Source organism: Trichococcus collinsii (assembly GCF_900107505.1).
Classification (GTDB): domain Bacteria; phylum Bacillota; class Bacilli; order Lactobacillales; family Aerococcaceae; genus Trichococcus; species Trichococcus collinsii.
In genome coordinates this window covers 1-57,671 of the sequence record NZ_FNQH01000010.1, presented here as the reverse complement: position 1 = coordinate 57,671, position 57,671 = coordinate 1, and the positions used below count along the sequence as shown (strand labels likewise).

At 47.9% G+C, this 57,671-nt stretch carries 50 protein-coding genes, 1 pseudogene and 1 riboswitch (1 of these 52 running past the window's edge); of the genes and pseudogenes, 40 read left to right on the top strand and 11 right to left on the bottom strand.

Annotation, left to right across the window (positions count from 1 at the left end):
• Positions 1–232, top strand: the end of a protein-coding gene (locus BLV66_RS14250; protein ID WP_086986727.1) for a D-2-hydroxyacid dehydrogenase. It extends 725 nt beyond the left edge of the window; only the last 232 of its 957 coding nucleotides appear in the window; its start codon lies beyond the left edge, outside the window; it ends in the stop codon at positions 230–232.
• Positions 233–272: 40 nt separating this feature from the next.
• The gene (locus tag BLV66_RS14245; RefSeq protein ID WP_086986964.1) at positions 273–1,529 is read left to right on the top strand and encodes a glycerate kinase type-2 family protein; all 1,257 of its coding nucleotides are present in this window, start codon (positions 273–275) and stop codon (positions 1,527–1,529) included.
• 66 nt (positions 1,530–1,595) lie between these two features.
• Here BLV66_RS14245 and BLV66_RS14240 read toward each other — a convergent pair whose 3' ends face one another.
• Complete coding sequence (locus BLV66_RS14240; RefSeq protein WP_086986726.1) at positions 1,596–2,492, bottom strand: alpha/beta hydrolase; 897 nt, start codon at positions 2,490–2,492, stop codon at positions 1,596–1,598.
• A 144-nt stretch (positions 2,493–2,636) separates the two neighbouring features.
• On the opposite strand from BLV66_RS14240, the gene allC reads away from it, so the two are divergent.
• Genes allC through arcC form a run of 7 tightly spaced genes read left to right on the top strand, consistent with a single transcriptional unit; the run spans position 2,637 to position 10,726 of the window.
• Complete coding sequence (allC, locus tag BLV66_RS14235) at positions 2,637–3,863, top strand: allantoate deiminase (RefSeq protein WP_086986725.1); 1,227 nt, start codon at positions 2,637–2,639, stop codon at positions 3,861–3,863.
• 32 nt (positions 3,864–3,895) lie between these two features.
• Positions 3,896–4,681, top strand: coding sequence for a (S)-ureidoglycine aminohydrolase (gene allE, locus BLV66_RS14230; RefSeq protein WP_086986724.1), 786 nt, complete (start codon positions 3,896–3,898; stop codon positions 4,679–4,681).
• Positions 4,682–4,698: 17 nt separating this feature from the next.
• Positions 4,699–5,781, top strand: a complete 1,083-nt coding sequence (gene allD / locus BLV66_RS14225) for an ureidoglycolate dehydrogenase (RefSeq protein WP_086986723.1) — start codon at positions 4,699–4,701, stop codon at positions 5,779–5,781.
• A gap of 58 nt (positions 5,782–5,839) precedes the next feature.
• Positions 5,840–7,612, top strand: a complete 1,773-nt coding sequence (fdrA, locus tag BLV66_RS14220) for an acyl-CoA synthetase FdrA (RefSeq protein ID WP_086986722.1) — start codon at positions 5,840–5,842, stop codon at positions 7,610–7,612.
• A gap of 16 nt (positions 7,613–7,628) precedes the next feature.
• Positions 7,629–8,894 (top strand): YlbE family protein, encoded by a 1,266-nt coding sequence (locus BLV66_RS14215; RefSeq protein ID WP_086986721.1) that lies wholly within the window; start codon positions 7,629–7,631, stop codon positions 8,892–8,894.
• A gap of 18 nt (positions 8,895–8,912) precedes the next feature.
• Positions 8,913–9,812 carry an oxamate carbamoyltransferase subunit AllH family protein gene (locus BLV66_RS14210; protein ID WP_176974296.1) on the top strand — a complete coding sequence of 300 codons (900 nt, stop codon included), beginning with the start codon at positions 8,913–8,915 and terminating at the stop codon, positions 9,810–9,812.
• Entirely contained in the window at positions 9,785–10,726 is a 942-nt protein-coding gene (gene arcC, locus BLV66_RS14205; protein WP_086986719.1) for a carbamate kinase, read from the top strand. Before BLV66_RS14210 ends, arcC begins: the two co-directional genes overlap by 28 nt.
• A gap of 146 nt (positions 10,727–10,872) precedes the next feature.
• On the opposite strand, the gene BLV66_RS14200 is transcribed toward arcC, so the two are convergent.
• Complete coding sequence (locus BLV66_RS14200; protein WP_086986718.1) at positions 10,873–12,504, bottom strand: PucR family transcriptional regulator; 1,632 nt, start codon at positions 12,502–12,504, stop codon at positions 10,873–10,875.
• Positions 12,505–12,680: 176 nt separating this feature from the next.
• Here BLV66_RS14200 and BLV66_RS14195 point away from each other — a divergent pair, with 176 nt between their 5' ends.
• From BLV66_RS14195 to BLV66_RS14180, 4 genes are all read left to right on the top strand, one after another.
• Positions 12,681–13,892 (top strand): pyridoxal-phosphate-dependent aminotransferase family protein, encoded by a 1,212-nt coding sequence (locus BLV66_RS14195; protein ID WP_086986717.1) that lies wholly within the window; start codon positions 12,681–12,683, stop codon positions 13,890–13,892.
• Between the two features lie 261 nt (positions 13,893–14,153).
• Positions 14,154–15,611 (top strand): allantoin permease, encoded by a 1,458-nt coding sequence (gene allW / locus BLV66_RS14190; protein WP_086986963.1) that lies wholly within the window; start codon positions 14,154–14,156, stop codon positions 15,609–15,611.
• 64 nt (positions 15,612–15,675) lie between these two features.
• Positions 15,676–17,046, top strand: a complete 1,371-nt coding sequence (gene allB / locus BLV66_RS14185; protein ID WP_086986716.1) for an allantoinase AllB — start codon at positions 15,676–15,678, stop codon at positions 17,044–17,046.
• Between the two features lie 264 nt (positions 17,047–17,310).
• Positions 17,311–18,576, top strand: a complete 1,266-nt coding sequence (locus BLV66_RS14180) for an MFS transporter (RefSeq protein WP_086986715.1) — start codon at positions 17,311–17,313, stop codon at positions 18,574–18,576.
• 162 nt (positions 18,577–18,738) lie between these two features.
• On the opposite strand, the gene BLV66_RS14175 is transcribed toward BLV66_RS14180, so the two are convergent.
• Entirely contained in the window at positions 18,739–19,158 is a 420-nt protein-coding gene (locus BLV66_RS14175) for a cupin domain-containing protein (RefSeq protein ID WP_245826704.1), read from the bottom strand.
• Between the two features lie 463 nt (positions 19,159–19,621).
• Between BLV66_RS14175 and BLV66_RS14170 the strand changes: the two genes are divergently transcribed.
• The 7 genes from BLV66_RS14170 to BLV66_RS14140 all read left to right on the top strand — a co-directional run bounded on the left by BLV66_RS14170 (position 19,622) and on the right by BLV66_RS14140 (position 26,688).
• The gene (locus tag BLV66_RS14170; RefSeq protein ID WP_256327915.1) at positions 19,622–21,064 is read left to right on the top strand and encodes an oxaloacetate decarboxylase subunit alpha; all 1,443 of its coding nucleotides are present in this window, start codon (positions 19,622–19,624) and stop codon (positions 21,062–21,064) included.
• Positions 21,065–21,082: 18 nt separating this feature from the next.
• Positions 21,083–21,379 (top strand): OadG family transporter subunit, encoded by a 297-nt coding sequence (locus tag BLV66_RS14165; RefSeq protein ID WP_086986713.1) that lies wholly within the window; start codon positions 21,083–21,085, stop codon positions 21,377–21,379.
• A 34-nt stretch (positions 21,380–21,413) separates the two neighbouring features.
• Entirely contained in the window at positions 21,414–21,761 is a 348-nt protein-coding gene (locus BLV66_RS14160; protein ID WP_086986712.1) for a biotin/lipoyl-containing protein, read from the top strand.
• 16 nt (positions 21,762–21,777) lie between these two features.
• Positions 21,778–22,908: a sodium ion-translocating decarboxylase subunit beta gene (locus BLV66_RS14155; RefSeq protein WP_086986711.1), complete on the top strand. Its 1,131-nt coding sequence runs from the start codon at positions 21,778–21,780 to the stop codon at positions 22,906–22,908.
• 151 nt (positions 22,909–23,059) lie between these two features.
• Positions 23,060–24,574 (top strand): multicopper oxidase family protein, encoded by a 1,515-nt coding sequence (locus BLV66_RS14150; protein WP_086986710.1) that lies wholly within the window; start codon positions 23,060–23,062, stop codon positions 24,572–24,574.
• A 33-nt stretch (positions 24,575–24,607) separates the two neighbouring features.
• A complete protein-coding gene (locus tag BLV66_RS14145) occupies positions 24,608–25,291 on the top strand; it encodes a response regulator transcription factor (RefSeq protein ID WP_086986709.1) in 684 nt (227 codons plus the stop codon).
• A complete protein-coding gene (locus BLV66_RS14140) occupies positions 25,288–26,688 on the top strand; it encodes a sensor histidine kinase (RefSeq protein WP_086986708.1) in 1,401 nt (466 codons plus the stop codon). Before BLV66_RS14145 ends, BLV66_RS14140 begins: the two co-directional genes overlap by 4 nt.
• Before the next feature lie 97 nt (positions 26,689–26,785).
• Here BLV66_RS14140 and BLV66_RS14135 read toward each other — a convergent pair whose 3' ends face one another.
• Positions 26,786–26,980, bottom strand: coding sequence for an SHOCT domain-containing protein (locus BLV66_RS14135; RefSeq protein ID WP_245826703.1), 195 nt, complete (start codon positions 26,978–26,980; stop codon positions 26,786–26,788).
• A 142-nt stretch (positions 26,981–27,122) separates the two neighbouring features.
• A complete protein-coding gene (locus tag BLV66_RS14130; protein ID WP_086986706.1) occupies positions 27,123–29,273 on the bottom strand; it encodes a copper-translocating P-type ATPase in 2,151 nt (716 codons plus the stop codon).
• A gap of 49 nt (positions 29,274–29,322) precedes the next feature.
• On the opposite strand from BLV66_RS14130, the gene BLV66_RS15650 reads away from it, so the two are divergent.
• The 10 genes and pseudogenes from BLV66_RS15650 (at position 29,323) to BLV66_RS14090 (ending at position 39,306) form a co-directional block, all read left to right on the top strand.
• Positions 29,323–29,478: a hypothetical protein gene (locus BLV66_RS15650; RefSeq protein ID WP_176974295.1), complete on the top strand. Its 156-nt coding sequence runs from the start codon at positions 29,323–29,325 to the stop codon at positions 29,476–29,478.
• 92 nt (positions 29,479–29,570) lie between these two features.
• Positions 29,571–29,727, top strand: a riboswitch (adenosylcobalamin (AdoCbl) riboswitch).
• An 87-nt stretch (positions 29,728–29,814) separates the two neighbouring features.
• Positions 29,815–30,237, top strand: a complete 423-nt coding sequence (locus BLV66_RS14125) for a DUF4430 domain-containing protein (protein ID WP_176974294.1) — start codon at positions 29,815–29,817, stop codon at positions 30,235–30,237.
• Positions 30,216–30,755 carry an ECF transporter S component gene (locus tag BLV66_RS14120; RefSeq protein ID WP_086986704.1) on the top strand — a complete coding sequence of 180 codons (540 nt, stop codon included), beginning with the start codon at positions 30,216–30,218 and terminating at the stop codon, positions 30,753–30,755. Before BLV66_RS14125 ends, BLV66_RS14120 begins: the two co-directional genes overlap by 22 nt.
• A 213-nt stretch (positions 30,756–30,968) precedes the next feature.
• Positions 30,969–31,850 carry a hypothetical protein gene (locus BLV66_RS14115; RefSeq protein WP_086986703.1) on the top strand — a complete coding sequence of 294 codons (882 nt, stop codon included), beginning with the start codon at positions 30,969–30,971 and terminating at the stop codon, positions 31,848–31,850.
• A gap of 153 nt (positions 31,851–32,003) precedes the next feature.
• Positions 32,004–32,723 (top strand): ABC transporter ATP-binding protein, encoded by a 720-nt coding sequence (locus BLV66_RS14110; protein WP_086986702.1) that lies wholly within the window; start codon positions 32,004–32,006, stop codon positions 32,721–32,723.
• Positions 32,720–33,376: pseudogene (locus tag BLV66_RS15940) on the top strand (ABC transporter permease); the annotation flags it as partial. The gene BLV66_RS14110 and the pseudogene BLV66_RS15940, both read left to right, overlap by 4 nt.
• 10 nt (positions 33,377–33,386) lie before the next feature.
• On the top strand, positions 33,387–33,818 hold the full coding sequence (locus BLV66_RS15935; protein WP_369596129.1) for an ABC transporter permease: 432 nt from the start codon (positions 33,387–33,389) through the stop codon (positions 33,816–33,818).
• A 184-nt stretch (positions 33,819–34,002) separates the two neighbouring features.
• The gene (locus BLV66_RS14100; protein WP_086986700.1) at positions 34,003–34,551 is read left to right on the top strand and encodes a flavin reductase family protein; all 549 of its coding nucleotides are present in this window, start codon (positions 34,003–34,005) and stop codon (positions 34,549–34,551) included.
• 230 nt (positions 34,552–34,781) lie between these two features.
• Positions 34,782–36,977 (top strand): DNA topoisomerase III, encoded by a 2,196-nt coding sequence (locus BLV66_RS14095; protein ID WP_086986699.1) that lies wholly within the window; start codon positions 34,782–34,784, stop codon positions 36,975–36,977.
• 154 nt (positions 36,978–37,131) lie between these two features.
• Positions 37,132–39,306 carry a type IA DNA topoisomerase gene (locus tag BLV66_RS14090; protein WP_086986698.1) on the top strand — a complete coding sequence of 725 codons (2,175 nt, stop codon included), beginning with the start codon at positions 37,132–37,134 and terminating at the stop codon, positions 39,304–39,306.
• A 50-nt stretch (positions 39,307–39,356) separates the two neighbouring features.
• Here BLV66_RS14090 and BLV66_RS14085 read toward each other — a convergent pair whose 3' ends face one another.
• The gene (locus tag BLV66_RS14085) at positions 39,357–39,698 is read right to left on the bottom strand and encodes a heavy metal-binding domain-containing protein (RefSeq protein ID WP_086986697.1); all 342 of its coding nucleotides are present in this window, start codon (positions 39,696–39,698) and stop codon (positions 39,357–39,359) included.
• A 220-nt stretch (positions 39,699–39,918) separates the two neighbouring features.
• Here BLV66_RS14085 and gloA2 point away from each other — a divergent pair, with 220 nt between their 5' ends.
• The 6 genes from gloA2 to BLV66_RS14055 all read left to right on the top strand — a co-directional run bounded on the left by gloA2 (position 39,919) and on the right by BLV66_RS14055 (position 46,538).
• The gene (gloA2, locus tag BLV66_RS14080; protein ID WP_086986696.1) at positions 39,919–40,299 is read left to right on the top strand and encodes an SMU1112c/YaeR family gloxylase I-like metalloprotein; all 381 of its coding nucleotides are present in this window, start codon (positions 39,919–39,921) and stop codon (positions 40,297–40,299) included.
• Positions 40,300–40,568: 269 nt separating this feature from the next.
• On the top strand, positions 40,569–41,906 hold the full coding sequence (locus BLV66_RS14075; RefSeq protein WP_086986695.1) for a PTS sugar transporter subunit IIC: 1,338 nt from the start codon (positions 40,569–40,571) through the stop codon (positions 41,904–41,906).
• 31 nt (positions 41,907–41,937) lie between these two features.
• Positions 41,938–43,353 (top strand): glycoside hydrolase family 1 protein, encoded by a 1,416-nt coding sequence (locus BLV66_RS14070; RefSeq protein WP_086986694.1) that lies wholly within the window; start codon positions 41,938–41,940, stop codon positions 43,351–43,353.
• 105 nt (positions 43,354–43,458) lie between these two features.
• The gene (locus BLV66_RS14065; RefSeq protein ID WP_086986693.1) at positions 43,459–44,190 is read left to right on the top strand and encodes a GntR family transcriptional regulator; all 732 of its coding nucleotides are present in this window, start codon (positions 43,459–43,461) and stop codon (positions 44,188–44,190) included.
• Between the two features lie 230 nt (positions 44,191–44,420).
• A complete protein-coding gene (mgrA, locus tag BLV66_RS14060) occupies positions 44,421–45,410 on the top strand; it encodes an L-glyceraldehyde 3-phosphate reductase (protein WP_086986692.1) in 990 nt (329 codons plus the stop codon).
• A 240-nt stretch (positions 45,411–45,650) separates the two neighbouring features.
• A complete protein-coding gene (locus BLV66_RS14055; protein WP_086986691.1) occupies positions 45,651–46,538 on the top strand; it encodes a DMT family transporter in 888 nt (295 codons plus the stop codon).
• A 98-nt stretch (positions 46,539–46,636) separates the two neighbouring features.
• Here the strand turns inward: BLV66_RS14055 and BLV66_RS14050 are convergent, their stop codons facing one another.
• Positions 46,637–47,686, bottom strand: a complete 1,050-nt coding sequence (locus BLV66_RS14050) for an aldose epimerase family protein (protein WP_086986690.1) — start codon at positions 47,684–47,686, stop codon at positions 46,637–46,639.
• Positions 47,687–48,039: 353 nt separating this feature from the next.
• Between BLV66_RS14050 and BLV66_RS14045 the strand changes: the two genes are divergently transcribed.
• Positions 48,040–48,900, top strand: a complete 861-nt coding sequence (locus BLV66_RS14045; RefSeq protein ID WP_086986689.1) for an ROK family protein — start codon at positions 48,040–48,042, stop codon at positions 48,898–48,900.
• A 79-nt stretch (positions 48,901–48,979) separates the two neighbouring features.
• Here the strand turns inward: BLV66_RS14045 and manA are convergent, their stop codons facing one another.
• From manA to gmuD, 4 genes are all read right to left on the bottom strand, one after another.
• On the bottom strand, positions 48,980–49,939 hold the full coding sequence (gene manA / locus BLV66_RS14040) for a mannose-6-phosphate isomerase, class I (RefSeq protein ID WP_086986688.1): 960 nt from the start codon (positions 49,937–49,939) through the stop codon (positions 48,980–48,982).
• 26 nt (positions 49,940–49,965) lie between these two features.
• Positions 49,966–50,679, bottom strand: coding sequence for a GntR family transcriptional regulator (locus BLV66_RS14035; protein ID WP_086986687.1), 714 nt, complete (start codon positions 50,677–50,679; stop codon positions 49,966–49,968).
• Positions 50,680–50,857: 178 nt separating this feature from the next.
• Complete coding sequence (gene celB / locus BLV66_RS14030; RefSeq protein ID WP_086986686.1) at positions 50,858–52,186, bottom strand: PTS cellobiose transporter subunit IIC; 1,329 nt, start codon at positions 52,184–52,186, stop codon at positions 50,858–50,860.
• A gap of 25 nt (positions 52,187–52,211) precedes the next feature.
• Positions 52,212–53,606, bottom strand: a complete 1,395-nt coding sequence (gene gmuD / locus BLV66_RS14025) for a glycoside hydrolase family 1 protein (RefSeq protein ID WP_086986685.1) — start codon at positions 53,604–53,606, stop codon at positions 52,212–52,214.
• A 189-nt stretch (positions 53,607–53,795) separates the two neighbouring features.
• Here gmuD and BLV66_RS14020 point away from each other — a divergent pair, with 189 nt between their 5' ends.
• The 3 genes from BLV66_RS14020 to BLV66_RS14010 all read left to right on the top strand — a co-directional run.
• Positions 53,796–54,716, top strand: coding sequence for a Gfo/Idh/MocA family protein (locus tag BLV66_RS14020; protein WP_176974293.1), 921 nt, complete (start codon positions 53,796–53,798; stop codon positions 54,714–54,716).
• Positions 54,717–54,822: 106 nt separating this feature from the next.
• Positions 54,823–56,208 (top strand): MATE family efflux transporter, encoded by a 1,386-nt coding sequence (locus BLV66_RS14015; protein ID WP_086986683.1) that lies wholly within the window; start codon positions 54,823–54,825, stop codon positions 56,206–56,208.
• Between the two features lie 138 nt (positions 56,209–56,346).
• On the top strand, positions 56,347–57,671 hold a 1,325-nt coding region (locus BLV66_RS14010), incomplete at its 3' end, for a transketolase family protein (RefSeq protein WP_093114574.1).

The following is a 57,671-nucleotide window of genomic DNA, read 5'->3' as shown; positions in this document are numbered from 1 at the left end:
CGAGGAAGACTTGGCAGCGGCTCTGAATGCCGGCAAGTTACATGGTGCAGCGGTGGATGTCGTTTCGACCGAACCAGTGACGGAAGAAAACCCATTATTCACAGCGAAAAATTGTTTGATCACACCGCATATTGCCTGGGCGCCGATCGAAGCCAGACAGCGTTTATTGGATATCGCGATTGACAATGTTACGGCATTTTTGGAAGGAAATCCAGTGAATAGTGTTTCTTGATGAAGCGAATGTGCAAGGATTGAAAAGGAGAACAGACGTCATGAAACTAAGAGATGATGCAACGTATATCATAAATCAATCGATTCAGGCGGTATTACCGGATAGAGCCGTCACAAATGCCTTAAGTAAGATGGATATAGATGGCAACATCCGTATCATTGCTGTCGGAAAAGCGGCTTGGCGCATGACGAAAGCGGCGGTGGATTGTCTGGGCGGGCAATTCAAAGGCGGAATGGCCTTGACCAAATATGGCCATTCCCTTGGTGAAATCGAACGGGTGACCATTTTTGAGGCCGGACATCCGATTCCCGATCAAGCTTCCATCGATGCGACCACTGAAATTTTGCAGTACGTATCCGCTATGCCGGAAGAAGACACCATCATATTTTTGATTTCCGGCGGCGGTTCCGCACTGTTTGAGAAAACGCGGAATAATATCCCTTTGGCTGAGTTAGAGGATATCAACAAGCAACTTTTGAATAGTGGAGCGAATATCGTCGAAATCAATACGATTCGCAAGCATCTCTCGGAAGTAAAAGGCGGCCAATTTGCCCGGCTGTGTTCTCCTCGTCAAATACACGCCATTATTCTGTCTGATGTTTTGGGGGATCGATTGGACACGATCGCTTCCGGTCCGGCTTATCCTGATTTTTCAACGAGCGCTGAGGCGCAGAAAATTGTCGAGAAATACGATTTGAAATTGTCGGAAAATGCACGGGAAGCCTTGCTGAAAGAGACACCTAAATCTTTGGATAATGTAGACAACACTTTGATCGGGAGTGTGGATATTTTATGCCGTGAGGCGGTAACGCATGCCCAATCGCGCGGATACCATACGTGTCTGATGTCGACGGCCATTGAAGAGGAAGCTTCCGCGGTCGGGGAACGTTTTGGGCAACTCGCCAGAAGAATAGTCTCCGGGCAAGAAGATGCCCAACTTCCGTGTGCCATTATTGCAGGAGGGGAGCCTGTCGTTACGATCAAAGGAGATGGGCTAGGGGGCCGAAACCAGGAATTAGCACTGGCTGCTGCTTTTCAGATTTCCGGATTGCCGCAAGTGGTAGTGGCATCGGTCGGATCTGACGGAACGGATGGACCTACGGATGCTGCGGGAGGGCTGGTAGACGGCTCCAGCTTAGTGCGCATGCGCAGAAGCTATGCGGATGTGGAAGGCCTGTTGGCGAACAATGATTCCAACACAGCCCTCGAAAGCAGTGGGGATCTGATTGTTACGGGTCCTACCGGTACAAACGTGAATGATTTGATTATTTTGCTTATCGATAAAGCGCCTGCCTAATGGCTGCGGCAAAAAAAAAAAAGCTAAAGAAGGCCCTGGAAAAATTCCAGGGCCTTCTTTAGCTTTTTATTTATCGTAGAGACCATCAAGCCAGTGGATAAACTGTTGATAAGTGCGTCTACCGGCAGGCTTTGTTAAATCGGCATCAAAGTCGTGCGGCATTCCCAGAACAGGGTGAAGCACAGTTTGAGGTATTAGTTGAGCAGCTTGTTGGGTAAATTTGTAGGGCACATCCTGGTCTGCTGTACTGGCAGTGAGAAAAACAGGCGGCAACGATTGTAGCTCTGCTACGGTCAGATTGAAGGCTGCTATTTTTGACTTGTCCTTAAGGAACTGTGGAACCCATTTTCCGGTCTGACGGGCATGGAGGTATAACGGAAACCTTTCGGTAACTGCTCCTACAGCAAGCGGCTGCTTTTGGATCAGCTGTTTCAGATATGCCGCAGGCACTTTAGGAAACGTGTTGTAATAAGTGCTAGGCTGATGGAAAGAAGACTCATCCAACGAATAATAGCCGTAAAAACTGGCCAGTCCTTTCAGATGGGGGTCTGCCGAGCGTGCTGCCAAGAGAAAGGCGAGGTAAGCGCCGGCGGAGCGGCCGAAAAGCACATAATCCTTAGAACCCAGATTGAACAAATTTTTGCCTTCTTCGCTGAACCAAATCAAGGCTTGTTGCAGACACCGCGTGATTTCTGGCAATTGTGCTTCAGGGGCCAGCGGATAATCGATCGTCAGCAGCGAATATCCAGCATCCGACAGCATCTTCTTGTACGTATCGGGAAGGTCATTTCGGTCGCCGAATACCAATCCGCCCCCATGCAAGTAAAGGAGTGTCAACGGTTTAGGGGGCGCTGCAGATGCGGGATAAAATGTCGCCTGCAGCGGCAGTCCCTCATATACAAAATAAGTCTCGGTTGAAGCATTCATTATTCTCATCATTCCTTTCGCAGAAGTTCTTTTCACTTTAGCATAATCTTCCTCATTTAAAATGACTCGATGTGTACATATGGCACAAAAATATATCCTATTTTGTGTATTCTGTTAATGATAAGCTATCAAGAAGCGCTTACAATATGAGTATGATATTTCGGAGGAGGAAACGGAAAAATGGACTGGTTTAAGACAATTCAAGAGAATATTGATTTATTATCGGGTATCGGCAGCGACCCAACGGGCGGAATGACACGCTTACTTTACTCGGATTCTTGGTTGGAAGCTCAAAATACCGTCAAAGCCAAAATGGAAGAAATCGGAATGGAGACACATTTCGATGAAGTCGGCAATCTATTTGGAAGGATTGAAGGTTCAAAATATCCGGATGAAACCATCATGTCGGGGTCACATATCGACACAGTCATCAACGGCGGGAATCTGGATGGCCAATTCGGTGTAATATCTGCCTATCTCGCTGTAGCTTACTTAAAGGAGACATACGGACAACCTTTGCGTTCACTGGAAGTCATCTCAATGGCTGAAGAAGAGGGCAGCCGTTTCCCGACTGTGTTCTGGGGAAGTAAAAATTTTGTGAATACGGCGAAGAAAGAGGATGTCCTCGAAATCAGCGACTTTGAGGGTATAAAATTTGTGGATGCGATGCATCAAGCCGGATTCGACTTCAAAAAAGATGGGCAACAAAAAAGAGAAGATATCAAAGCTTTCGTCGAGCTTCACATCGAGCAAGGGAATGTTCTTGAAAAAGAAGGGTTCCAAATCGGTGTTGTCAACAGCATCGCTGGCCAACGCCGGTATACTGTTGTTCTGAAAGGGCAAGCCAACCATGCTGGAACGACACCGATGGGTTACCGCCGCGATGCGGTTTACGCCTTCAGCCGGATCTGCACCGAGGCGATCGAAAAGGCAAAATCCGTTGGTGATCCGTTGGTGTTGACCTTCGGAAAAGTGGAGCCAAAACCGAATACAGTGAATGTGGTGCCGGGTGAAGTTTTGTTCACAATCGATTGTCGCCATACGGATGGTAACGTGTTGATTGATTTCACCAGAAAAATGGAACAACGTATCAACGAAATTGCAAGCGAAATGGATATCGAGGCGACTATAGACCTATGGATGGATGAAGCGCCCGTTCCGATGGATGCAACCATCGTCTCAATTCTCGAAGAGGCCGCTAAAAAAGCGAACATGAAATACCGTGTGATGCACAGTGGAGCCGGACACGATGCCCAAATAATCGCACCGCATTGTCCGACTGCCATGATTTTTGTCCCAAGCATCAACGGCATCAGCCATAATCCGGCTGAAGCAACCAAGCTGGAGGATTTGGTCGAAGGCGTCAAGATGACGGCAAGTGCACTATATGAATTAGCATATAAATAGAAAAATTTCAAATAGATAGGGTGGATTGAAAGATGGGATACAAAAACAATAATACAGGCTACAGAGCCGGACTGTTGGAATCGAGAGCCGTAATCAAGAGACACAACTATGCTTTGCTTCCGCATGACGGATTGGTGAAAAATGTCGTTCCCGGCTTTGAAAATTGCGAGGTCACCATTTTGGCTTCGCAAAAATTGGGAGCCAGCTTTGTGGATTACATCATTTCTATGAAGGCAGGCGGCAAAAATGTGCAGGGCTTTGGAGCTGAAGGCGTCGAGACGTTCGTTTATGTTGTGGCCGGAAAACTGAAGGTAAGTGATGGAACCGAAAGCTATGAGTTGGAGATCGGAGGCTATGTTTACTTGCCAGCTGGCGTGTTGATGCATTTGGAAAACAATCAAGAAGCTGTTACAGAAATCTTCCTGTACAAAAAGCGTTACGAGCCACTCGAAGGACATAAAGCGCATAAAGTCGTGGGTAACAGCAACGACCTGGTTCCTATCGAATATGAAGGGATGAAAGATGTCTTGTTGTGGGATCTGTTGCCTGCAGATATCGGTTTTGACATGAATTTCCATATCCTTTCCTTTGAACCGGGCGCAAGCCATGGCTACATCGAAACCCATGTGCAAGAGCACGGAGCCTACATCCTATCGGGTCAAGGTATGTACAATTTGGATAACAATTGGATGCCTGTCGAGAAAGGTGACTATATCTTCATGGGTGCTTATGTGCCGCAAGCCGCATACGCAGTCGGCAGAGGAGAGCCATTATGCTACCTTTATTCGAAGGACTGTAATCGCGATCCTAAAATTTGATGACAAGGAGCATAAAAATGGAAGGGACAGGAATAGAAGTTGAGGCGAAGTTGGTTACTGTAATGCCTGATGAACTTCATCGACTGATCAAGAAAAAATTAGAGGGAGCAGGACTGTACCCTGAGCAAGCTCAGGAGGTCGCAAACCATTTGGTGTTCGCGGATTCTTCCGGAATCCATTCCCATGGTGCTGTACGCGTCGATTACTATTCTGAAAGGATTTCCAAAGGGGGATTGACGCTTGATCCCAATGTTTTTTTCGAAAGGACAGGGGAAAGCACGGGAATCTTTCACGGCGATAACGGAATCGGCCAGTATGTCGCGAACATGGGTTTGAAGGAAGCAGTTGCAATGGCTAAGGAAGCGGGTGTAGCGGTTGTGGGTATTTCCAAAATGAGTCACAGCGGTGCATTGTCCTATTATGTAAAACAAGCAGCAGAGCAAGACCTGATTGCGATTGCTATGTGCCAATCCGATCCGATGGTTGTACCTTTTGGAGGTTCAGAAATCTATTATGGAACAAATCCGATTGCCTTTTCTGCGCCAAGGAAAAATGGTCCGCCGATCGTCTTCGATATGGCAACGACTGTGCAGGCTTGGGGGAAAATCCTCGATGCCCGTGCAAAAAATAAAGCCATACCGGATACTTGGGCAGTTGATAAAGAAGGGAAACCGACAACAAATCCACATGACGTGCATGGGCTGTTGCCGATTTCGGGTCCAAAAGGCTACGGATTGATGATGATGATAGACATTTTATCAGGAGTATTATTGGGGCTTCCTTTTGGGAAGCATGTTTCCTCCATGTATGACCAAATTTCTGAAGGACGCAATCTAGGGCAATTATATATCATCATCGATCCAAAAAAATTCACGGATATAGACAGTTTCAAAGAAAAAATCGAGACTACAGTGGCGGAATTGCATGAAGTCAAGCCGGCAGCGGGTTTCAGTCAAGTCTATTATCCAGGTGAAATCAATCAATTGAATTATGAAAAGCACCAGCAGGAAGGCATTCCCGTCGAAGAGAGCATTTATGCTTATCTGAAAAGCGATCTGATTCATTTTGATCAATACGGCGGCAAGGGAGCTTTTGCGTAATTAAAACAAGATAGAAGCACTTAAAAAGAAACGGGAAACCGGGGGAGAGAGGCAATCAATGTTACACACAATCATCAAATCAAATAGCTACCAGGATTCCATTGTCTTGATGCTGTTGACGAATAAAATCAACACGGTTGCAGGAGTCACAAAAGTTTCCATCATGATGGGTACGCCTGCCAATAAAGACATCTTCAAAACGGGAGGGCTGTACACGCCGGAACTGGAGAAAGCATCATCGAATGATATGGCTGTCGTCCTGGAAGTGGAGGATGAAGCAGTCATCGCTAACGTCATGGAAGAAATCGATCTTTTTCTGGAGGAACAGGCCAAAGGAAACAGTGGCGCATCAGTGGAAGAAACTGCCCGCACTTGGGATAAAGCTTTGGAAATGGCGAAAGATGCTCAAGTCGCGCTCTTTTCCATCCCTGGAACCCATGCAGCACTTGAAATCGAGCGCGCATTGGATGCCGGCAAACATGTCTTCTGTTTCAGCGATAATGTTTCGGTCGAAGATGAGAAACGCCTGAAAATGAAGGCGCACGAAAAAGGTTTGCTGCTGATGGGACCGGATTGCGGAACAGGAATCATCAACGGCATTCCATTGGCGTTCACCAATGTCATCAGACCCGGTAAAATCGGCATCGTCGGTGCTTCCGGTACAGGTATCCAGGAAGTCTCCACGCTTATCCATAAACTAGGAGCCGGTGTAACGACTGCAATCGGGACCGGCGGACGCGACCTGAAGGAAGCTATCGGCGGTATCACATTGATGGATGGTATCGTTACTTTGGAGCAGGATCCGAACACGGAAGTTATCGTCGTCATCTCTAAACCACCGGCAGCCAGCGTCAGGGACAGAGTTCTTGCTTTATTGAGAAAGATTTCCAAGCCGGCTGTAACCATCTTTCTGGGCGAAAAACCAACCTATCACGAACCTAATCTTTACCATGCCTATACGTTGGAGGAAGCGGCTGAGCTGGCTGTAAAATTAGTGAACAAAGAAACGATCGGCTCCGATACTGATACAATCGAGGTTCCTGCCGTCAGCTTCTCAGCTGATCAAAAATACATCAAAGGGTACTACTCCGGCGGTACATTGGCGAATGAAGCGGCCATGCTGATCAAAGATGGCCTTAGTTTGACCGGGGACGCCGAGAAGAAAGAAGGGTACATCCTTAAAAATGAGGGCTATGAAGTCTTGGATCTGGGGGATGACATCTATACGCAAGGCAAACCGCATCCAATGATCGATCCGGAAAAACGAATCGAAATGATCAGACAAGCTGCTGATGATCCGAAGACAGCCATCATCTTATTGGACATTGTTTTGGGCTACGGTTCCCACATGGATATGGCTAGTGAATTGGTGCCGGCCATCAAAGAAGCGAAGGCGAAAGCAGCAGCTGAAGGCAGAGCGCTGGCATTCGTTGCGACAATCGTAGGGACTGACGCTGATCCTCAAGACGGCCAAGCCCAACAAAAAGTATTGGAAGATGCTGGAGTCATTATCCGAATGAGCAACAACCAAGCGGTCCGCACGGCTTTGGCGATGCTGGACATCCGCATTCAGGACAACAAGAAAGAGTTGAAAGAAATCGATGCGCCTGCATTCACAGAAGAATTAGCGCCTTCACAAGCCATGTTGGATCTTCTGCATGCGAAAGAATTTTTGAATATCGGCCTGCGCAGTTTCTCCGATACCATCCGTGAAAACGGTGGGAAAGCGACGCAATTCGATTGGCGTCCTGTTGCGGGTGGCAATGTCACCTTGCAAAAAGCTTTGTATTACTTGAATAACTATAAAACTGAACAAACAGATAGCATATAAGGGAGGAGAAACAAGGATGCATTATCAAACGATTGATGAAGCTAATCAAGCAGTAGCTGCTAAAATTGTCGCTGGATCCCCTTTCTTAGTGGATGTTGTACCAGCTAAAACAGTGATTAAAGAATTTAACGAAGGGAAAGTCCTGCTGCATGCAGGACCACCTATCAAATATGAGCAAATGGTCGATCCTATCCAAGGTGCCTGCGTGGGGGCAGCACTTTTTGAAGGCTGGGCGGAAAATGAAATAGATGCCAGAAATTTATTGGAATCCGGAGAGGTTACCTTGATCCCTTGTCATCATGTCGATGCGGTCGGTCCAATGGGCGGAATCACTTCGGCAAACATGGCGGTCCTGATTGTTGAAAACAGAACGGATGGGAACCGTGCTTTTTGTACGATGAATGAAGGAATCGGTGCAGTGTTGCGTTTCGGTGCCTATTCGGATGAAGTAATCACTCGTTTGCGCTGGATGCGCGATGTCCTGGGCCCAACCCTCAGCAAAGCGCTACAGACGAAAAAAGGCGGGCTAAACGTGAACGTACTGGTCGCCAAAGCAATCGCGATGGGAGATGAATTCCACCAAAGAAATATTGCTGCATCCCTGGCCTTTTTGAAGGAAATGGCGCCGATCATTGTCGGGCTGGATATGGATCAAAAAGAAAAAGAACAGGTCATGCAATTTTTGGCTGACACGGACCAATTTTTCCTGAACATCATGATGGCAGCAGCCAAAGCTGTCCTGGATGGTGCAAGAAAAATCAAAGAAGGAACAATCGTTACTGCAATGTGCCGCAATGGCTATGAATTCGGTATCCGTATCGCTGGAATGGGGGATGAATGGTTCACAGGGCCGGTCAACACGCCGCAAGGGCTTTATTTCTCAGGATTCAGTGAAGATGATGCTGCTCCGGATATGGGGGACAGTGCCATCACTGAGACATTTGGTGTCGGTGGCATGGCGATGATTGCAGCACCTGCAGTTACGCGCTTTGTCGGCAGTGGTGGTTTCCAGGATGCGTTACAGACAAGCAACGAAATGCGCGAAATCTGTATCGATCAGAATCCGAACTTCTCCGTACCAACATGGGATTTCCAAGGCATCTGTCTGGGCATCGATGCCCGCAAGGTCGTTGAGACAGGAATCACACCGGTCATCAATACCGGCATCGCCAACAAGAAGGCTGGTTTGGGCCAAATCGGAGCGGGAACGGTGCATCCACCGATCGAATGTTTCGAAAAAGCCGTATTGGCGTATGCCAAAAAACTTGGGTTTCAGGAATAACAAAGGGGGATGGTCGCAGTGTTCATAAAGGCAGCCTACCATGACGAATGTTTGATGGACACGCTGCACAATAAAAGCACTTGGCGCGTCCATAGCCTTTTCAATAAAAGCTTGAATATTCAAAGCGCCGATCAGAAAAGTCTGATGCTGATAGCAGGTACAGCTTCACCGCGGTTGCCTAGAGCGCTATATCTTCCGGATGATATGTTGGGGAAATTGGTTGGAACCGTTCAACCCGGGCAAACCGTCTCCATCTCGGAAGGTAGACTAATTTTCGACGGCTGCACTATCGTTGCTGATGGAATACCTCAGTATCAGTCCCGCTATGCGAAGGAACGAGGTTTGCATCAGGGCAGTTTGCGACATTACGTGTCATCGTTGGTAAAAATTCATAAATTCAACGGTTTTGATTTTCTGATGGCGGACTTGACGCAGGATTCATTTTTAGCAAATACTCCGGAAGGCAATCATATCCTGCGGCTCTATTCGGGTGACGTGGGCAAAAGAAGCGAGGCGATAAGCTATTTCATCGGCAGAGGTAAAGGGTTGACGCCATCAGGTGACGATCTTCTGGTGGGTGTTTTGGCAGCCGATCAGCTTCTGGGAATGCTCCCGGAGAATACAGAAGGTCTGATCAGGAGGCGGTTAGCGCAAGCTCCGAAGCCTACTACAACAGTAAGTGCGCACTATCTGGCGTGCGCACTGGATGGTCTTTACAACGAACCCATCCATCATTTGCTGCATGTTTTGCGCCAGGAAAGTGAAAAAAAAGCCATAGAAGAATGCATCAAACATATAATGGCTATTGGCCATACATCGGGAATGGATATGTTGACAGGCCTTACGGGTGCCCTGTTAGTATGGAACAGATTTGAAGGAGGATACAATCAATGGCGAAAAGAGTTGTCATCGCTCTAGGTGGGAACGCAATACTGCGCCCGAACCAAGAAGCGACGTTCGATAATCAGATGCACAATATCAAGATGAGTGCAGAACTGATCGCAAAAATAGAAAAATTGGATTATGAAATCGTTGTGACGCACGGAAATGGTCCGCAAGTCGGGAACATCCTGCGCCAAAACGAAGAAGCGAAGGCTGTCGTGCCACAGATGCCGTTGGATGTCTGCAGCGCGGAATCGCAAGGATTCATCGGTTATATGATGGAACAATCCTTGAAGAATGCTTTGCATGAGGAAGAATTGACGAGCGGAGTCTTGACTTTGTTGACGCAAACAGAGGTATCTCCGGATGATCCCGCGTTCGATAATCCTACAAAACCGATCGGAGTCTTCTATTCTGAGGCTGAAGCCGAGGTTTTGACGGAAGAGAAGGGGTGGGTCATGATGGAAGATGCCGGAAGAGGCTACCGCAGGGTTGTCCCTTCTCCTCAACCGCAGAAAATCCATGGCGTGGAGTCCATATTGAAGTTATTGAAACAGAATACGATCGTAATCGCAGGTGGAGGCGGTGGGATTCCTGTAGTCCGCAATAAGATCGGCCAAATATCGGGGATCGAAGCCGTGATCGACAAAGATCGCACCGGCAAGAAGCTGGCCGAACAACTGGATGCCGATGTATTCATGATGCTGACGGATGTCAGCAATGTTTACATCAATTACGGGAAACCAAACCAAGAAAAACTTGAAGAGATTTCTGTTCTGAAAGCGAAACAATATATGGATGAAGGTCAGTTCGCAGACGGCAGCATGGGTCCAAAAATGGAGGCAGCCATCGGCTTTGCTATGCAAGGTAAAAAAGCTATCATCTGTTCTTTGGATCAAGCGGCTGAAGCTTTATCCGGTTTTGCGGGTACACGCATCGTCAACAGTTAAAGAAGAAAATGCAACAGGAGGTAGACTCATTCCGAGTCAATCTCTTGTTTTTGTTATACGACGATCCACGCAAAATAACCTTCCGAATAGCTTTCGGAAGGTTATTTGTGCCAACTTACGGGGAGCTAAACGACTTTTCTCACACTCTATTCGTCGTTCTGGGAGAGTTCCAGGGCTAGTCTGAGATTGAGGCTGAAGTTTGGATCATCAATCGATGATCCGAGTATTTCTTCGCAATGGTTGATTCGGTACTTCACTGTATTGCGGTGGATAAACATCGCTTTTGATGTGCGCGTGATTTCACATTGGTAGTCAAGGTAGGTCTTCAGCGTCCGACGCAATTCAATCATGGCGTCTTCTTCAGGATAAGCCAGTTCATGCAGCACCGACTGACAGAAATATTTGATTTCGTCGGTCTGCATCCTTTCGAACAAGCTTAGCATGCCTTGTGGGCGATAATAGCTGATGCGCGGCTGCGGATCTTTAGCAAAACCTTCATCGAAAGCTATCTTAGCTTCGATGTATGAGTTGGCGATCATATCTATTTTTTCACAAGGATGACCATACGAGAACGCCAAAGAAATCGGAAGGACCCTCTCAAGTTCTTCTGCAGTTGTCCGCAGGATATCATCTATCGCCTCATTTTTGGACTGCAGCAAAAGAAGCAAATGGTTTGTGTTTTTCATTGGGAACAGCAAGGCATCACGGAAGTGGAAAGCCAACGAATCTGTAAGCCATTGGTTAACCAATTGGATTTTTTCCCGGTTCAATTTATCTTTGAAGATTGAACTCTTTTCGTTCCGGCAGTTGATGTAAATCACTTGGTAATGATGGGAATTGACGATGCCAAAATTTTGGCCCAAATCGAGCCAATTCTTTTGCTTAAGCGTTGGAGCTTGCTGATTTTCTATCAATTGTTTGAAGTAATCACTGCGGATGTCCTGCTTGGACTCCTCCACTTTCAGGTTTTTGTAGATTACGAACGACAGAACCATCGAGGCCTGATCAACCGCAAATTCCGATACGGGATAAGGAATCTGTTCTGGTCTCAAAATGATCAAATAGTAAGGGAAATAGTTGTTCGCACGGATCGGATAGATCGAAATCTGCATTTCTTGGTTGTCCATATCGGTTATCAGAAAAGAGTCGGTTGTGTCCGCCGAAAGATGCGGCTTTTTCTCATGCACTTGCCCCACATAATATTCGGCAGGCTTGCTGGATTGGGTGAAATGTTTGGAATGGGCGATCACCTGCCGGAAAGGATTCAGCAGGATGACTGGTGTTTTGATCATTTTGCCGAAATCGGAAATGAAGCGCGCAATGCTCGCATCGTTCATCAGCAGGTTGGAAAAACGTTTTTGGATATCCAAAGCATAGCTCATCTGTTCTGTCTTTTGGTTCCATAAGTAGTTCAGCATTTGATGGGATAGTGTCCCGAGCGGAGTAGTGCTTGGGATTTGGATTAAAGGGAAACGCACCGAATTGGCATAATTGATGACGGACTGATCGATTTCTGGAAGGAAGCGGCCGACTTTTACACCTAGTCCAGCAGCTTTCACGCGCATTAACGAATCAATCAGAGGGATCAATCCTTTTTGGTCATTTTGGTAGCTCATGGCAGTTGTCAGCAAAAAAACTTCCTTTGGTATGTAAAATGCAACGTCAGGTGTTTCGGATATTTCTATGCTCGAAACGGCATGAGAGAGATCTGCTCCGGCATTGAGCACCTTGAGATTGGAGAAGCGGGGCAAATCCAACAGTTCTTTCATTGTAGTCATTAAAAACCCTCCTAGTGGCTTTATTTTAAATGAAACCGCCATCATCATCAAGGGTTAATTTGGGCAAAAGCTACAAAAATCATATGAATTTGTTCATAACATACAATGACATTTTTACTGAGAGTGGTAGGATGTAAGTAAATTATCAGACCAATAATCACTCTGGAGGAATCGTTATGTTCAAAGAAATCATCACACCCATACGCACCATCATGACCCCTGGGCCTGTAGAAGCTCATCCTAATGTACTTCGTGTTATGAGCACGCCTATTTTGGGGCAATTCGATCCAGCATTTTTAACCATCATGGATGAAGTGAAAGAAATGATCAAAATCCCATTCGGAACAAAGAATGAGCAAGCTTTTGCAATCGACGGCACCTCGCGTTCCGGGCTTGAAGCTGCACTTATCGGACTGATAGAACCTGGTGATAGAGTGCTTATTCCTGCATACGGACGTTTTGCGTACTTGCTGGGCGAAATCTGTGAACGCGCGAAAGCGCAAGTGACCTACTTAGAAAAGGATTGGGATAGTGTTTTCGAACAAGATACGGTCATCGCGGAAATCAAGAGGATCAATCCTAAAATTGTCGCACTCGTCCATGGGGAAACAGCGAATGGCCAGATGCAGCCGTTGGAAAAAATCGGTAAATTCTGCCAAGAAAACGAAGTATTTTTTGTCGTCGATACAGTCGCCACTTATGGTGGAGCACCTGTAAAGGTGGATGAATGGGGGATTGATGTCGCTATCGCAGGTACCCAGAAATGCGTAAGCGTGCCATCCGGACTGTCATTGATCACCTATAACGATCGCGTTGAGAAGGTGTTGACAGCGCGTTATCAGAAAGAACTTGGCCTGAGCAAAGATTTCCGTAATGAACGCCATATCAGCAGCAATTACTTGGACTTAAGCCAACTGCAACGTTACTGGAATAAAGAGCGGATCAACCACCATACTGAGGCAACAAGTATGATTTATGCACTGCACGAAGGGTTGCGGATGATGATCCTGGAAGGTATCGAGAACGGTTATGAGCGTCATAGCCAAAATGATCGCGCCATTCAGGCTGGTATAGAAGCGATGGGCTTGTTCATTTTCGGCGACCGCACAACGAAAATGCCGACAGTTACACCCATTCTGATTCCGGAAGGTGTCGATGGCGATGCGGTACGTAATACATTGTTGAATGACTTCGGTGTCGAAATTGCTTCTTCATTCGGTCCGTTGCAAGGGAAAGTCTGGAGAATCGGCAATATGGGATTCAGTAGCCGTAAGGAAAACGTATTGCACGTCCTGGCTGCTTTCGAAGCGGCACTCTTGTTCCATGGTGCAGACATCAACCGTGGGGAAGCTGTCCTTGCGGCACTGCGTGAGTATAATCAAAAATAGACAGGCCTAAATGTTATATGGAAGGAACGCTCAGGGAAATAATGCCACCTGGGGCGTTCCTTGCATTATTTTTGGGATTTTGAAAGGTTAGTAGACTCCATAATAAATGTTGTCCGTTGTGCACAAGCACAAAAATCACTTTGTACATCTCTTCTGATGTAAACGTTTTAGAGCCCGTGTACAATAAGCTTATCAGTAATTGATAGCGATTACAAAGATTGGGAGGGTTATTACATGCAAGCAAGCAATGAAGAAGTGAAAATGCACGAAACGGATCTGTTTGTCAGTGATGCACAAGTCGAAGATTTAAAGAAACGCGGTTACAATGAAGACGTCGTACCGAAAACGGCAGAGAAAAGGAATATGAACGTAAAGAACTATTTCACCTTATGGATGGGATCGGTTCATAATATTCCGAACTATACGGCTGTAGGGGGATTCTTATTCCTGGGTCTGTCGCCGATCAATGTTATGTTAGCTCTTATCATCAGTTCTTTGGCAGTCAGTGCCTTTATGGTTTACAACGGCAGAGCGGGATCAAAATATGGGATACCGTTTGCGATGCACTTGCGTTCGACCTATGGGGATTTAGGAGCCAAACTTCCTGGATTCTTGAGAGGTGGAGTAGCTGCCATCGCTTGGTTCGGACTTCAAAATTATGCAGGATCGTTGGCACTGCTGATTTTGATAAGCAAATTCTGGCCGGGCTTTTTGAATATCGGCGGAGATTTCAATTTCTTCGGAATTGATCTGCCTGGCTTGATCACCTTTACTATCTTCTGGGCAATCAACGTACTGATCGGCCTTGGTGGTGGAGGGGTACTGAACAAATTCACAGCCATCCTGAATCCGTTGATCTACATCGTGTTCGGTGGCATGGCCATCTGGGCAATCAAGGTAGGTGGCGGCATGGGCAACATCTTGGCCTATACACCTTCCGGTGACAGTGTCCAAGGGTATGCACCAATACTGGCCTATTTCATCATCATCAATTCCGTCATGTCGGTTTGGGCCGCTCCAGGGGCAAGCGTATCCGACTTTACGCAAAACGCCACTTCAACGCGCGATCAGTCGATCGGACAAATTGCCAGCCTTGTGGTTGCTTACGTGATTTTCGCCTTTTCCAGTGTCGCCATTTTGATTGGTGGATCCATCCACTTCGGGGTACAGGAATGGAACGTATTGAACATCGTGAACAAGTGGGACAGTGTCCCTGCTGCGGCCTTGGCTGTAGTTGTATTCCTGATGACTACCGTCTCCACAAATGCAACCGGTAACATCATTCCGGCCGCTTATCAATTGTCGGCTTTGTTCCCTAAGACTGTTGACTACAAGAAGGGCGTACTGATCGCTTCCGTCATCAGTTATGTCATCATGCCATGGAAATTGATGGAAAATGCTGCAAGTATTTTCGCTTTCCTGAACATCATTGGTGCAGTTTTGGGTCCAGTAGCGGGTGTCATGTTGGCGCATTATTATTTCGTAAAGAAACAAAAAATCGATATAGACGCTCTATACATGGATTTCAGTAAAGATAATTCAGAAAATCCGTATAAGGGCATAAACATAGAAGCCTACATCGCCACAATCGCAGCATTGTTGATTTCTGTGAGCGGACAGGTCATCCCTGCCCTGCAGATGGTATCCAATCTGTCTTGGTTGATTGGAGCAGCCTTGGCCTTCGCTATTTACCTAATGCTGAAACGGGGTAAAAAATAGTTTTATCTGACACTTGGTTTCAAAAATATTTACATAAAATCATTTATTATTAGGAGGAAGAAAAATGAATTACGATTTACTGATCAAAAATGGTTTGGTTATCCTGGATAATGGTGAAATTGAAACTGATGTAGCCATCAAAGATGGTAAAATAGCAGCTATCGGCAGCGGCTTGGGTGAAGCAACTGAAGTCATCGATGCAAAAGGTCTTGTTGTCAGTCCTGGTATGGTAGATGCGCATGTGCATATCACAGATCCAGGCGGTAGCTACCGTGATGAGTGGGAAGGCTATCTAACAGGGACAAAAGCTTGTGCCAAAGGCGGCGTAACATCCTTCATGGAAATGCCATTGAACCAAGTCCCAGCGACAGTGGATGCCAAAACCTTGCAGATTAAAGTGGATGCTGGCCAAAACAAACTGACAGCTGACGTTGCTTCTTTCGGCGGATTGGTTCCTTTCAACATCGAAGGCGGAATCCAAGAGTTGGATGAAGGCGGCGTTGCAGCTTATAAATGCTTCATGGCTACATGTGGCGATCGTTCGATCGAGGGCGACTTCATGAATGCGGACGATTACACGCTATATGAAGGAATGAGACAGATTGCCAAAACCGGTAAAGTGTTGGCGATCCACGCTGAAAATGCTACTATCACGGATAAATTGGGCGAAATCGCCTATAAAAATGGCGAAACAACGCTGGCAGCTTATGTGGCAACCCGCCCTGTATTCACTGAAGTAGAACCGATCAGACGTGCTATCCTGTTCGCTAAAGAAACAGGCTGCCGCATCCACATTTGTCACGTAGCTTGCCCAGAAGGCGTTGAAGAAGTAACCAGAGCCCGCAATGAAGGCGTTGATGTGACTTGTGAAACGTGCACACACTACCTGTACTTCGATACTTCCGAGTTGGATGCAATCGGACCAGTTGTTAAGTGTTCCCCTCCAATCCGTGATAAAGAAAACCAAAACGGCATGTGGGAAAAATTATTGGCAGGAGAAATCGCCTTCGTTACTTCAGATCATTCACCATGTACGCCTGATTTGAAAGACAAAGAGAATGCCTTTGAAGCTTGGGGTGGGATTCCAGGCGTTCAGAACAACGTCGATGTGTTGTTTGATGAAGGCGTTCAAAAACGTGGCATGTCCTTAAGACTATTTGCCGACATCATCGCTGCAAATCCGGCACAACGCTTCAACTTGAGTTCAAAAGGCAACATTGCGATCGGTAAAGATGCTGACATCGTTCTGATCAAACCGAATGCACCTTATACATTAACAGCAGAAGATTTAGAGTATAAGAACAAAATCAGCCCATACATCGGACGCGAAATCGGAGCGCAAGTAGCAAGAACAATTCTGCGCGGTGAAACGGTCTACAGTCTGGAAGATGGCGTTTCGGATACTCGTTCGGGAGAATTTGTCTTCGTCAAATAATATAATAAATAAGGAGGATTCAGGTTTGCGCCTGGATCTTTTTTTTCGTTGTCAGTGAGTGCCGAAAAAGTTATTTGCTTGGGCACTCTAAACAAAATAGCGCACATTATTGTGTGGTATGTACAGGGTTAGTGCAGCCTTAAATGCTTATAATGGAAACAATCAGAGATGAAATGGAAGGGCTTACTGTTAAGGCCGGGAAAGTATCTTGGAAGTCGTGCCCATAATCAAGAGATGCAATAATAAGTGATGGAGGAGAATCATATGAGTGAGACCGAAGCAACAAAAGAAGTAAAATTAGAAGTAGTATCAGAAAAAAGAGTGGAATACTGGAAGCAAATCATTTATGTAATGACGGCCGGCTGGATAGCTATCTGGGTTTATCGCACAGCGTTAGCGCCTATTTATCCTGAAATTAGCGCTTATTTCGGGGGAGCAACGGATTCCCAACTCGGATCTATCTCCAGTTTTTATTTCTTGGGTTACGTTTTGATGCAAATCCCTTCAGGTCTATTGGTGGATCGGTTCGGTAAGAAGACCATCCTAATCCCAGGCTTCCTGCTGTTCGGATTGGGGACCCTGGTTGTGGGCATGGCGGATACGTTGTTGGTCGTGTACATCGGAAGTGTGTTGGCGGGAGTCGGGTGTGGTACTTATTATGGGGTAGCGTACTCTCTGACTGCGGAGCATGTACCAAGCTCTAGAAAAAGCTTGGCAACGGCGATAGTGAACAGCGGTACGGCTGTCGGAAGCGGAATCGGTATGATCTCTTCCAGTTACTTTGTCGCCCAATTGGGATTGCCTTGGCAATACATGTTGTTCTCTACGTTCTTCTTGATCATCGCGATGGTTTTTATCTTCTGGAAATTCATCAAGGGCAATAAAGAGAGTGCCGCAATCATTTCGCAAACCAAAATGATCACAGAAATTCCGGAAGAAAAAACGTCGATTAAAGCGTTGCTACGTCCCCAGATGTTGGGTGCATACTGTCTTTACTTTGCGACCTGCTATGCATATTATCTAACGGATACTTGGCTGCCTAACTTCTTATCGACTGAAAGGGGCTTTGAGGGTGCAACAATCGGACTGGCGTCATCCATGGTGTTTTTCGCGGCTATTCCGGGTGCCTTGTTCTTCAGTCGGATTGCGGATAAATTCAGTCATAAAAAAGTCAGTTTGATCATCTTTTTGGAAATAGTCGCAGCCATCATGCTTTTCTTGGCAGTGCAAGCGCCGAATCAAGTTTTATTAATGGTTGGCCTGATTTCTTACGGATTTTTCGGTAAGCTCGCGGTTGAGCCAATCATCATTTCGTGGCTGGGCGAGCACGCACCAAAACGGGGCATCGCTACGACGCTTGGGTTCTTTAATTTCTTTGGGATGAGTTCTTCGGTTATTGTTCCCTCACTGACAGGGGCGATTTCTGATGCGACCGGCTCAAAGGTCTATGCCTTTTACTTATCCGTAATCATCATCCTTATAGGTACGACAATCTTCTACTTGGTGAACGGAAGGACAAAGAAAGCTTAAAATGATAAAAGAAAGGTCTGTGGTATGAGCGAGTGTGCTCAATACCACAGACCTTTCGTGCATACGCTTGAATTTGATTGAGTGACATGCAGTGAATGGAAAAATTGGATTGCTATCCAAAATCAGGGGCCGCCCCAATATGGGACGGCCCCTGATCAAACATTATTCTTCATGTGAAATGAAATCCATCGGCATCGGTCCTGCAACACCCACAAAAATAAACCGCTCATTGCCGGTGTTGACCATTCCGTGTTGTTGTCCCCGCTCGGAGAAAATGATGTCACCCTTCGTAATTTTTACCGCTTCTTCAAATCCTGGATAAAAAGTGCCCGTACCTTGCATGCAAATCCAGATATCATCAGAAGTGGAGTGCGAATGATTCACTACTTTTTGACCGGGCTCCAAGCACCAGACAGCACCAGCCATAAAATCTGTTTCGTAAAAAATAGTCTTTTTGCCGGCCTTGGTATCGAATTGAACGATATCATCCAGTTTGAACAACCGCTCTTTGATTTTCGATTGATTTGATTGTTGTTCCACCTCAATCGCTTCCATTTCAGAAATGCTTCCTCTTGTTTCCATATCAACCGCTCCTTGTCTGTAATGTCTATTGGGATAACCGATTCAACTCCACTGTGTTCAAATAATCACAAATGAAATATGCCCTTAGTATAACAAGGTGATAAAGCGCTAACAATGAAGGGTTCTCATAAAAAATAAAAAAACTTAGCCATTGTGCACAAATGAATCGAAAATGGATTGTGAGTTGTTCATAATGAGCATCGGAATTCGACAAATGTAGACATAAAGACCTATTTTTACGGTTGTTCAAACTGTATTGACTAATTGTTATTTCTAATATTTTTTATCTACAGATTGAAATATCGGTCAATTTAGTGTAAGCTTACTCTATGGTAAACGCTTACATTCTCGGGCGATGCTGCAGAAATTCCTGATGAACGAGGAGGGGTTTCAAGCCTATAAATAAAAAACCACAAATATTTTTACTGTGCTGGCACCAAAGAAAAGAATGGATGTGATCGGGTTGGAAAAAGAAAAAAAAGTGCTTTTTACTGAGACCGTTCTGCGTGATGCGCATCAAAGTTTGATGGCGACACGTATGTCTACGGACGACATGCTTCCGATTGTGGAGAAAATGGATGAAGCCGGGTATTACGCCCTGGAGTGTTGGGGCGGGGCAACCTATGATGCGGCTATCCGATTTCTGCATGAAGATCCGTGGGAAAGACTCCGTCAAATCCGCAAGCGCGCTCCGCATGCGAAGCTGCAGATGCTGCTTCGGGGACAGAACTTAATCGGATATCGCCACTACGCGGATGATATCGTGGATCGTTTTGTCGGCAAAGCCGTCGAAAACGGCATCGATATTTTTCGAATATTTGATGCCTTAAATGACACAAGAAACTTGAAAGCATCGCTGGAAGCTGTCAAGAAATACGGCGCTCATGCGCAACTGACAATCTGTTACACTATCAGCGATGTTCACACCATCCCATTCTACACCGATTTGGCGAAGGAACTGACTGAGATGGGTGCGGACTCCATCTGCATCAAAGACATGGCCGGCATCTTGACGCCCAAAGTGGCCAAAGAGCTGATTCCAGCCATTAAAGCTGTGATCGATGTGCCGTTGAACATCCACACGCACGCCACCAGCGGCGTTTCGCAGATGACTTATATGGCTGCTATCGAAGCAGGTGCGGATATAATCGATTGCGCCATTTCCCCGTTTGCGGAAGGGACGAGCCAACCGCCGACCGAATCGATGGCGCTGGTGTTGGAAGAACTGGGGTACAGTACGGGCTTGAACATCGCCAAATTGGAAGAAATCGCGGATTATTTCAAACCAATCCGTGATAAGTACATCGCTTCAGGTGTTCTCGATCCGAAAATGCTGTCAGTCGATCCCAAAGCGCTCATCTATCAAGTGCCGGGTGGGATGCTGTCGAACCTGAATTCGCAACTCAAGCAGGCAAAGGCTAGCGATAAATACGAGGCCGTGTTGCGGGAAGTGCCCCGCGTCAGAGCGGACTTAGGCTTTCCGCCATTGGTCACCCCAATGAGCCAAATGGTAGGGACACAGGCCGTTTTCAATGTCCTGACGGGAGAACGCTACAAAATGGTCCCGAATGAAGTGAAGGATTACCTGCACGGAAAATACGGAAAGCCCCCGGTACCGGTGAACGATAATTTTCGGCGCAGCATTATCGGGAATGATGCCGTCATCACGGATCGCCCGGCGGATCATCTGGAGCCAGAGTTCGCAAGATTGAAGGCGGAGTTGGGCGACTTGGCGCGCACGGACGAGGACGTATTGACTTATGCATTGTTCCCTCAGGTCGGCAAAGCGTATCTTCAGGAAGTCTACTATCCAACCATTCCTGAAGAACAAGCAGAAATAAAAGCGCCATCTCAGGGTGAAACGGCGGAATCAGTTATTCGGATCCAAGCCCGCTATCGCAGTTAAGAGGAAGAGGTGAAAGAAATGGAAACATTCAATTTAGGAGATGGTCTAGTTGTCACAGTTGTTGCTATGATCGTTGTTTTTGCCGTGCTGGCCAGCCTTTGGTTCTTGGTTGAACTGGTCCATAAGCTTGTCGGGGAACCTGCAGTGGCAGCTTTGGTACCGATTCACCAGGAAGATGATTTACAGCCCGTTCAGCTGGATCCGGGTGTGGATGAGCATCGGGCCAAAGCGGCGGCAATCATGGCCTTAATCGCCGCATATGAGGCACATCCGGCCAAAAAGTTTGAAATCATCGATGTAACGCGTATCAAGTGAATGCCATCTGCTGATTGTAAAGGGAGGATTTTTTATGAAAAAGTATGAAATCGAAATTGACGGGCAAGTTTATCATGTCAAGGTGAGGGAGTTGCCGGATGATGCGATCATGACGGAGCAACCTAAGGCTGATAGTGCCATAAGCACTGCGGATGCTGCGCTCCACACAGAAGGAAAAACAATGTTGGCGCCGATGGCTGGTACCATATTGCGCATCCTCGTCAAAGAGGGTCAACGGGTCAAAAAAGGCGAAAACCTTATCGTCCTTGAAGCCATGAAGATGGAGAATGAAATCGTTGCGGATGAGGATGGCATCATCAGAAGTATTTTGGTGAAAGCCAATGACATTGTCGAATCCGACCAACCGTTGTTGATTCTCTAGAAGGGAAGGGATTCTTATGGTACAAGCTTTGACAGATCTGATCCGGATGTCCGGATTGGCTAATGTTACGTATAAAGAAATCATTATGATCATCATTGCCTGCATTTTCCTTTATTTAGCCATCAAGAAGGGGTATGAGCCCTATTTATTACTTCCGATTGCGTTCGGCATCCTGTTGGTCAATCTTCCGTTGGCCGGATTGATGACGCCACCTACCGAAAGTGAACCGGGAGGACTGATTTATTACCTCTACCAAGGGACTAATTTGGGCATCTATCCGCCGTTGATCTTCCTCTGTCTGGGGGCAGCGACCGATTTTGGGCCTCTCATCGCCAATCCAAAGACGCTTTTACTGGGGGGGGCAGCGCAGTTCGGCATCTTTGCGGCATTCTTCGGGGCCTTGGCTTTGGGGATGACGCCCCAAGAAGCCGCATCTGTCGGCATCATTGGTGGGGCGGACGGACCAACTGCCATCTATTTGACGACAAAATTAGCCAACCATCTCTTATCGGTTATCGCCTTGGCGGCCTATTCCTATATGGCCTTGGTTCCCCTTATCCAGCCGCCAATCATGCGACTGTTGACTACCCAAAAAGAGCGGGAGACGGTCATGAAGCAGATGCGCGTTGTGTCCAAAAACGAGCGCATCCTGTTCCCGATTGTCACCACTATTTTCGTTAGTTTGGTCGTCCCGTCAGCCACAGCTCTTGTGGGGATGCTGATGTTGGGTAATCTGATCCGGGAAAGCGGTCAAGTTCCGAAACTGACGGAAACGTTACAGAATGCCATGATGTACACTATCACCGTCATCCTGGGCGTAACCGTTGGAGCCAAGGCGAACGGAGAGCTCTTCCTTTCGCTGATCACGATAAAAATCATCATATTGGGGCTGTTCGCCTTTGCTGTAGGGACTGCAGCTGGTGTATTGATGGGAAAACTGATGTACAAACTGACAAACGGCAAAGTGAATCCGTTGATTGGGGCAGCCGGCGTTTCGGCCGTGCCGATGGCTGCGCGGGTCGTGCAGAAGGAAGGCATCAAATACAACCCTTCCAATTATTTACTGATGCATGCGATGGGCCCGAATGTGGCAGGCGTTATCGGATCGGCTGTCGCGGCCGGTGTCTTACTGGCTTTCTTCGGCTGAAGAGGAATTACGAATCATCTCCTTCTGATTTCATGTCAGAAGGAGATTTTTTGATGTTTTCAGGCCATCCAGTTGCAAAATCCATCTGTTCTACACATGGAGGCTGTATAATGAAGGCAACAGAAGAGTCAGGAATGGAGGGCGAATTATAATGAGTAAGAGAACATCATTGATTGCCGTTTTGGTCGTTTCACTAACTTTATTACTGTTTGTATCAGTCAATCTTTTTTCGACGTTCTTTAATAGCGGGGATAGCCGGACGTCTTTGACGACTACCGATACAAATTTGAACAGTTCAGGGAATTTAATCGGGATGGGGCATATGATGGGTGGAGACCGGGCTACGGTACTGGATGAGAGCGGGCAGGAAATGACCGAATTGCGGTTGCCTGAATTAGCAGAACCGGATTCCGAATCCGCTACTGAAATCACTTATACGGTCACGGCGCAAGCAGGGGAGACTGCCTTCCTGGAAGGGGAAAAGACGGAGACGCTCGGCTATAATGGTTCCTATCTTGGCCCGGTTTTGGTTGTACATGAAGGTCAAAAGGTGCACATCAAGACCGAAAACCAGTTGTCCGCAGCAACCTCTTTCCATTGGCACGGTCTGAAGCTCCCTTCTGATATGGATGGCGGACCGCATCACCCGGTCGGACCGAATGAAACGATGCAAGTGGATTTCACGGTGAAACAGGAGGCGGCGACGTTGTGGTTCCATCCGCATGCCTTGGGGACGACAGCTGAACAAGTTTATGCCGGTTTATCCGGCTTGATTTTTGTCGAGGACGACAACTCCGACAAGCTTGACTTGCCGAAGGACTATGGAGTGAATGACTTTCCTTTGATTATTCAGGATCGGACCTTCGATACGGACAACCAATTCGATTACGCAGGCACTTACAATCCTGATGGTACATACGGAGACACCTTGCTGGTGAACGGGACCATCAATCCATATGTGAAAGTCAAAAATGAACAGATCCGCCTGCGTTTGGTTAATGGTTCGAATGCCCGCAACTACACGTTCGGATTGGAGAATGCGGCAGTGTTCTATCAAATCGCCAGCGACGGCGGTTTTCTTGAGCAGCCGGTTGCGTTGACGTCTGTGACGTTGACGCCGGGTGAGCGGGCGGAAATAGTCGTGGACCTGAGCGAATACGCTGAAGGGGATACCTTGCAATTAATGGATGGGAACGTAACCGTCCTATCTTTGAATGTCACGGAAGAGACGGACATACAGACCGCGCTTCCGAAAATTTTGAACGAAATACCGGAACCAACGGTGGAAGGGGCTGTCATCCAACAGTTCACGCTGAGCGGCATGTCCTTCATGGTTAACATCAACGGAAACCAGTTCGACATGGATCGGATCGATGTCGAACAACGCCTGAATGAAACAGTCATCTGGGAAGTCCGCAATGCGCAGGATATGATGGGCAGCATGATCCATCCTTTCCATATTCATGGTGTCCAATTCCAGGTGCTCTCGCGTGACGGTGAGGAGCCGCCGCAGAATGAACAAGGCTGGAAGGACACTGTCGCCGTTTATCCCGGTGAAACGGTCAGGCTGGCTGTGACTTTTTCAGAGAAGGGAGTTTTCATGTACCATTGCCATATTCTGGAGCATGAGGACAATGGCATGATGGGTCAGGTCAGTGTACAATAATAATCAAGGAAAATATGATGGAGGTGGATGCCGATGAAGATTTTGATCGTCGATGATGAACCAAATATTTTGGATATCGTGGAGGCCTATCTGGCCGCCAAAAAATATCAAGTATACCGTGCCGAGTCCGGTACGGAGGCATTGGAGAAGTTTTCTGCCTTCCATCCGGATCTGATTGTTTTGGATCTGATGCTGCCTGATATGACAGGGGGAGACGTCTGCGCCAAAATCCGCGAAGAATCCAATGTGCCCATCATCATGCTGACGGCAAGGTCATCCGAAAAGGATATCCTGATTGGCTTGCGGACCGGAGCGGATGATTACATGGTCAAGCCATTCAGTCCAAAGGAACTGGTTGCGCGGGTCGAGGCTGTACTGAGGCGCGCTGCACCGGCTGATGCCGAGGAGAAATGGACTTTCGATGGCGGACAATTGGTCATCCATCCCAAGACGAAGCAGGTTTTCGCGAACCAGCAGGAAGTCGCATTGACGGCTACCGAATATGACCTGTTGATTTTGTTGGCCAAGAATCCGAGTCGACTCTTCACAAGGGAAGAATTATTGGAGAGCGTAAAAGGGTTGGACTTCGAAGGATTAGATAGAGTCATCGATACGCATATCAAGAATATCAGGCAAAAGATAGAGCCGGAACCGAAACAGCCCATCTATATATTGACTGTCAGGGGAAGTGGCTACCGGTTTGGTGGGAAACGATGAGGCGGACGATCAGTTGGCAACTGATTTTTTCCTTCCTGCTCTTTTCAATCGTCATCATCGGGCTGTTCGGCTGGTTCAGCGTACGCTTATTGGACAGCCACTTCTCGGAATATGTCAGCGAACGGCGCACGGAAGAAATAACCGGTTTTACGGATGAAATCGAGGCGGTCTATGCCCAACAAGGCGGTTGGGATGAGGATGCCATAGCGGTCATCGGCAGGCAGGCCTTGCAGGCCGACATCATCCTGAAAGTCTATGATAGCCAAGGAACGCTGATCTGGACCCCCACTGCGATGGAGGAGCAGGACAACCGCCAGATGATGTCCAGCCATATGTCGCAGATGAACGAGATGATGGGCGGGACAGAGAGTGAATATACAGTGACCACTGTTGAACTTAATGATGGTACCCGGACAATCGGCAGCTTGGCAATCGGAACGATGGGGACATATTTCTATACGGACCATGATGTCTCATTCATGAGCGACATCCGCAACAATCTGCTGATTGTGGCGCTGCTGGCTTTCGGCTTATCACTTTTCTTCGCTGTCTGGATCGCCAGAAAGCTTAGCGTACCGGTCTTTGCGGTGAGCCGCTTCACTGGAGAAATCGCTAAAGGCAACTATACGGAGCAACCGCCGAAGGAAACGAATATCGTCGAAATCGATGCGCTGATCCGTTCGGTGGACAGTCTTTCCCGTCAACTGGACAGCCAACAGGAAATCCGGAATCGCCTTTCTTCCGATATCGCTCATGAAATCCGGACCCCGCTTACGACATTGAAGGGCAATCTTGAAGCGATGCTGGACGGCATCTGGGATCCGAGCAGCGAGCGGTTGAAGATCTGTTATGATGAAGTGAACCGAATTTCACGCCTGATCGGGAATATCGACAAGATCAACGAAATGGAAAGCAGTCACGAAAAATTGGAATTCAGCCGTTTTGATCTGCAGGCTTTGAGCAGGAAAGTCGCGACGAATTTCACGACTGCAGCCGCCAAGAAGAATATCAACTTGGAGGTCCTCGGGGAGCCGCTGATGATAACGGCGGATCAGGACAAAATCAGCCAAGTGCTCACGAACCTTTTGGCGAATGCAATCAAGTTCACACCGAAGCAAGGGCATATCCGCATTGAAACGCACCTGGAAGGCAACCGAGCGATTTTGAAGGTATCCGATGACGGCATCGGTATCGACCGGGAAGACCAGGAAAAGATTTTCGAGCGCTTCTATATGACTGAGCCGTCGCGCAATAGCAAATCCGGTGGGCAAGGTCTCGGTTTAGCCATCGTCAAAAGCATCATCAGGAAGCACAACGGGACTGTGCGGGTCGTCAGCGATATCGGCAAGGGAGCCACGTTCACGGTTTCGATTCCGGTTGATCAAGAGCGGCGATGAATGTGGAATTTTGCCACATAACCTGACACTTAAATGATAAACAAAACGAGGGACAGTCACATTTTGTGGCTGTCCCTCGTTTTGTATTCATAATGGATTACAATAGTTTTTTCTTACGATCAAACTCTTCCTCAGTAATGTTCCCTTTAGCCAGTTCCTTCTTCAGAATGTCTAAAGCGGATTCTTCAGTTGAAACCTTGCCTGATCTATCGTTCAAAAGCCTGGTTGCCAAGTAAATGACGAGTATGATTAAAGCAATCCAGAAAATCCACATCAACATCATGCCGCCCATACCAAAACCTCCAAAATATTGTAGGCATCTGCCAAACATGCAAATTCCCCCATTTCTTTTCTTATGCAATCATTGTACAACGATAGTGTGTAGATTGGATGTAGTTTTTTTGTTAGTTGCGGTGAACAGTTGAAATGCCTGCTCAGTCTATCTTCAGCAGTCGGGCATTGACCGCGCAGATGATGGTGCTGATCGACATGACGGCTGCCCCCATGGCTGGTGTGATAAGGAAGCCTAGATTGGCCAATACGCCTGCAGCCAACGGGATGGCAATCACGTTATAGCCGACAGCCCAAATCAGATTTTCGACCATCTTGCGGTAAGTGGCTTTCGAAAGGGCGATGATCGTCAACACGTCTTTCGGATTGCTGTCCACCAAAATGACGTCGGCTGTTTCGATGGCGACATCCGTGCCTGCCCCGATGGCGATGCCGAGGTCAGCCTCCGCCAAAGCGGGTGCATCATTGACCCCATCCCCGACCATTGCGACCTTCTTGTTTCCGGCCTTAAGCGCGGTGATGTGCTTTGATTTCTCGGCAGGCAGAACTTCCGCAAATACCTGAGCTAGCCCTAACTGATTGCCTACATAATGAGCTGCGCGGCTGTTGTCACCTGTCAGCATGATGGATTCGATACCTTGCTCCTTCAGGGTAGTCACGACTTCGTTCGAGGACGAACGGATGATATCGGCGCTGGCGATCATCCCCTGCAGGATGCCTTCCTTGAGAACGAAGACAACAGTTTTACCTAGCTGGGCCAAATCGGTGAAGGTCTCTTTATCGTAAGCAATGCCGCGCTCGTCCATAGTGCCGGGGCTGACGATAGCTACTTGCATGCCGTTCACAGTGACCTGCAGACCTTGGCCGGTTAGGTTTTGATAATCAGTTGCCGGTAAAAGGTCGATTGACTCTGCTTCCCCTTTGCGGACGATCCCTTTTGCGATCGGGTGTTCAGATTGGCTCTCGGCAGAATAGGCCAACGTCAGCAATTCCTTCTCGGAGACCCCAGTCGCAGGAAGGATATCGGTCACTCCAAAATTGCCTTCCGTCAGGGTGCCGGTCTTGTCGAAGACGATCCGATCGACGTTGCGCGCCTCTTCGAACTGCGTCCGGTTTCGGATCAGCAAACCGTTTCTTGCCGCAAGCGAAGTGGATACTGCATTCACCAAAGGGACAGCCAATCCGAGTGCGTGGGGGCAGGCGATGACGAGGACCGTCACCATCCGCTCCAAGGCGAAGGACAGGTCCGCCGCGAAAATCCAATAAAGGAAAGTCAGGGCGCCGGCGATGACAGCGATATAGAATAGCCAGCCAGCCGCCTTGTCAGCCAAACCCTGCGATTTGGATTTTTGTTGTTGGGCTTCCTGAACCATGTTGATGACCTGAGCCAAGTAGGTTTCATTCCCCACTTTTTCCACAGTCAGCTTCAGGACACCTGACCCGTTGATGGAGCCGCCGATAGCCTGCATGCCCGGTTGTTTTTCGACAGGCACGGATTCGCCTGTCAGCATCGATTCATCAACCGTTGACAGGCCTTCGTATATTCTGCCGTCCAAAGGGATCTTTTCACCGGGCTTAACGAGGATGCGTTCACCCGGAACGAGGGCTTCAATCGACACTTCTTCGACATTGCCGGCCGCACCCAAGCGGTGGGCAACTTTGGGCATCAGTTTGATGAGTTCTTCCAGCGCCCTGGATGCCCCCATCTGGGATTTCATCTCGATCCAGTGGCCTAGCAGCATGATCAGGATCAAGGTAGCCAGTTCGAAATAAAAGTCCGAGCCCTCTATGAGGAAGGCTGTGAAGGTGCTGTAGATATAGGCGGAAACGATCGCCAAGGAAATCAGCATCATCATGCCGAGCGACCGGTTCTGCCATTCCTCCCAAGCACCCTCCAGAAATGGTTGGCCGCCGTAAAAGAAAATCACGCTGGATAAGCCGAACACGATGAAATTTGCTCCCGGAAATTCGAAATGGTAACCGAAAAGCATCATGATCATAGGGGACAACAAAGTTATGGGAATCGTCAGCAGCAAAACAACCCAAAAGCGTTTCCTGTAATCTTCCACCATCTTTTCGTGGTGGCCGGCATGCCCAACGGCGCTATGCCCGGACATGTCGCGCACCAGGTGCTGTTCATGTTGTTCGTGGCTCTGGGAAGCGGGCTGTTTCGGTGGCTGTGACGGGGGCATATGGTGACCTGAATGTTCGTGCCCGGCGTGCGGATCGCTTGGCTTTGGGACCTCCGACGTGCGGTCTGTGTGCGTGTGCTCTGTATGTTTGTGTTCATCCATCTTGATTCCTCCTTTGTTTCCCAACGTCCAAACAATAAGGTATACAAAAATGACTGCAGTTTCTCATGCTTATCATAGCAGAATTCGACGCTTGGGTGGTAACGGTTTCCTTTCTTCGGGCGTTCAGGTCTTCATCTTCGAAAACGGCTTGGGAGCCGTCGACCAGCTGGTTGAAGGCAGAACAAAGACTCAAAGATTGACTTGACACATTTGTCATCAATTGTAGGACTAGAGCGTAACGAAGAGCGCAACTGGTCTTGTATTTTTTTCTGCTTTGGGTAAAATGGAAGGGATAGGAAAACCATTCAAAGACACTTGGAATTTGGAAGTTTGGTGAAAATCCAACGCGGTCCCGCCACTGTGATGACGTCCCGGAACGTCTAAGTCAGGTCTTCATTCCAAACTGCTATTTTTTGCAAGCGTGCCGTTTCGAGGTAAAACGGTCCCGTTACTTGTCTATGCGATGGCGCATGGGCTTTTTTTGCATGATCTCGGCCGTTGGCGATGCATCCCCTGTCGAATAAAGATTAGGAGTGGTAAAATGAAAAAATTGTTGTTGGCCTTATCGTTGAGTTTGGTATTATTCGGGTGCGCCCCGACGGAAGAAGTGGAAACAAGTTCCGTACTGAAGGAGTCGACTGTTGCAGTCAGTTCCGAAGCAGCGGAGACAGTTAGTGTAACGATCTCCTTGACGGATGGCGGAACGGTCATCGCAGAGTCTGAAAAAACAGTGGCTGTCGAAGCAGATGCTAACTTATTGGATGTCATGAAAGAAAACTATGCGATCGAAGAAGCGGACGGCTTTATCACAGCCATCGACGGGCAGGCACAAGTGGAAGCATCAGGCGAAACGAAAGCGAAATATTGGTTGTTTGATGTAAACGGCGAGCCTTCGATGGTCGGAGCTGCTGACGTGGCGCTCCAAGAAGGAGACGTAATCGTGTGGAACCTGACAGAAATGTAAACAAGGCTGTGGGATTCGGGGTGAGGCGACTGGCGTTGCTGTCGATCTTGACGGCTCTGTGCTATGTCGGGAGAATGATGTTCCAGTTCATCCCGAATGTCCAGCCGGTGACAGCCGTGTTGATCATCCTGACGCTGACACTGGGCATGACGGACGGCTTCATCGTGGCCATCCTATCGATTGTTCTGACCAATTTCCTGTTGGGAATGGGGCCGTGGACGATTGCGCAGATCGCCAGTTTCGGCGTTCTGATCATGGTCACAGGCTTGGTCATGAAGCCCTTTTACAAAAAGGCGCACAAAGCTTATTTTGTGGTTTTTTCCTTCTTTGGAGGGATACTCTACGGCTTCATCATTTCGTTGCTGACGGTGAAGATGATGGGAATCAATAATTTTTGGGTGTACTATGCTGCCGGGATACCATTTGATCTCTTGCATGGTCTGGGGAATGCCGGGTTCTATCTGATCCTGGAGCCGATTCTTGCGCCATTGATAGCGGCACAGCTGAAAAAAGGGTGAAGAAAAGCCAGATGGAATGCTCTTATGGAAGAGCGCATTCCGTCTGGCTTATTTTTTTAGGTTCCGGAACACCGGGCTGTCAATGGAAATAGCTTGTCCGCTCCAGTATAATGGTATTGCATAGATAAGATTCTTTATTCGCGGATTGGTTAATTACCTGGGGAAGAAGGTTAGAGGGATGCTTCTATCTAAAATGTATGTGGGGCTGTGGTTATGAAAAACATAAAAAATATATTCCTTATTCTTTTTCTGGTACTCACCGTATTTGGTTTTTTTGTAGGCGGTTTCAAAGGGCTGGTTGTAACGATACTGGTATTGTTGTTTGTAATTGGTTCCTATTTGGCGTTTCTTATGTCCTCAAAGATGTCAGGCTCTGAAGCTGATTATTTTAGCTTTGATAAGATGCTTTCGTTTTTGGAGTATTCATGGGGAGCCACTCAGCGTGCAGAACTCAGCGAAGCGATGCCTGCTGTACCGATAAACGACTTTATCCGGGTGGATTATAGCTTGTTTGCAGCATTTCGCAAATACTTCGATCCCGGATCGAATGCTGTTCAAAAAGAGGAAAGGCTGCTCACCAACTACGGTACTTCGAGCGTTCATGTTGACGGCGCCATACGAGGATTCAGCTATAAGTTTGAACCTGAAGCAAACGAAGGCGAGAAAAGCGAAATAGAGCGTTGCTATGCAGTGCATAAAGATTACATCCAAGAAACACTCTTGCGGTATTACTTGGAAAAATATCGGAATGCATTCTTTCTTTTGCAAAAGAACGCTTTGGGGTCAAGATATTTGCAACCGAATATGTTTGCTTGGAAAAAAGTATCTAAGGAAAATCGAGCAATAGCTATTGGCCTTGACGCATATGCCGAAAGTCGGGCGAAAGAACAGTATCAAAATTATTTGATGACAGGGGATAGAACCCAATTGCCGCTGGACTTCGAAAGCTTGGATGCGGCATTCAGGAAAGAACTATACGCATTCGTCAAACGTTATAGGTTGATAATCGATAAAGATGAAGTCGAGAAAAAATTAGCCAAAGAAATATCTCAAAGCAGAGAAGATTTAAAAAAATGTTTGCGCTATTTGGCTTAGCTTCGCAAGAAACCCCTTCAGATTCAACTCGCGAATCTGAAGGGGTTTCTTGCATTCGGTCGGGCCTCGGTACTAGTTTTCAGAACTGCCGGGGACTATAATGGGAAAATACAGGATCCTTTTCGATCTATAAGGACAACGGGGGATAGGCTTATGCATGCAATAGAGGTTCAACACGTTTCAAAAAAATTCAAGCAACAGAGCGTTCTGGAAGATATTCATTTTACGATTGAGACAGGTGAAATCGTCGGAATCATCGGGCCTTCTGGGACAGGAAAGACCACTTTGATCAAGCTGATGTTGGGGATGGAGAGCCTGGATACGGGGCGAACGAAAATTTGCGATCAGCTGATGCCCGATTTTTCTGTATTGGGAAAAGTGGGATATATGGCCCAATCGGATGCCTTATACGGAGAATTGACGGGCAAAGAGAACCTGGCTTTTTTCGGGAAATTGTATGGTTTGAAAAAAGAGGCTCTTCAGCAAAGGGTGGATTATGTTGCTCAAGTGACGAACTTGGCGAAAGATTTATCCAAGCGCGTATCGAGCTATTCCGGAGGGATGAAGCGGCGTTTGTCTTTGGCGATAGCGTTGCTGCCCAATCCAGATATACTTATTTTAGATGAACCGACTGTCGGAGTCGATCCGATTTTGCGGCAAGGCATCTGGCATGAACTGAACGACCTCCGCGACCAAGGGAAAACGATTGTGGTTACAACCCACGCCATGGACGAAGCACTGCGCTGCGACAAGCTGGTTCTGCTGAACCATGGCCGACTGATCGCTTTGGGAACCGCTGAAGAAATGACCGGAAAATTCAACGTGCCTACCATCGAGGAAGTCTTTTTGGCGGCAGGAGGTGAGGAAGAATGAGCGCATTTGCCATCGCAAAACGGATTTTCATCCAAATGTTCCGGGATAAGCGGACTTTGGCCTTAATGTGGGTAGCACCCTTATTGCTGTTTACGTTGATGTATTTTTTATTCACTTCCTCGGGAGAAAACGCAACCTACAAAGTGGGAGTATACAACCTGAATCCCGAAATAGTCGAAAATCTGGAAGAAAATCACATCAACGCCACCGTTTTTTCGAGTGGAGAGCACGTGGCGGAAATCATCAAAAATAATCAATTGGTGGCTTTTATCACCCAAAATGATGCCACCCATATTGAGATTACTTATGAGAACAGTGCACCTGCCAAGCGTGCGGTCGTCAGGGCAAAACTGCAAGGTGCCCTAGTCAAGCTGCAATTGAGTGCATTTGCGTCGCTTGCCCAAAAAACTGCAGCGGCCAACCCGAGCTTGGCTCAAGCTGTGCCGCAACCGACGACTGTCGATGAACGGTATCTGTACGGCGAGGCTGATTCGGATTACTTCACGACCATCAGCCCAGTCTTGCTCGGTTTTTTTGTCTTTTTCTTGGTGTTTTTGATTTCGGGGATGGCACTTTTGCGGGAACGGACATCCGGGACGTTGGATAAGGTATTGGCTGCACCGGTCAGGCGATGGGAAATCATTGCTGGCTACTTTTTGGGGTATGGTTTTTTTTGCCCTTATCCAAACCTTATTGCTGGTGGAGTTTGTTGTTCATGTTTTGCATGTTACCGTAGCCGGAAGCCTCGCGTTGGTGATGGTGATCACCTTCCTATCAGCACTATTGGCTTTATCTTTCGGGGTGTTATTATCGACGTTCGCTGCATCGGAATTTCAAATGGTGCAATTCATTCCAGTTGTGATCATTCCGCAAATTTTCTTTTCAGGAATCATCGAGGTAGGCAACTTGGCGAATTGGCTACAATTTTTGGCCAGATTCATGCCGCTGTATTACATCGGGAATGCTTTGCAAAGTGTCATGATAAAAGGGGCAACGCTGGCGGACATCGGGAATGAATTGGCAGCCATCGCGCTGTTCATCAGCATTTTTACCATTTTTAACATTCTGGGCTTGAAGCGCTATCGCAAAATATAGGCTAGCTTGCTGGAAATCGCGCGCTTCATTCGTTTCAACGGATCGGCCTTGATATAATTGACATAGAAAACAATCCATTTGACAGCTTTCGAGGTGCTGTATCTCGGCGTATGCGCATCACGTAAGATGGTACTGATGTGTAAGTTATAAACCTGATTTTATACAGAAAAGAGGGAGAATAATTATGACAATGGTGGAATTGCCTATCGAGAAGGCGTTTATGTTCATTGAGCCCGGGCCGGTTGTTTTGGTCACTACAAACGATGAAGGCAAGAATAATGTGATGACCCTTTCCTGGCATATGGTGATGGATTTCACACCGCGAATCGCACTATCAACGGGACCGTGGAACCATTCGTTCACAACCTTCATGAGAACGAAAGAATGTGTCCTAGCCATTCCAACGGTTGATCTTGCAGAAAAAGTGATCAGAATCGGCACCTGTTCGGGAGCAACGGTGGATAAATTCAAGGAATTTAACTTGACCCCATTGCCAGCAAAAGGCGTCGAGGCCCCTTTGATCGCTGAATGCCTTGCATGCTTGGAGTGCAAGGTCATCGATTATGTCGAACCCCACGGAATAGTCGTTTTGCAAGCCGAACGCGTGTGGTGCGACAACGACCGAAAAGAACGCCGGACCTTTCATGCTAATGGCGACGGCACATTTGTGGTTGACGGGGAAACAATCGATTACCGCAGCTTAATGGGGAAATGGGTGCCGGAAGGCGTTTGAATGAAGAGGATGCTATAATCCGGAGACCATCAGGGAACAGCTAAAAAAAAAAGAAGGGCAGAAATCCATAAACGGATCTGTCCCTTCTTTTTTCTTCATAATTTCTGAAGCATCAAACTGGAATTGATGTGGGCCCATCTGAGCTGGAAAACGAAAAGTAAGGTCCGCATAAAACTTCTGTGATATAGTAAGACTGACGAATCAAGAAATTAGGAAGTAGGAAATAGAGTATGGGAAAGAGTCTAGTATTAGCTGAAAAACCATCGGTGGCGCGCGATATCGCCCGCGTGCTACAGTGCGAGAAACAGGGGCAAGGGTACCTGGAAGGGAAAGACTACATCGTAACTTGGGCCTTGGGTCATCTTGTGACGCTTGCCGATCCGGAAGCCTATGATGTGAAATACAAAAATTGGAATTTGGCTGATCTGCCTATGCTTCCGCAAGACCTGAAGCTGACTGTCATCAAGCAGTCCAGCAAGCAGTTCAATGCCGTCAAGTCCCAACTGGTGCGGAATGACGTTTCCGACATCATCATCGCGACGGATGCCGGCCGCGAGGGCGAACTGGTCGCCCGCTGGATAATCGAAAAAGCGAAAGTCAATAAACCCGTCAAACGCCTGTGGATTTCATCCGTGACGGACAAGGCCATCAAAGACGGCTTCCAGAACCTGAAGCCGGGCAAGGACTATGAAAACCTGTATCAATCGGCTGTGGCCCGTTCGGAAGCGGATTGGTACATCGGCCTGAATGCAACCCGAGCGCTGACGACGAAATACAACGCCCAGTTGAACTGCGGCCGCGTCCAGACGCCGGTTGTCGCCATCATCGCCAGACGCGAAGAGGAAATCAAAAAATTCCAGCCGAAGACCTATTACGGTATCGAGGCTCAGACAGATACGAAGCTGAAGCTGATTTGGCAGGACGAGAAAACGAACGACACGAAGAGTTTCGAGCGCGACAAAGTCACAGCTATCGTCAAAAGGTTGGATAAGCAACAGGCGGCGGTTGTGGCTGTCGACCGCAAACCGAAAAAAACCTATGCACCCGGCCTGTACGACCTGACCGAACTGCAACGGGACGCCAACAAGCTTTTTGGCTATTCCGCCAAAGAGACGTTGAACATCATGCAGAAACTCTATGAGCAGCATAAGTTGTTGACTTATCCGCGTACGGATTCCCGCTACCTGTCGAACGACATCGTCGCCACGTTGCCGGACCGGCTGAAGGCATGCGCCATCAAGGAATACCGTCCGCTCGTGAACAAGGTATTGGCTAAACCGATCAAGGCGAACAAATCGTTCGTGGACGACAGCAAAGTATCCGATCACCATGCCATCATCCCGACGGAACAGGTCGTCCAAATCGGGAAGCTCTCGGCTCAGGAACTCAAGATCTATGACCTGGTCGTGAAACGCTTCTTGGCTGTGCTTTTCCCTGCTTACGAATACGAGCAGCTGACTTTGCGCGCGGACATTGGCGGCGAGCGCTTCGTGGCCCGCGGCAAAACAGTCATCGCTGCCGGTTGGAAAGAAGTCTACAGCAATCGCACGGAGGATGAGGAGTCGGAAGACGGTCTTCAGGAGCAACTGTTGCCGAAAATCGAGGCAGGCGATGTGCTGGCTGTCCGTTACATAAGCGAGACATCCGGCCAGACGAAACCGCCCGCCTACTTCAATGAAGCAACGCTATTGACGGCGATGGAAAATCCGGCAAAATATATGGAGACGACTGACAAAGCTTTGGCGCAGACGCTGAAGGAAACGGGCGGACTGGGAACCGTCGCTACGCGTGCCGACATCATCGAGAAGCTGTTCAATTCCTTCCTGATTGAAAGACGCGGACAGGAAATACATATCACTTCTAAAGGCAAGCAACTGCTGGAGCTGGTTCCGGAAGAACTGAAATCCCCGGCCCTGACAGCCGATTGGGAGCGTAAGCTCGAACAGATTGCTGCCGGCAAGCTGAAGAAGGACACATTCATCAACGAAATGAAGACTTATACGAAAGAAATCGTTTCGGAAATCAAGATGAGCGACGGCAAGTTCAAACACGAGAACATCTCCACCAAGACCTGCCCGGAATGCGGCAAACCGATGCTGGAAGTGAACGGCAAAAAGGGCAAGATGCTTGTGTGCCAGGACCGCGATTGCGGATACCGCAAGAATGTGGCGCGTGTCACCAACGCCCGGTGTCCGCAGTGCATGAAGAAAATGGAGCTGCATGGAGAAGGCGACGGCCAGATTTTCACCTGCAAGTGCGGGTACCGCGAAAAACTGTCGGCCTTCAACGAACGACGCAAAAAAGGCTCCGGCGGAAAAGCCGCGAAGCAGGACGTTCAAAAATATATGAAGAAACAGAATCAAGAGGAAGAGCCGGTAAATTCTGCCTTATTCGAAGCGCTGAAGAAACTCAAGCTCGACGATTAAAAACAATTTACCGAAAAGGACTGCAACGGCACTTTTTGTGCCTGTCGTAGTCCTTTTTCGATCGGGTTTCGGGAATGCGCGTATGTTATAATTGTAGGGTATCGATTGCCTTAAAAGTCTCAGACGGCAATCCTGTCAGGGAGGGAATTTCAGAATGAAAACAGTCATTTTAGCCGAAAAATCATCGCAGGCAGCTGCCTACGCGAGCTCTTTCCAAAAGAAGGCGACGGTTGCCGGGAACTACATAATCCAGGACAGCCTGTTCGATGGCGAAACGGTCATCGTGCATGCATCCGGCCATCTGTTGGGCTTGTTGCAGCCTGAAGAATATGATCCGAAATGGAAAAAATGGAGCCTGGACCACTTGCCGATTTTCCCGGAAAACTATAAATACAAGATCCAATACGGAAAAGGCAAGCAGATGGCGAACATCAAACAGCAGCTCAAGGAAGCGGACCGCATCATCATCGCCACCGACTCGGACCGCGAAGGGGAAAATATCGCCCGTTCGATCATCCGGCACGCCGGCGCAGAAAAGAAGGAAATGAAGCGCCTCTGGATCAACAGCCTGGAATCCAATGAAATCCGCCGCGGGTTCAGCGAATTGCTGGACGGGAAGGATACGTACCCATCCTACATCGAGGCCCAAAGCCGGGAAATCGCCGACTGGATAGTTGGGATGAATCTGAGCCGGCTGTACACCATTGCGATCCAGAAGGCCGGAATCAAAGAAGGGGCTTTTTCGGTCGGCCGCGTGCAGACACCGACGCTTTTCATGATCTATAAGCGCATGAAGGAAATCGCTGCTTTCAAGGAAGAGACACATTACGAGTGTTTGGCACGGATCACGGTCACCAACGGGACATTCGAAGCGAAGTATCAGCATGAATTTGAGTCCAAGCAGGAAATGAAAGCCTTCATCGCGGCGCACGGATTGGCGGCTGAGATGCCTGCCGTCATCAAACGCTTCGAAGCCAACGAGAACAAACGCGAGTTTGCGCCGCGTCTGTATTCGCTCAGCGATCTTCAGCGGGCAGCCAATGCCAAATTCAAGATGGGCGCGAAAGACACATTGGCAACCGTGCAGTCTTTGTATGAAGCAAAGCTGCTTTCCTATCCGCGGACGGACGCGACGGTCATCACCAAAAATGAATTTGCCTACCTGAAGGACAATCTTTCCGGCTACCTGGGCATACTGGGCCATACCATCGACAAGCCTAATCTGACTCCGCGCAAAAAATATGTCGATGATGCCAAAGTGCAGGAGCATTATGCCATCATCCCGACGAAAAAGGTGCCGGATCAGGCCCGGATCGCGAAATTGAATGCGAACCAGCAGAAAATCTATGATCTCGTCCTACGCCGGACGATGGCGATGTTCGAAGAAGACTTCATTTACGATGAACCGACCATCACTACCGATATAGGCGGACTGGACTTCGTGGCATCCGGTAAGATCATCAAGAATCTCGGATGGAAGAAGCTGGAAGGCAACACAAAGAAAAAAGGCGAACCTGAGGACAAAATCCTGCCGATGGTTACGGTAGGGGAAACCGGAACAGCCGTTTTGGCCACAAAGGAGAAGAAGACCACCCCTCCGAAGCCTTACACAGAAGGCACGCTGATTGCAGCCATGAAGAACGCCGGAAAAGAAGTGGAGGATGCCGAAGACAAGGCAATCCTGAAGGAAACGCACGGTATCGGAACGGAAGCGACCCGTGCTGGTGTCATCGAAAACCTGAAGGACAGGGGCTACATAACCGCTTCGAAGAATCAGCTCGCGATTACCGAAAAGGGAACCCTGCTTTGTGAGGCCGTGGCCGGCAACAAGATGAGCGATGTCGCCTTCACGGCCGAATGGGAAAAATATCTAGCAAAAATCCATAAAGGCGAGGGTGATCAGGACTATTTCCTGGATAACATCAAACACTTCGTTATGGAAATCCTAGGCACCAAGAACGAGATGCTGCAGTCCGAAGGGATCGCGGAGCGCATCGATGCTGCAGGCGATGGTGCGGTCGTCGGTGTTTGCCCGGTCTGCGGGAAAGAAGCGATCATCAAGGGGAGTTACCTCCAATGCCAAGAATACGGTGAGGCATGCGCATTCCGGATTTCCCGCTATATCGCCCGCCGCTATCTATCTCCGGAGGAAGCGAAAGAACTCTTGTCCCGAAAAGAAACGAAGCGCCTTTCCGGTTTCAAGAAAAAAGACGGCAAGAGTTTTTCGACGGCTTTGTTGTTGGGGAAAGACGAAGCAGGCAATTATGCCGTTTCCTTCAAACCGTTCGCTCCGAGCAAGAAAAAGCCGGTGCGCAAAAAAATACAATGAACCTAAAAAGGTATCCGGGAAATTGATTCCCGGATACCTTTTCTGATTTTTTAGCCTAAATATTCTGATTCATCCATCAATTTCACGGCGGTGCCGCTGCAGGTGACCATCAGCATGCCGTTATCGGCTCCCAGCACTTCATAATCCATCTTCATGCCGACGATGGCGTTTGCGCCTTTTGCGGATGCGCGGCTTTCCATTTCTGACAAGGCGTTTTCACGTGCCACAGTCAATTCATCCTCGTAGCTCTTTGAACGTCCTCCAACGATATTGCGGATGCCGGCTCCGAAATCCTTGAATACGTTGATGCCTGTGATGACTTCTCCGAAAACGATGCCTTGATAGGCAGTGATTTTTTTGCCCTCGATATGGGCTGTTGTTGTAATAATCATGTGACTTACCATCCTTTCTCCTAACGGTGAAACAATCAGTTCAACAAATCGATTATAACTTTCTGGTGATGCCTTCATTATATCAAAAGTCAGGCTTGAAAAGATACAAAAATCTACCATCTTGGTGGCCGTTGGGCAGAAAAATGTTACAGGCAAGAGTGTACAGATTGTCCCTTAGTGGTAAAATTATGGAAGACTCGAAACAGAAGGGAATGTTACCATGAAATTTGAAAAAATTCACCATGTGGCGATCATCGCCTCCGATTATGAGGCTTCCAAAGCATTCTACACAGAAGTGTTGGAATTGCCTATCATCCGCGAAAACTACCGGGCAGACAGGGATTCTTATAAATTAGATCTCAAGCTGGGGGAGAGCGAAATCGAACTGTTCTCTTTTCCGAATCCACCCGAGCGCCCCAGCGGTCCGGAATCAGTAGGTCTGCGCCATCTGTGTTTTTATGTGGAGGATGTCGAAGCTACTGTTGCTGAATTGAACCGTAAGGGCGTGGAGACCGAGCCGATCCGCTTGGATGACTATACGAACAAGAAATTCACTTTTTTCAAGGATCCGGACGGTTTGCCGCTGGAGTTGCATGAATAAAGCATAGCTGAAACGGGGAGTGTCTCATTTGAGACGCTCCCTGTTTTTTCCTCCAGTGCCGGCGAAGCCTGCGTTCACCGGAGTTCGGAGCCCATGTAGCAGTTCGAGGCCTCACATCCATCTCTTTAAATCCGTAATTTGTAAACACAAATATTAAATAGGTATTTACAACGAAAGAGAAAGGGGTTACAATATGAAAAAGAGAGTTGGAGGAGGCAACTCAATCATTAAACAGAACAATCAGAACAAACAGTCTAGGAGGAAAAAGAATGGAAAATGCGAAGTGGATTGAACGTTTGAATATGATCGCCTATAAGATCAATGATTTGAAGTACATCATCGCAATCAAAAATGCCTTTTCAATGTTGTTGCCTGTCATCATCACCGGTGCTTTTGCCACTTTATTTTCAAACATGGTGTTCGATTCGACGAATGGATTGGCCCAGTTCGAGGCTTTACGCTTCTTGGAACAAATGAAACCGATTACGCAGGCGATCAACTACGCTACCATGAATCTGATGACGATCAGTGCGGTCTTTCTGATCGGGATCGAAGTCGCCAAGCTGAACAAAGTCTCCGATCATTTCGCTGGTCTTTTGGCGGTCATCAGTTATATCGCGACCATCCCGACAGCAATCGAAGTTCTATTTGAAGAGACGCCGGTTCCGGTGACAAATGTCCTTTCCAGCAATTATACAGGGTCACGCGGCTTATTCCTGGGCATGTTCATCGCCATCTTATCCGTTGAACTTTATACCTGGTTGAGTAAACAGGATAGATTGAAAATTACCATGCCGGATACGGTCCCTACAAATGTTGCCCGCGGCTTCTCTGCTTTGATTCCGACTATTTTGACGGTTTCGCTGATTGCGGCAGGTGCCCATCTGATTTTCATGATCACGGGATTGACTTTGTATGACATCATTTATACGACAATTCAAGCGCCGCTTGCGAAAGTCGTTCAAGGCTTGCCGGGTATCCTGTTGCTGATGTTCGTATCGCAGATTTTTTGGGTGATCGGGATCCACGGTAACCAAATGATAAAACCGATCCGGGAGCCGATTTTGTTGGCTGCCATCGCTGAAAATACAGCCGCTTTTGAAGCCGGCAAAGAAGCTCCAAACATCATCAACATGCCGTTCTGGGATATGTACATGAGCATGGGTGGTTCCGGCGTAACGATCGGTCTGCTGATCGCCGTCTTCATGGTTTCGAAACGCGCCGATTTCAAGGAAATCGGCAAGCTGTCTGTTGGCCCCGGGCTATTCAACATCAACGAACCACTTATTTTTGGCATGCCGATCATGCTGAACCCGATAATGGCGATCCCGTTCATCTTGACGCCTCTGGTTACAGGCACAATCGGTTACTTCGCGACAGCAATCGGATTTGCCGGTAAGGCGGTCGTGATGGTTCCTTGGACAACGCCACCATTAATCAGCGGCTATCTTGCGACAGCCGGCAGCATGGGAGCGGTCGCTACGCAACTGATTTGTATCGCTGTTTCCGTGTTGATCTATCTGCCGTTCGTGAAGGCAAGCAATCGTGCGCTTGCTGTCGAACCAGAAATCGAAAACAAATCAGAAGTATCAGCAGCTGTCGAATAATGAAAGATCTGAACAGAAAGGGGAATGAGGAATGTTAAAAAATATACCTGAAGGATTTATCTTGGGAGCATCTTCTTCTGCATGGCAGACGGAAGGTTGGAAGGGCAAAAAAGAAGGGCAGGATTCCTACCTGGACATGTGGTATAAAGAGGAACCTTTCGTATGGCATGAAGGCTATGGACCGGCTGGAGCAACCTCATTCTATGACCGCTATCACGAAGATGTGGCCATGATGAAAGAAATCGGTCTGACGCATTACCGGACATCGATCAACTGGGCGCGCTTCTTTACGGATTATGAAAATGCGGTAGTCGATGAAGATTATGCCCAACACATCAGCGATGTCGTGGATGCGCTGCTTGAGGCCGGCGTAGAGCCGATGCTTTGCCTGGAGCATTACGAAGTCCCGGCCTATTTGATGGAGAAATATGATGGCTGGAGCTCGAAGCATGTCGTTGATCTCTATGCGAAATATGCCGAAATAGCCTTTGAACGCTATGCTGATCGCGTCCAGCATTGGTTCACTTTCAACGAGCCGGTTGTCATCCAGACGCGCATCTACCTAGATGCCATCCGTTATCCGCATGAGCAGGATACGTCGAAATGGATGCAATGGAATTTCAACAAGGTGATTGCTACGGCACGGGCAGTCCAGATTTTCCATGAAAAAGGCTACAACGGTCAGATCGGAGCCATCCTGAATCCGGAAGTGACCTACGCGCGTTCTTCATCACCGGCGGATCAAAAGGCCGCCCGGATGTACGATCTGCTTTATAACCGTATTTTTCTGGATCCATTGGTGAAGGGGGAGTATCCCGATGAGTTGTTCGATGTGCTTGCAAAGCACGCAATTCCATTTGAATACTCCGAAGAGGAACTGCTTATCATCAAAGAAAATACGGTGGACTGTCTCGGGATCAATCTGTATTTCCCGAAACGGGTCCGGTCGCCTCGTTACGAGTGGAACAAGGAGACACCGTTCCATCCGGAATACTATTATGAAGAGTTTTCCTTGCCTGGCAGAAGGATGAACACTTCGCGCGGTTGGGAAATTTTCCCGCAGATCATGTATGATATGGCCATGCGCCTGAAATCCGAATACGGCAATATCCCGTGGTTCATTGCGGAAAGCGGGATGGGCATCGAGCAGGAGGAGCGCTTTGCGGACAGCAGAGGCACCATTCAGGACGATTACCGCATCGCCTACATCACAGAGCATTTGAGTTCCTTGTTGGATGCTGTCCAGGACGGGGCAAACTGCAAGGGTTATATGCTGTGGGCCTTTACGGATTGTGTCTCGCCGATGAATGCCTTCAAGAACCGCTACGGGCTCGTACGCATCGATCTGGAGGACGACCTGAAGCGTTCCTTGAAGCAGTCGGGCTATTGGTATCGGGATCTTATCCAAAGAAAACGACTCGAAGTGGACGAGCATACGTACAAGTGACTGTTGCTATTCCTGTTGCATAATGGCCAGTTGTCTATGTTATAATCAACAAGGAGATATTTGTAAATACAAATTTCCAAATCACGTAGATAAGTGGTGAAGGACATGGCAAAATACAAAGAAGTCGCAAATGAAATCAGAAAAAGAATCAAAAGCGGAATGTATAACTCCGAAGAAAAAATTCCCGATCAGGAGTCCTTGGCGAAGGAATTCGGCACCAGCCGCGTGACGGTAAAGAAGGCGTTGGACCTTTTGAGTGTCGCGGGATTGGTGTACACAATCCAAGGTTCGGGGACCTATGTTAAGAAGAATGCGGTCAATCGGGCTGAGCAGAGCATCCAAATCGGCCAGAACGTCGGCCTGACCGCTGCGGCCGGAGAGCGATTGGAACTGAAGACGGAAGTGCTTGACTTTAACGTTCGCTTCCCGGATGAGGAAGAATGCAATCAGCTGAGCATCACGAAAGAAGAACCCGTCTATGACATCAAACGGCTGCGGATACTGGATGAAAAGCCGTATTCTTTGGAGCATACAATCATCCCGATCACTCTGGCACCGAACATCACGAAAGAAATTCTGAACCGCTCCTTGTATGATTATCTTCAAGGGGATTTGGGCATCATCTTTGGCGACAACCGACAGACCGTCCGAGCGGTCAAACCGGACGATAACGACAAGCAATATCTGCATTGTTCCAATGAGGATCCGGTCCTTGAAGTCAGCAAAGTCATGTTCCTGGAAAGAGGAACCCCATTGGAATATTCAATCGTGCATCACCGCTATGACATGGTGGAGATGTCCTTCGTCAACGTCAGCAGAGAGGGACTGTTGGGATAATGGAACGGACAATGAAGTTGCGCGGCAACTTTCGTTGTCCGTAATTGCTAGGAATAAAGTATTCAGAATCCAAAAATGCATTACCGTAGGTACCCAAAGGGATTGCAAAGTATTCTGCGCATCCTAAAATAGTGGCTAGCTGAACGGGTTCGTTCAGCTTTTCGCGTAAAAGCTATGCTTTCAATAATGAAAACGCTATAATAAGTATATTAAATTATTGAGGTGATGACATGTATCAACCGGCACAAAACAGATATGACAAAATGATCTATAACCGCGTAGGCAACAGCGGTCTGAAACTGCCTGCCATCTCTCTAGGGCTTTGGCATAACTTCGGCGAAGTGGACCTGTTCGACAATTCCCGCAAAATGGTCCAACGCGCCTTCGATCTGGGCATCACCCATTTCGATTTGGCGAACAACTACGGTCCACCTCCGGGAAGCGCGGAAGAAACATTCGGCAAGATTTTGAAAAAGGACTTCCTGCCTTACCGGGATGAACTGATCATTTCCAGCAAGGCCGGCTATGATATGTGGCCCGGCCCATATGGGGAATGGGGCTCCAAAAAGTATTTGACGGCGAGTCTTGATCAAAGTCTGAAACGGATGGGGCTTGATTATGTGGATATCTTTTATTCGCATCGTCCTGATCCTGAAACACCATTCGAAGAAACTGCGCAAGCATTGGATCTGATGGTCCGTCAAGGGAAAGCCCTGTATATCGGCATTTCCAGCTATTCTGCGGAGCAGACTACTGAAATTACAGCCATATTCAAAGACTTGAAGACGCCGTTCATCATCCACCAACCAGCCTACAACATGTACAACCGTTGGATTGAGGATGGTCTACAGGATGTTCTGACGGCCAACAAGTTGGGCACTATCGCCTTCAGCCCGTTGGCGCAAGGCATGTTGACCGACCGCTATCTGCATGGCATTCCGGAAGATTCACGTGCCGGCAGATCTTCTTCACCATTCCTGAATGCGGAAGGGGTGCAAGAAACCATCGAGAAATCACGCGCACTGAACGAAATTGCGCAAAGACGCGGTCAGACCTTGGCTGAGATGGCCGTTGCTTGGATTCTCCGCGATGGAAAAGTCACAAGCGTACTAATCGGGGCCAGCAGAGTGAGCCAAATCGATGATAACGTAAAAGCGCTGGAAAACCTTGATTTCACCAATGAAGAATTGGATGAAATCGAAGCGGTATTGGCAATATAATCAAATAGGAATAGTCTCCCGAAGCGGTGCAACGCATCATTTCGGGAGGCTTTTTTGTTTTTCAAACATCGTAATTGCCTCAGTATACAGGCATCATGAACAGAAAATAGTATTACTATTTTGCATAAATCTGCTTGCAGACAATCAGAATGTTGGGTAAAGTGGATAAGTACGCCCGGATTGTTCATCGTCAACAATTCAATCGGGCAAGTATCGTTATCGATAGAAAGGGGAAGTGATATGAAAGACAGAAGAAAGGGACAAATCGGACTTATTTTTGTGACGATGATATGGGGTTCGGGATTCGTCGTGAGCGCCATATCGTTGGAGTATTTTTCCCCATACCAAATATTGACCATGCGTTTTTTGTTGGCATTCATTCTGATGGGGGCAATTTTTTTCGGCCAGCTGAAGCATGCGACCAAAAAGACTTATCTGAAAGGCATCGGTCTCGGAAGCATCCTTTACTTGGCTTTCTTATTTCAGACGGTAGGACTGGTCTATACGACACCTTCAAAAAATGCCTTCCTTACCGCCTTCAATGTCGTGTTGGTGCCGTTCATAGGTGCCCTTTTTTTCAGGAGGAAAGTGACTGCCCCAGCCATCGTGGGCGCGCTGTTGTCGATCGGCGGCATCACCGTCATTTCGATGACCGACTTCCACACCGTAAACTTCGGGGATATGTTGACGCTGGTTTGCGCTCTGTTGTTCGCTTTGCAAATCATCTTCACAAACCGGTTCGTGCTGGGCGAAAATATTTATGCACTGACGACCATCCAGATGGGCACAGCCGCTTTGTTGGGAGTGATTGTATCGCTTGTAAGGGGAGAATTCGTTTTGCCGGAAGCCGGAGAAGGCTACTTTTCCATCTTTTATTTGGGGACGGTCAGCACGATGCTGGGCTTTCTGATCCAAACGGCCTCGCAGCAGTTCACCAAAGAAACGGAAACAGCCATCATACTGTCGTTGGAGGCCGTATTCGGAATGGTCGCTTCCGCGCTTTTTCTGAAGGAAGAGATCACATTGCGGATGCTTATCGGAGCAGCATTGATTCTGGCTGGCGTATTGGTCGTGGAGCTGAAGCCTAAGACAACCTTGACAGACCGAAAATCCATTACGGATGTCTAAGGCTGATGGTACTGTCAATTTTTACGCTATCAACATGCAATAAAAGAAGGTGGACCGTAAATCATCCGGATTTGCGGTCCACCTTCCTTTGTTAGCAATCAGTCTTGGATTTCGAATTTGTAGATTGTTTTAGCTGAATAGACTTCATCCGGTCGAAGCGTTATGTCTCCGAAGCCTTCTTGGTTGATGGCATCAGGCAACGCCTGCGTCTCCAAGGTGATGCCGGCATATTGGATTACCGGACTGCCGGCGATTGTGTGCTTATCGATGGCGGCGTTGTGCATATAAATCACAACACAATCCTGATCCGTATACATTTTGACGGTTCGGCCAGATTCCGCATCGCTGAGGATCGCATCAGGGTTTCCATCATCGTGTTGCAATAGGAAAGGGTGATCGAAGCCGGCGACTTTTTGTGTCTGCGGATGGCTCTGCTCAGCTGCAACTGCAAGTTTTCCGCCGTTGTGGAAATCAAAAGGGGTCCCTTCTGCCGGCAATAAGGCCCCGGTGGGAAGGTTGCCTTCGCCTAATTCGGCAAAAGCGGCGCTGTTCAGTTGCAGATCATGCTGCAGGATCGGTTTGTTGATGTCCCCACTCAGGTTAAAATATACATGGTTGGTAGGGTTGAACAAGGTCGCCTGATCCGTCGTTGCTCGATAAGTGACTTTCCATTCGCTATCGGCAGTGAGCGTATAGCTGACCGTTACCGAAAGTGTTCCGGGATAGCCATTGGCACCGTCTGCATCGGTCGTTGTGAAATGGATGCTCGCTTCATCAGCGGATGCCTGGATTTCTGCGTCCCAGACATGCGTATCCAATCCGGTTGGGCCGCCGTGCAGTTGATTGCCTCCTTCATTCACAACCAATTGATGCGCGATTCCGTCCAAATCAAAAGTTCCTTTGGTAATGCGTCCGGCGATCCGGCCGATGGTGGCTCCGTAATACGGACGATGTGTTACGTAATCATCCAAAGAATCCATTGCCAAAATAACGTTCTCCGTCTTTCCGTTTTTATCAGGCATCAAAAGTTCCGTGATGGTGGCGCCGTAGGTCATCGCTGTAAGGGATATGCCGTTCGGATTCGTCAAGGTATAAGCCACAACATTTTTTCCGTGGGCTTGCCCGATTATTACTTCAGATACTTTCATTTTGTTTCCCCTCTCGTGGTTGCTTAAATTTGAGCGAATGCAGACATCCGCTGTATTTTTCTCTGAAATTGTAGATAAGTTTCCACTCCATTGTAAGCGTTTGAATTTTGCAAAGCAACAAAAACAGTAAAATATTTTATAATTTAAGTAAATTTTTACTTGCATTTGTAACTTAATCAAAAAAAGTGCCGAATTTCAGCAAAAAATGCCTGAAAAACATGATTCCGGCAACTGAAAGCGGTATAATAGAAGGAAGTGCGGGAATGCTGGATCATGACAAATCGGACGTCTTTTCATGTTGGTTCCGAGGGTAGCAACGCACGCGAAAACTAACCAATTGGAGTGAGATATCTATGCTAGTAGGTGGAATTGAAGCAGGCGGAACAAAATTTGTGTGCGCCGTCGGAAATGAAAAAAATGAGTTGTTGGAACGGGTCGCTTTCCCGACGACTACGCCGGAAGAAACATTGGAGCAGGTGTTTGCTTTTTTTGATCGTTTTGATTTAGCTGCAATCGGAATCGGTTCCTTTGGGCCAATCGACGTCAACGCAGACTCGGAAACATATGGCCACATCCTCTCTACGCCAAAGTTGGCCTGGAAAGATTTTGATTTCCTGGGTGCCATGAAAGCAAGATATGCTGTTCCGATGGGATGGACGACTGACGTGAACGGTGCAGCCTTGGGCGAATCTGCTCTGGGGGCTGCAAAAGGGATGAAGAACATCATGTACATCACGATCGGTACAGGTGTTGGAGCCGGTGCGATCGTCGATGGAAAAATCCTGCAGGGCATCGGACATCCGGAAATGGGGCATATGCTGGTGCGTCCGCATGAACATGACCATTATGAAGGTTTCTGCCCTTACCACGGCAATTGCCTTGAAGGTATGGCTGCCGGTCCATCAATAGACGGACGGTTGGGTAAAGCCGGTAAAGATGTTGAACCTACCGACGCAGTCTGGGATTACATCGCTTATTATATCGCTCAAGCTTTGGAAGCTTATACAGTCATCCTGCGTCCAGAACGCATTGTATTGGGCGGGGGCGTCATGAAAGTGCCTGGTATGCTTGATAATATCAAAGTGAAATTTACGAAGCTGCTTGCCGACTATGTGCCGGTCCCTGCTGTGGATGATTATCTGGTGCTGCCAGGGTTAGGCGATGATGCCGGTATTACCGGTGCGATCATCCTGGCGAATGAAGTAAAAGCATAATAAACGATCGAATCAGCAACAGAAAAAGCGGCCCTTCCTGACGAAGCTATCGTCAGGAAGGGCCGCTTTATTATTATTCTCAGCTGTTTTTCGGTCCGGGATTGGACGCCACCAGTTCCATGTTGCCGGATAGGGACCAAGCCGAAACGGTCGCAGGCAAGATGAAGTGGTCGCCTTTTTGCAACGGATAGGTTTTTCCGGCGACAGTCAGGCTGCCGTTGCCTTCAATGACGCTCGCCAAGGTGTAGGGAGCAGTTTTTTTGAAGACCATTTCCGAAAGGATGTCCCATTTATAGACAGTGAAATAGTCGCTTTCGATGTAAGTCGTCACGGTATTTCCGTCCACTGTGGTTGTTTCGAAATGGTTCGCAGGATCCTTATGCGGAATCATCGACACATCGATGGATTGTTGGATGTGCAAGTCACGGGTTTTGCCTTGATCATCCTTGCGGTCGAAGTCGTAGACGCGGTAAGTCGTGTTGCTGCTTTGTTGCGTCTCCAGAATCGTGATGCCGCCGCCGATGGCATGGATCGTCCCGCTCGGTACGAAGAAGAAGTCGCCCTTTTTCACTTTGATGTGGCGCAGCAAGGTATCCCAGTTGCCTTCCGCAATCATTTCTGAAAACTGCTCTTTGGTTTGGGCATTGTGTCCGTAGATAATTTCGGAATCGTCATCGGCATCAATGATGTACCAGCATTCGGTTTTTCCCAACTCGCCTTCATGCTTCAGACCGTATGCGTCATCGGGATGAACCTGGACGGATAAGGCTTCCGCAGCGTCGATGATTTTGGTCAGCAACGGGAAGACGGGCGAAGTCGGATTTTCGAACAGCTCAGGATGCTCTGAGTAGAGGACATCGAGTTTGGTGCCGGCGTATGGACCGTTTTCCACGGCTCCGGTGCCATCGGGATGGGCGCTGATGGCCCAACATTCACCGGTATGGTCGCTGGGGATGTCGTAACCGTAGATGTCACGCAGCTTGGTGCCACCCCAGATTTTTTCTTGCAGGACAGGTTGGATGAACAATGGCTCTTGCATATTTTTCCTCCTAATATTTATATTTGTTATTGTTTAATAATATCCGTGATGGTGTAGGAACGAGTATCGAAGCGGCTGCGGGAAGTCGAGTATTCGAAAGGAATCCCGTTCGTGAGATAAACGACCTGTTCCACTTCAAGGATCGGAGTATTCGCATCGCATTCCAGTTCATGCCAATCCAGTTCATTGGATCGGTCAGCGTGGATTTTTCGGTAGGCTCCGCCGATTTTCAGCCCTAAGGTATCACGGATATGGTCGTAGATGGAACGGTGTATGATGTCCTCCGTCAGGTCCTTCACCAATCCAGCCACAAAGTAGGTGTCTTCAAGTATATACGGTTTGTCGTCGATAATCCGTAGCCGCTGCAGATGATAGACAGGCTGATTATCTTCCAGCATCAACAAGGCTTGGATGGTCTTGGGAGGGAACATGATATCAAAAAGGATGATTTTGCTCTTTACAGTCTTGTTCGGAAACTGTTTGGATAAGCCAGCATATTCATCTGCTTTGGAATCTCCGCTGTTCCAGAGGGCACTCTTGATGACGAAGGTCCCGACACCCCGTTTGCGGAAAATCAGTCCCTCCATTGCGATCATGTCGATGGCTTTCTTTAAGGTCATCCGGCTGACACCGAATTCTTCCGCCAAGGCGATCTGGTCCGGGAGCATTTCATCTTCCGCGTATTCGCCATCAGCGATGCGGCGCCGCAGTTCATCCGCTATTTCTTCATATTTTTTCATTACAGTCGATCCTCCCGGAAATTACACGATTTCATTCCCCATTATACCGTAATGGCTAGACTTGAAACAAGTTAACCTTTACATTTGGCTGATTAAGGAAAGGCAAATGGCCCGAAGCAGGTTGCCTCGGGCCATTTGCTCGAAAAATCAGAGAATGCAGTTTCCGGAATGAATCAGCTTAGTTTTTTGATTGCGCGCCTTGCAAGGAAGTGCGGTCAGGTGCTTGCTCATTATCTTCGACAGTGAGTGCCAAATTCGCTTTATCAACAACCTTCAGGAATGGATACCACATCACTCCGACGATTGCGAAGTCGATCAGCTGAAGCACGCCGCCCATAACCGAGTTGGTGGCCATCATACCGCTGAAGAACAACGGAACAGTCCAAGGAACCGTTACGCCTGTTGGAGTAGGGAACAAACCGGATGCCATCGACAAGTAATTGACGGTCGTTACGATCAGCGGTGTCAACACCCAAGGGATCAGGATAGAGGCATTCAATACGATCGGCAAGCCGAAGATGACTGGCTCGTTTACGTTGAATATACCAGGTCCGATCGCAAGACGACCGATGTCTTTCATTTGTCTGCTCTTCATGACGAAAGCCATCAAGATGACTACCATCAATGTCATACCGGAACCGCCCAGGCCGACAGTGAATGTCTCCATGAAAGGTTTCGTGATGATATGCGGCAGTGCTTCGCCGGCTTTAAAAGCATCGAGATTTTCCAGAGCCAAGGTGTTCCAGATCGGATCCATAACGGAGTTGACGATGATTTGACCGTGAAGACCGAAGAACCACAGGATTTGGACAAAAAACAAGGAAAGCAGGGTTGCGGGCAGGCCGCTGCCTAAACCTACCAACGGTTTTTGGATGACGGTGTAGACCACATCATGCAAGTTTGTCGTGAACACGCCGGAAACCAAGGCATTCACAAACAAAAAGATCGTTAATGTCGAAATGGCAGGGATCAGGGAAGCGAAAGAACGAGCTACGGCATCAGGAACACCTTCAGGCATTTTGATTACGATGCCTTTTTTCGTGATGCGCACATAGATTTCAGCCGCAAGGAAAGCAGCCAGCATCCCGATGAACATCCCTTTTGCGCCCAAGCGATCCAAGGACAGCGCGCCGCTTACTTCAGCGCCGTCTGCAGTCGTGAAGCTGAAAGGTGTCAAAATCAGATAAGAAGCCAGCGAAACAGCTCCACCGAAGATGCCGTCTTCATCATAGGAACGGGTCAGGTAATACCCGATACCGAACGTGATGAAGATCGTCATGATGGACATGGTCGCATTTTGGCCGTTTCCGAAGAGACCGCCCAGAGTGCCTTTCAAGTCATCGCTCCAGAAGGGCAAGTTGTTCAGCACCACTACGATCGAACCGAACATCGTCAGTGGGAAAGAAAGCATAAAAGCGTCACGCAATACTGCTAAGTATCTGTTTGAGCCGAGCTTGCCGGCAAGCGGAGTCAATTTTTCGGCTAAATTATCAATAAAATTATTCATTAATCATTTTCCTTTCCTGAAAACCTTATGCGTCAAAACCATTATTGTCAGAAACCTCTTTGAACCAGTAGCCACTTTTCTTAATTGTGCGTTTTCCTTCTTCTGCCAGATTAACCGCTATAAATCCGTAGCGATTTTTGTAGGCGTTGGTCCAGGACCAGTTATCCATGCATGTCCACATGTGGTAGCCTTTCACATTACAGCCCTCCTGCAACGCTTGATGGACATATTTCAGATGATTTTGGACAAATTCGATACGGTAATCATCATCAATCCTACCATCCGCGTTGATGTAGCGCTCTTCGCCTTCCACACCCATCCCGTTTTCGGAAATGAAGCACGGTCGGTTGCCGTAGTTGTCCCGGACATTGATCAGGCAATCGTAAATACCTTTTTCGTAGATTTCCCAACCGCGGTACGGATTCATTTTGCGTTCCGGCCAGATGTAATTGTCGAAGTAATCATCCGGCATCGGCTTGTCGGACAAACGTTCCTTGCTTTCTTTCTTCATGATGCGTCTTGGCTGATAGTAATTGATCCCCAGAATGTCGATGGTATTATGTTTGATGAGTTCTAATTCCGATGGCGTATATTCCGGTAGGTAATCCAATTCCTTCAACAGCGAAACCAAATCTTCGGGGAAGGTGCCTTTGATGGCAGGATCCAAGAAGGAACGGTTGAAGAAGGCATCAGCAAGATGGGCTGCCTTGACGTCTTCAGGATCATTCTCATTGCGCGGGTAACTAGGCGTTAGATTGAGGATGATGCCGATTTGCCCGTCAAAGTTCATTTCATGATAAATTTTGATGGCTTTCGCGCTGGCCAAAGTTTCGTGATAAGCAACTTGAACGGCTTTTTTCATGTCCACGACACTAGGGTAGTGGAATTGGTAGAGATAGCCGCCTTCAACCGGAACGATCGGTTCATTGTGGGTGAACCATTTTTTAACGCGATCGCCGAACAGCTCAAAGCAGATGCGCGCGTAATCCGCATAGGCATCCACGACTTCTTTGCTTTCCCAGCCTCCTTTCTGTTGTAATGACAACGGCATATCAAAGTGATAGAGATTCATGAAAGGTTCGATGTTGTTGGCCAACAGCTCGTCGATGTAGCTGTTGTAGAACGCCACCGCTTCCGGATTCACTGCGCCGATCCCATCCGGAATCAGACGGCTCCATTGAATGGAGGTTCGGTACGTTGTGTGGCCCGTTTTTTTCATGAGTGCTATATCTTCTTTGTAGCGATTGTATACGTAGGATGTGTCTTCAGGACCGACTTGATTGAAAAACAGTTCCGGGTTCTGCTTGTACCAGTGATCCCAGATGCTGTCCCCCTTGCCGTCTCCGGCAACCGTGCCCTCTGTCTGCGGTCCGCTTGCTGCCGATCCCCACCAAAAACCTGCAGGAAATTCGTATTTCATCTAAACAACTCCTTTTCCATGTCTATACATAACTTCAAATAGAATTATACAAAATAGAAAAAGAAAATGCAATCGATTTCAACGAAAAATATATATTTTTATTATTTTTCAATTATTTTCACGTTCTGACGAGAATTGAGGGGTTGATTATGGTATAAAGAGAACAAACAGGTTTGGAGGCGATAGGTGATGAAAATTGGAGTCATCGGGTTAGGGAACATTGCGCAAAAAGCGTATCTTCCGATCATGGTCGAGATGCAGGATGAGGTGGAATGGCATCTGTGCTCGCGAAACAAGGAGACGCTGGAAACTGTAGGGAAAAAATTTGGTTTCCAACATTTGTACACTTCGATTGAGGAATGGTTGGACAGCGGAATTGAGGCTGCCTTTGTGCACGTAGCTACCGTTGCCCATGCGGAAATCATCCGCAAGCTACTGGAGCGCGGCATTTCGGTCTATGTGGACAAGCCCATCAGTGCTGATCTGGAAGAAACAAAGGAACTAATCGAGTTGGCGGATGCCAAGGGCTTGTTGCTTACCGCGGGCTTCAATCGCCGTTTTGCTCCGATGGTGGAACGGTTGAAAGGGATTCCTGACAAAAAGATGATCCTGATCCAGAAAGATCGCGTGAAGAATGTTGAATCGGTCCGCTTCGCCGTCTACGATCTGTTCATCCATATCGCAGATGCCGCCTTGTATTTGTTGGATGATGAGGTGGTTTCGGTGCAATCGCATCTGGTCGAAAACGAAGGGGAATTGAAACGGCTATGGCTGATGCTCGAAACGAAGAGCACCACTTGTTTCGTTTCGATGAACTATGAAGCGGGAGCCAATCAAGAAGTCATGGAAGTTCAAAGTCCAGAAGGGATTGCACGCGTGCTGAATTTGACCGAAATGACCATCAAACAAAAAAATGGCAAGCAGGAAATTGCTTTCGGCGATTGGGAAGGGACACTCCGCAAAAGAGGATTCGAGCCATTGATCGATTCGTTTGTGGCGGGTGTAAAGGAACATACCAACCCCGTCTCCACAGAATCAAGCTACCTGAGCCATTCGCTGTGCGAGAAAATTCTTGCCGACAATGGATTCGGAAACAATCCAAACGAATAGAACGAGATTTTTGTAGGTACAAATTATACTTTAATGTTAATTTGTTCGTACATATCTGGTATAATATAAATCAGTAAGGCCTAGGATCATTAAATGGAGGTGAAGGATGACAAAAGATATGACTGCCGGCAGTCCTGCGAAGCTGCTTCTGCTGTTTTCGGTTCCGATGCTGATTGGGAATATATTCCAACAACTGTACAGCTTAGCGGATACGATTATCATCGGCAGGACATTGGGAGTGGACGGACTGGCGGCCATCGGATCGGTCGGCGGGGTGCTTTTTTTCATCCATGGATTCGGGATTGGAGTCACTTCGGGTTTAGGGATCGTCATCGCGCAGCGTTTTGGTACGAAAAATGAGGAACGAATCCGGAAGAGCATCACGATAAGCGTCTGGATTACGCTTGCCATAACGGTCCTCATCACCATCCTGAGCGTTTGGATGGCTGAGGAGATCCTGTTATTTATGGATACACCGGCAGAAATACGCAAGGAAGCCGAAGCTTACTTTTTGGTTTTGATGTGGGGTTCGGTGGCAATCATGGTATTCAATTTGTTGAGCAACATCCTGCGTTCACTTGGTGACAGTAAGCTGCCGCTGGTCATCCTGGTGATTTCTTCCCTATTGAATGTGGTGTTGGACTATGTGTTCATTGTCTGGTTTTCTATGGGAGTCGCAGGAGCAGCGTTTGCGACTGTTGCGGCGCAAATGTTCGCAAGTTTTCTCTGTTTCATATACATAAGGAAGAAAATGGCCATTCTGCGCTTTTCCAAAGAAGATTGGCGCATGCACCCAGCAGACTTCTCTTTGCCATTGAAAATTTCGCTTCCAATCGGTCTGCAAGCCTCTATCATTTCGATCGGTCTGATTGTATTGCAGAAAAGTCTGAATGGCTTCGGACCGGAAGCTGTCGGTGGATATGCCATCGCCCAAAAATTGGACATCATGGCAACATTGCCGATAGCCTCCATCGGGATCGCGATGGCGACTTTCGCAGCCCAAAACTACGGGGCCGGATTGTATTCGCGTATTTGGGAAGGCGTGCGCATCGGTTTGCTGCTGTCTTTTGGCTACAGCCTTGTTTTAGGAGGGGGGCTTTTGTTCTTCGGGACGGATATCATTCGGCTGTTGTTCAATCAGAATGATCCGGCTGTATTGGCATATGCGCATACGTATTTTATTGCGACGGCCAGCTTCTATCTTGTATTGACGACTTTGATCATTTTACGGTATACACTGCAAGGTGTAGGCGACAACGCCGCGCCTACCTTAGGGGGTGTGATGGAGATGGTCGCGCGCGTGCTCGTTCCGTTGGGATTTTCCAGTCTGTTAGGCTACCAGGCTGTCGCCTTTGCCAATCCCGTTGCATGGGTGGGGGCTGCTGTTCCCATGATGTACGCGTACCGTCAATTGAAAAAGAAATTGACTTTATTGGAAGAGAACAGACGCAAGGAAACTGAGGGTGACCGCTTGGTTGAATTGTCGGATTGATAATCCATTATTGCTGCATATCTAAGTTAATAAACTGATATAAACCGATTCGGAATATGTTATAATAAGATTAAATCATGATTATAAAAGTTGGTTGAGGAGTTCAATACTAGATTCACTATCTTAAGGAGGAAAAAAATGTTTGATCAAATTGATGAGTTAGCAGTTAATGCAGTACGTACACTTAGCATAGACGCCGTACAGAAGGCCAATTCAGGGCATCCTGGATTGCCTATGGGAGCGGCTCCGATGGCCTACGCGCTTTGGACAAAACATTTGAAAGTCAACCCTAAGAACAGTTTGTGGGCAGACCGTGACCGTTTTGTATTATCGGCTGGACATGGATCATCCATGTTGTACAGCTTGTTGCACTTATCCGGCTTCAATGTGAGCCTGGACGACGTGAAGAACTTCCGTCAATTCGGCAGCAAAACACCTGGACACCCGGAAGTGCATGACACGGACGGCGTGGAAGCGACGACCGGTCCATTGGGACAAGGGATCGCAAATGCGGTCGGGTTCGCAATGGCAGAAGCGCATTTGGCTGCTACCTACAACAAAGAAAACTTCCCGGTTGTGGATCACTATACGTACTTCCTGAACGGCGACGGCGATCTGATGGAAGGCATCTCCCATGAAGCAGCCAGCTTGGCTGGCCACCTGAAATTGGGCAAATTGATCGGTTTGTATGACTCCAACGACATTTCCTTGGACGGCCCGACTTCCAAATCCTTTACGGAAGATGTAGCTGCCCGATTCGAAGCGTACGGCTGGCAACATATTTTGGTGAAGGACGGCAATGATCTGGAAGCCATCTCCAAAGCCATCGAAGAGGCGAAAGCTGAAACCGAAAAACCGACTTTGATCGAAATCAAAACCATCATCGGCTTTGGTGCTCCTGATGCAGGGACGCACAAAGTGCATGGCGCTCCCCTGGGAGCGGAAGGCGTTGCCTTCGCTAAAGCGGCTTACGGCTGTGCAGATGAAGCTTTCTGCGTACCGGCTGAAGTGACCACCCGTTTCGATGAAACAATGGTTGCAGAAGGCCAACAGGCTGAAGCGGCATGGACTGCACTATTCAACGACTACAAAGCAGCTTATCCGGAATTGGCGCAACAATTCGAAGCTGCCATCGACGGTAAATTGCCTGAAGGCTGGCAAGACAAACTGCCGACTTATGAAGTGGGCAGCGCAGCTAAAGCAAGCCGTGTGACCAGCGCGGAAGCGATTCAAGCATTGGGTGAAGCTGTACCTTATTTCTGGGGCGGTTCTGCGGACTTATCGTCTTCAAACAATACAATGATCAAATCGGCAAGCGATTTTGAGCCGGGCAACTATGCCGGCCGCAACATCTGGTACGGCGTGCGCGAATTCGCGATGGCCGCTATCATGAACGGCATCGTTCTGCATGGCGGAACGAGAACGTATGTAGGGACATTCTTCGTCTTCACCGACTACTTGCG

Excerpts from the sequence above, each read along its gene's own strand:
- BLV66_RS14085 (WP_086986697.1), bottom strand. The coding sequence starts at position 39,698 with ATGATTATTACAACAACAGCCCATATCGAGGGCAAAAAAATCACTGCC.
- BLV66_RS14140 (WP_086986708.1), top strand. The coding sequence starts at position 25,288 with ATGAGGCGGACGATCAGTTGGCAACTGATTTTTTCCTTCCTGCTCTTT.
- BLV66_RS14175 (WP_245826704.1), bottom strand. The coding sequence starts at position 19,158 with ATGGAAACAAGAGGAAGCATTTCTGAAATGGAAGCGATTGAGGTGGAA.
- allD (WP_086986723.1), top strand. The coding sequence starts at position 4,699 with ATGGAAGGGACAGGAATAGAAGTTGAGGCGAAGTTGGTTACTGTAATG.
- allW (WP_086986963.1), top strand. The coding sequence starts at position 14,154 with ATGCACGAAACGGATCTGTTTGTCAGTGATGCACAAGTCGAAGATTTA.
- BLV66_RS14020 (WP_176974293.1), top strand. The coding sequence starts at position 53,796 with ATGAAAATTGGAGTCATCGGGTTAGGGAACATTGCGCAAAAAGCGTAT.
- BLV66_RS15650 (WP_176974295.1), top strand. The coding sequence starts at position 29,323 with ATGACTGCAGTTTCTCATGCTTATCATAGCAGAATTCGACGCTTGGGT.
- BLV66_RS14070 (WP_086986694.1), top strand. The coding sequence starts at position 41,938 with ATGTTAAAAAATATACCTGAAGGATTTATCTTGGGAGCATCTTCTTCT.
- celB (WP_086986686.1), bottom strand. The coding sequence starts at position 52,186 with ATGAATAATTTTATTGATAATTTAGCCGAAAAATTGACTCCGCTTGCC.
- BLV66_RS14075 (WP_086986695.1), top strand. The coding sequence starts at position 40,569 with ATGGAAAATGCGAAGTGGATTGAACGTTTGAATATGATCGCCTATAAG.
- BLV66_RS14035 (WP_086986687.1), bottom strand. The coding sequence starts at position 50,679 with ATGAAAAAATATGAAGAAATAGCGGATGAACTGCGGCGCCGCATCGCT.
- allC (WP_086986725.1), top strand. The coding sequence starts at position 2,637 with ATGGACTGGTTTAAGACAATTCAAGAGAATATTGATTTATTATCGGGT.
- gmuD (WP_086986685.1), bottom strand. The coding sequence starts at position 53,606 with ATGAAATACGAATTTCCTGCAGGTTTTTGGTGGGGATCGGCAGCAAGC.
- BLV66_RS14130 (WP_086986706.1), bottom strand. The coding sequence starts at position 29,273 with ATGGATGAACACAAACATACAGAGCACACGCACACAGACCGCACGTCG.
- BLV66_RS14055 (WP_086986691.1), top strand. The coding sequence starts at position 45,651 with ATGAAAGACAGAAGAAAGGGACAAATCGGACTTATTTTTGTGACGATG.
- BLV66_RS14100 (WP_086986700.1), top strand. The coding sequence starts at position 34,003 with ATGACAATGGTGGAATTGCCTATCGAGAAGGCGTTTATGTTCATTGAG.
- fdrA (WP_086986722.1), top strand. The coding sequence starts at position 5,840 with ATGTTACACACAATCATCAAATCAAATAGCTACCAGGATTCCATTGTC.
- BLV66_RS15935 (WP_369596129.1), top strand. The coding sequence starts at position 33,387 with ATGGTTTTTTTTGCCCTTATCCAAACCTTATTGCTGGTGGAGTTTGTT.
- BLV66_RS14135 (WP_245826703.1), bottom strand. The coding sequence starts at position 26,980 with ATGGGCGGCATGATGTTGATGTGGATTTTCTGGATTGCTTTAATCATA.
- BLV66_RS14015 (WP_086986683.1), top strand. The coding sequence starts at position 54,823 with ATGACAAAAGATATGACTGCCGGCAGTCCTGCGAAGCTGCTTCTGCTG.
- gloA2 (WP_086986696.1), top strand. The coding sequence starts at position 39,919 with ATGAAATTTGAAAAAATTCACCATGTGGCGATCATCGCCTCCGATTAT.
- BLV66_RS14115 (WP_086986703.1), top strand. The coding sequence starts at position 30,969 with ATGAAAAACATAAAAAATATATTCCTTATTCTTTTTCTGGTACTCACC.
- BLV66_RS14110 (WP_086986702.1), top strand. The coding sequence starts at position 32,004 with ATGCATGCAATAGAGGTTCAACACGTTTCAAAAAAATTCAAGCAACAG.
- BLV66_RS14200 (WP_086986718.1), bottom strand. The coding sequence starts at position 12,504 with ATGACTACAATGAAAGAACTGTTGGATTTGCCCCGCTTCTCCAATCTC.
- allB (WP_086986716.1), top strand. The coding sequence starts at position 15,676 with ATGAATTACGATTTACTGATCAAAAATGGTTTGGTTATCCTGGATAAT.
- BLV66_RS14095 (WP_086986699.1), top strand. The coding sequence starts at position 34,782 with ATGGGAAAGAGTCTAGTATTAGCTGAAAAACCATCGGTGGCGCGCGAT.
- BLV66_RS14155 (WP_086986711.1), top strand. The coding sequence starts at position 21,778 with ATGGTACAAGCTTTGACAGATCTGATCCGGATGTCCGGATTGGCTAAT.
- BLV66_RS14195 (WP_086986717.1), top strand. The coding sequence starts at position 12,681 with ATGTTCAAAGAAATCATCACACCCATACGCACCATCATGACCCCTGGG.
- BLV66_RS14180 (WP_086986715.1), top strand. The coding sequence starts at position 17,311 with ATGAGTGAGACCGAAGCAACAAAAGAAGTAAAATTAGAAGTAGTATCA.
- BLV66_RS14090 (WP_086986698.1), top strand. The coding sequence starts at position 37,132 with ATGAAAACAGTCATTTTAGCCGAAAAATCATCGCAGGCAGCTGCCTAC.
- BLV66_RS14065 (WP_086986693.1), top strand. The coding sequence starts at position 43,459 with ATGGCAAAATACAAAGAAGTCGCAAATGAAATCAGAAAAAGAATCAAA.
- BLV66_RS14160 (WP_086986712.1), top strand. The coding sequence starts at position 21,414 with ATGAAAAAGTATGAAATCGAAATTGACGGGCAAGTTTATCATGTCAAG.
- BLV66_RS14165 (WP_086986713.1), top strand. The coding sequence starts at position 21,083 with ATGGAAACATTCAATTTAGGAGATGGTCTAGTTGTCACAGTTGTTGCT.
- mgrA (WP_086986692.1), top strand. The coding sequence starts at position 44,421 with ATGTATCAACCGGCACAAAACAGATATGACAAAATGATCTATAACCGC.
- BLV66_RS14050 (WP_086986690.1), bottom strand. The coding sequence starts at position 47,686 with ATGAAAGTATCTGAAGTAATAATCGGGCAAGCCCACGGAAAAAATGTT.
- BLV66_RS14125 (WP_176974294.1), top strand. The coding sequence starts at position 29,815 with ATGAAAAAATTGTTGTTGGCCTTATCGTTGAGTTTGGTATTATTCGGG.
- BLV66_RS14245 (WP_086986964.1), top strand. The coding sequence starts at position 273 with ATGAAACTAAGAGATGATGCAACGTATATCATAAATCAATCGATTCAG.
- allE (WP_086986724.1), top strand. The coding sequence starts at position 3,896 with ATGGGATACAAAAACAATAATACAGGCTACAGAGCCGGACTGTTGGAA.
- BLV66_RS14045 (WP_086986689.1), top strand. The coding sequence starts at position 48,040 with ATGCTAGTAGGTGGAATTGAAGCAGGCGGAACAAAATTTGTGTGCGCC.
- BLV66_RS14145 (WP_086986709.1), top strand. The coding sequence starts at position 24,608 with ATGAAGATTTTGATCGTCGATGATGAACCAAATATTTTGGATATCGTG.
- BLV66_RS14215 (WP_086986721.1), top strand. The coding sequence starts at position 7,629 with ATGCATTATCAAACGATTGATGAAGCTAATCAAGCAGTAGCTGCTAAA.
- arcC (WP_086986719.1), top strand. The coding sequence starts at position 9,785 with ATGGCGAAAAGAGTTGTCATCGCTCTAGGTGGGAACGCAATACTGCGC.
- BLV66_RS14150 (WP_086986710.1), top strand. The coding sequence starts at position 23,060 with ATGAGTAAGAGAACATCATTGATTGCCGTTTTGGTCGTTTCACTAACT.
- manA (WP_086986688.1), bottom strand. The coding sequence starts at position 49,939 with ATGCAAGAGCCATTGTTCATCCAACCTGTCCTGCAAGAAAAAATCTGG.